This window comes from Synechococcus sp. MVIR-18-1, from assembly GCF_014279835.1.
In the GTDB taxonomy this organism is placed as follows: Bacteria; Cyanobacteriota; Cyanobacteriia; order PCC-6307; family Cyanobiaceae; genus Synechococcus_C.
On the sequence record NZ_CP047942.1, the window covers coordinates 549,422 to 606,423 of the forward strand.

Here is a 57,002-nt window from a genome sequence, read left to right on the forward strand (position 1 = left end):
GCCATTCCAGTTGTTGGTGACTTCATGGTTGAACTGCTGCGTGGTGGTGAGAGCGTTGGTCAATCCACACTCACTCGCTTCTACAGCCTTCACACGTTTGTGATGCCTTGGTTGCTTGCTGTCTTCATGCTCATGCACTTCTTGATGATCCGTAAGCAGGGCATTTCTGGTCCTTTGTGATCCATTTCAGTTGCTTTACGCACTGATTCAAGTTTCGAACTTTCCCACTTACCGTTCGTTCATTACCGCTTCGCACCATGCATATTCTCAAGAAGCCTGATCTCACCGATCCCAAGCTGCGGGCCAAGCTCGCCAAAGGCATGGGCCACAACTATTACGGTGAGCCTGCATGGCCCAACGATCTTCTCTACATCTTTCCTGTAGTGATCCTTGGAACCATCGCTTGCATCGTTGGGCTCTCTGTTTTGGATCCAGCCATGCTGGGTGACAAGGCTGATCCTTTTGCAACTCCTCTGGAGATCCTTCCTGAGTGGTATCTGTACCCGGTGTTTCAGATCCTTAGGGTTGTTCCTAACAAGCTTCTGGGTATTGCATTGCAAACCTTGGTACCCCTTGGTTTGATGCTCATCCCCTTCATCGAGAGCTTCAACAAGTTTCAGAACCCATTCCGTCGTCCTATCGCGATGGCAGTGTTCTTGTTCGGTACAGCTACCACCATTTATTTGGGAATCGGTGCTGCGATGCCTATCGACAAGTCACTCACTCTCGGTTTGTTCTGAACCGATTAGCTCAAAAAAAACCCCTAGCTCATCGCTGGGGGTTTTTTAATGTGCGGCGTTTTTGAGCTGTTGCTCTAAGACCCCGGTGTTCCGTCAAGGTCGAGCATCTCTACATCATCAGGATTGACTCGAAGGAAGTGATGGAGGAGAAGAAATCCAACGATGGTCCAAGTCTGATAGGTGCGTGATTGCTGGCCCATCCAAGTGCCTGTGGGGCCGTCGAAATATTCAGCCCACTGTTGTCTTGGCAGTTGGTTGAGCTGGCTCCAGTAACAATCCTCAAGCATCGCCTTCATCTGTCCCATCAGCAGGATGTCTGCATTGGGGTGACGTCGCTCATGGAGGAGGATCGAGGCCCCGAAATACCAGAGAAGGCTCGGCCAATGGCCGCCATTGTGGTAGCTCCACGGCCAGTTCTTAGGGTCCGATCCGGTCTTGTTTTGCCACTCCAGGGTTTCCATGGGTGGATGGCAAATACGCATCGGCATCTGGGCCATCAGATGATTGCGGTTGTGAAGTGTGAGGCGAAATAGTGCTCGTTGTTGTGGCGCTGTGAGAAGTCCGAAGAGGCAGCCAAGAGAGTTGCCAAGACTGTAAAAACGGAAATCGGGCCTGCCTGTACGGATGTTGCCGATGAGATAGCCACCGCGATTCTCGAGCCAGTCCTGCAGCCAATCAGGGATCACTTGGGGCTGCACATTGAATTCGTTTTGGTGCTGATTGTCGCCGTATTGCTCTGTGGGTCTTCGCCTTAAAACTTGCATCGTCTTGCTGGTCACCCAGTAGTGCTTCAGCAGAAACTTGCGGAGGTCATGAATCCACTGGCGCGTAAGCACCAAGCGTTGGTCGAGCAGGCGACTGTTTTGATTCCGTCGGCCGAGCTCCATGAGCTGAGCGCAGCAACGGAGGGAGGCATACAGGAGTACTTCAACTTCTAGGGGCGCACCCCATACGTCCATAGGACGATCGATCATGAAGGCACAATCGGGCACAAACAGCACCGGTGTGCCCTCAAACGTGGGGTGAAGCACGAGATCCAACAACAGTTGGACTCCTCGTTGGACGCCAGGTGTGGATCCAAATTCTTCGTCTCCACTGGCTTTGACGTACATCGAGCAGAGGACTGGCCACCAGAGACTGGCGTCGACAGAGGTGATCCTTCCGATCGAACGTTGGCCGTAATCGGCAATGAGTTCTCCGTTCTCCTCAACAAAGCTGGTTGGGAACACGCCACGGGTTTGATAAGTGGTGCTCTGGAGGTCGAGGCAGATCTGCAGGAACTGTTTGACGATCTTGAACCGTTTTTGCGTCAACAGGTAGACCATCACTGGCACGTTGTCGCGCAGGAAGATTTCGCCGTAGTTGAGAGCTTCGTCGGCACTGGGGTGCTGCAGAGCAGCGACGCTGCCCGCAAGGCTGCCTGCAATGGGAATCAGCGTGCGTTCGAAATGCTCTTTGGCCTTTTGAACGACCTGGTCTTCTTTGGAGCTGGGACGAACCCGCTGGTTCTGTTGGCTGAAGCGTTCGGCCAAGGTGCTGTTGCAACCATTGCTCAAAACTTAGTGATGGAGCTTGCTTTGGCCAGTGGAAGCAAGTCTTGAGATGCGGAAGGAAGAGTGAGAGTTGCAAAAAGGGCGGTGATTGGGTTATGGTTTTGGACTGCGCAGGGGAGCACTGCTCCGACGCGCAGCCGCGGGACGTAAAGAGCGAAAGCTTGGAGTGTTCTGGGGGTTCTTACAAGATTGAGGGAGCGATCCCACGATGTTGTAAGTTTCAAAGGCGGTCGCGAGACCGCAGGCCGACCGTCTCTGAAAGGGGACGCAAAGCTAGAACCTGGACAACCGAAAAGTTTAGGAACTGACGCTTTTATCGCGTTTAGTTTGAGTTAGGACCGCAAGGTTTTAATGAGAGCTAAATGATATTGCGATAGAGGTGTGAGGTCCCGTCAACAAAATTTTAGTTGCGTCGAAGCATTGTGCTTACAACTTGAAGGTTTTCACGAACCTTTTTGTTGTCGGTGTGCGCAATGTGGAGCAACGACCGGATCTGAGATCCTGGAAAGTCAAACGAGGAAGAAATTCTAGATTTGCACTCTTGTGAATCCTTCTGTCAGAGGAAGGGTGCGACAACTGCAAGCAGTACGCCAGTGCTGTGGAGTGGGTGAAGCAAGTCAATCTGAGGTGAGAGCCAAAAGGGATTGATCTACAACGGAGAGTTTGATCCTGGCTCAGGATGAACGCTGGCGGCGTGCTTAACACATGCAAGTCGAACGAACCTTCGGGTTAGTGGCGGACGGGTGAGTAACGCGTGGGAATCTGCCCTCAGGAGGGGGATAACGGCCGGAAACGGCCGCTAATACCCCATATGCCGAGAGGTGAAATGAATTTCGCCTGAGGATGAGCCCGCGTCTGATTAGCTAGTTGGTGAGGTAAGAGCTCACCAAGGCATCGATCAGTAGCTGGTCTGAGAGGATGATCAGCCACACTGGGACTGAGACACGGCCCAGACTCCTACGGGAGGCAGCAGTGGGGAATTTTCCGCAATGGGCGAAAGCCTGACGGAGCAACGCCGCGTGAGGGATGAAGGCCTCTGGGCTGTAAACCTCTTTTATCAAGGAAGAAGATCTGACGGTACTTGATGAATAAGCCACGGCTAATTCCGTGCCAGCAGCCGCGGTAATACGGGAGTGGCAAGCGTTATCCGGAATTATTGGGCGTAAAGCGTCCGCAGGCGGCCCAAAAAGTCTGCTGTTAAAAAGTGGAGCTTAACTCCATCATGGCAGTGGAAACTGTTGGGCTAGAGTGTGGTAGGGGCAGAGGGAATTCCCGGTGTAGCGGTGAAATGCGTAGATATCGGGAAGAACACCAGTGGCGAAGGCGCTCTGCTGGGCCATCACTGACGCTCATGGACGAAAGCCAGGGGAGCGAAAGGGATTAGATACCCCTGTAGTCCTGGCCGTAAACGATGAACACTAGGTGTCGGGGGAATCGACCCCTCCGGTGTCGTAGCCAACGCGTTAAGTGTTCCGCCTGGGGAGTACGCACGCAAGTGTGAAACTCAAAGGAATTGACGGGGGCCCGCACAAGCGGTGGAGTATGTGGTTTAATTCGATGCAACGCGAAGAACCTTACCAGGGTTTGACATCCTGCGAATCTCTTGGAAACTTGAGAGTGCCTTCGGGAACGCAGTGACAGGTGGTGCATGGCTGTCGTCAGCTCGTGTCGTGAGATGTTGGGTTAAGTCCCGCAACGAGCGCAACCCACGTCTTTAGTTGCCAGCATTTAGTTGGGCACTCTAGAGAGACCGCCGGTGATAAACCGGAGGAAGGTGTGGATGACGTCAAGTCATCATGCCCCTTACATCCTGGGCTACACACGTACTACAATGCTACGGACAAAGGGCAGCAAGTTCGCGAGGACAAGCAAATCCCATAAACCGTAGCTCAGTTCAGATCGTAGGCTGCAACTCGCCTACGTGAAGGAGGAATCGCTAGTAATCGCAGGTCAGCATACTGCGGTGAATACGTTCCCGGGCCTTGTACACACCGCCCGTCACACCATGGAAGTTGGCCACGCCCGAAGCCGTTACTCCAACCCTTGTGGAGGAGGACGTCGAAGGTGGGGCTGATGACTGGGGTGAAGTCGTAACAAGGTAGCCGTACCGGAAGGTGCGGCTGGATCACCTCCTAACAGGGAGACAAACAACGATTTTGATGTCTGAGTTTATTTATTCTTAGGCCAAAATCCTGTCACCTTAGGTCGATCGGTACCTCAACTTTGAAGCTAAGAGAATCCAGCAATGGATCTCTGCTTAGTGGAGATTTTTAGTTCCTAAACTTTGTCTAGTTCACAACCCATTAGGGATGAGACTCCTGGGCCATTAGCTCAGGTGGTTAGAGCGCACCCCTGATAAGGGTGAGGTCCCTGGTTCAAGTCCAGGATGGCCCATTCGGTGTAGGGGGTTTAGCTCAGTTGGTAGAGCGCCTGCTTTGCAAGCAGGATGTCAGGAGTTCGAGTCTCCTAACCTCCACTGACTACCAAAATCCCCATCTCCAAAGCCTGGAGTATGAACTCGTATGGATTGTGATTTAGATGTGTCCGCTAGATGACCCTAGCTTCTTGTCATTTTAAGGCATGGAAATGATTCCATGATGTTTAATTGATAGGATGCTGGGCTCGATGCAATGTATTGAGAGATCAATGCATTGTTTTGATGTCTGGCCGAACCTTGACAACTGCATAGTAAGTCTGGAAAGAATAAAGCATCTTTATGGATGCATCATTCTTGAGTGTTAATTCACGATGGGATGGTGTTAATTCTAAGCAAGAGCCGAGACTCCAGCATGTTCTTTCAAATGTGTCGAGCATTTGAGAGTTTGATTTTAATTTCTACTTGTAGAAGTTAGAAGAATCTGTTTCAACGACAGCAAGCGTGTTGGAGATACATTGGTCAAGCTACAAAGGGCTCACGGCGGATACCTTGGCACACAGAGGCGATGAAGGACGTGGTTACCTGCGATAAGTCTCGGGGAGCTGGAAACACGCTTTGATCCGGGAATTTCCGAATGGGGCAACCCTTAGAACGGCCAGCTGAATCTATAGGCTGGCGCGAGCCAACCCAGCGAACTGAAACATCTTAGTAGCTGGAGGAAAGGAAAGTAAAAACGACTCCCTAAGTAGCGGCGAGCGAACGGGGAAGAGCCTAAACCAATGGTTTCGACCATTGGGGTTGTGGGACAGCAACGTGGATCAGGAATGTTAGTGGAAGTGTTTGAAAGACACGCCATAGAAGGTGAAAGCCCCGTACACGAAAACTGAACTGACCTAGCTGTATCCCGAGTAGCACGGAGCACGTGGAATTCCGTGTGAATCAGCGAGGACCACCTCGTAAGGCTAAGTACTCCTGTGTGACCGATAGCGAAACAGTACCGCGAGGGAAAGGTGAAAAGAACCCCGGGAGGGGAGTGAAATAGAACATGAAACCGTGAGCCTACAAGCAATGGGAGCCCTACTAATAGGGTGACCGTGTGCCTGTTGAAGAATGAGCCGGCGACTTATAGGCACTGGCGGGTTAAACCGGAAATGGTGGAGCCATAGCGAAAGCGAGTCTGAATAGGGCGTTTGTCAGTGTTTATAGACCCGAACCCGGGTGATCTAACCATGGCCAGGATGAAGCTTGGGTGATACCAAGTGGAGGTCCGAACCGACTGACGTTGAAAAGTCAGCGGATGAGCTGTGGTTAGGGGTGAAATGCCAATCGAACCCGGAGCTAGCTGGTTCTCCCCGAAATACGTTGAGGCGTAGCGTCTCGTGCTCCAGCAGGGGGGTAAAGCCACCATTTCGGTGCGGGCTGCGAGAGCGGTACCAAATCGAGATGAACTCTGAATACCCTGTGTGTAGCGAGGCAGTCAGACTGTGGGGGATAAGCTCCATGGTCGAGAGGGAAACAGCCCAGACCGCCAGCTAAGGTCCCCAAATCAACACTAAGTGATAAAGGAGGTGGGATTGCCCAGACAACCAGGAGGTTTGCCTAGAAGCAGCCATCCTCAAAGGAGTGCGTAATAGCTCACTGGTCGAGCGATCCTGCGCCGAAAATGAATGGGGCTAAGTGTTGTACCGAAGCTGCGGATTTATGGTAGGGGAGCGTTCTATGTGGGGCGAAGCGTTAGCGTGAGCGGGCGTGGACTGCATAGAAGTGAGAATGTCGGCTTGAGTAGCGAAAACATGGGTGAGAATCCCATGCACCGAAACCCTAAGGGTTCCTCCGGCAGGCTCGTCCGCGGAGGGTTAGTCTGGACCTAAGGCGAGGCCGAAAGGCGTAGTCGATGGATAACAGGTCAACATTCCTGTACCGGTTATGTTTTGGGAAGAGGGACGGAGAAGGCTAGCCAAGCCAGATGTTGGTTACTGGTTCAAGCGTTCGAGGCGTTGAGGATCGGCGAAAACGATCCGAGCTGAGGCGTGAGTACGAGCTGCTACGGCAGCGAAGTTGGTGATGTCATGCTTCCAAGAAAAGCTCTATACCCGTTAAGGCATAACTGCCAGTACCCGAAACCGACACAGGTGGGGTGGTAGAGAATACCGAGGTGCGCGAGGTAACTCTCTCTAAGGAACTCGGCAAAATGGCCCCGTAACTTCGGGAGAAGGGGTGCCACAGCAATGTGGTCGCAGTGAAGAGGCCCTGGCGACTGTTTACCAAAAACACAGGTCTCCGCTAAGTCGCAAGACGATGTATGGGGGCTGACGCCTGCCCAGTGCCGGAAGGTTAAGGAAGCCGGTCAGCGTAAGCGAAGCTGGCGACTGAAGCCCCGGTGAACGGCGGCCGTAACTATAACGGTCCTAAGGTAGCGAAATTCCTTGTCGGGTAAGTTCCGACCCGCACGAAAGGCGTAACGATCAGGGCGCTGTCTCGGAGAGAGGCTCGGCGAAATAGAATTGTCTGTGAAGATGCGGACTACATACACCCGGACAGAAAGACCCTATGAAGCTTTACTGTAGCTTGGTATTGTGCCCGGGCTCTGAATGCGCAGGATAGGTGGGAGACGTTGATCTAGTGCTCGTGGGTACTAGGGAGTCAATGGTGAGATACCACTCTTTCAGAGCTAGGGTTCTAACGTTCACCCGTTATCCGGGGAGCGGACAGTATCAGGTGGGCAGTTTGACTGGGGCGGTCGCCTCCTAAAAGGTAACGGAGGCGCGCAAAGGTTTCCTCAGGCTGGTTGGAAATCAGCCGACGAGTGCAAAAGCAGAAGGAAGCTTGACTGTGAGACCTACAAGTCGAACAGGGACGAAAGTCGGCTTTAGTGATCCGACGGTTCTGAGTGGAAGGGCCGTCGCTCAACGGATAAAAGTTACTCTAGGGATAACAGGCTGATCTCCCCCAAGAGTTCACATCGACGGGGAGGTTTGGCACCTCGATGTCGGCTCATCGCAACCTGGGGCTGAAGTCGGTCCCAAGGGTTGGGCTGTTCGCCCATTAAAGCGGTACGCGAGCTGGGTTCAGAACGTCGTGAGACAGTTCGGTCCATATCCGGTGTATGCGTAGGAATATTGAGAGGATTTCTCCCTAGTACGAGAGGACCGGGAGGAACGCACCTCTGGTGTACCAGTTATCGTGCCAACGGTAAACGCTGGGTAGCCATGTGCGGAGTGGATAACCGCTGAAAGCATCTAAGTGGGAAGCCCACCTCAAGATGAGTATTCCCATGGGGTAACCCAGTAAGGTCACGGGAAGAACACCCGTTGATAGGCTCTACGTCGAAGTTCAGTAATGGATGCAGCGGAGGAGTACTAATAGACCGAGGGCTTGACCAACACTTGGTTCTTGCCTTTAAAGACTTTATTTAATCCAGATTGCATCAATAAAACGAAAGTTGAGTTGATGCCGCTATGCAGTTCTCAGGGGTCAAACCTTGGGAATTTTCTATCCTGGTGTCCATAGCGCTGTGGAACCACTCCGATCCATCTCGAACTCGGTTGTGAAACGCAGCAGCGGCGACGATATTTGGGGGGTAGCCCCCTGAGAAAATAGCTCGATGCCAGGTAAAAACATTCCAAACGAAGAAAGCCATCCCTTGAAGGGGTGGCTTTTTTTGTGCTTATTGTCTTGTTAGTTTGGTATTCATTGGTGCCAGCACCTGCCATGGCTACTTATAAACCACTGAAAAGGTTGGCCATCTTGAGATGAGCGAGTGAGGAATGCAAACAAAGTTAAGCCGCTCTTCCCTTGAAACCAGTGCCTTTGCTAAAGAGCTTGAGTGATTGCATTTCGGCTATTGCTCCTTCTCGTTCTTTTGCCTGAACAAATCCACGGCAGAGGCATTTACTCCAGAGTAGAGATGCATTTGATGTATTTATTATCGCTTTACCTGGCTTTTTGTAGTTATTTTGTGTATTTAGTGATCGTTATATAGTGTTCTTGTTTTATTGGCCTGGTTATGGCTTTTTGTAGTGTTGTTCCATGCTTTTCCTTCTTCTTTTGTGATTAGATTGCACGGCTATGTCTGACAGCTAGAGCACCAGTGTGTACTGCGTCCTGCCAGCTTGATTCGCTCGATTGCTTTCCCGCATCTTGGACACGGCTGTCCTGTTCGCCTATAAACCGCCGCTTGTCCTCCGTAATTGCCATTCACGCCTTCTAGATCCCTGAAATCACTAAACGTGGTTCCTCCGGCGCCAATACTTAGCTCCAGGATCTTGATCAGGCATTCCCTGAGTTTGTCTAATTGTTTGCGATTGAGTTGGCCAGCTGCGGTTTCCGGGCGAATGCCCGCAGCAAACAAACTTTCATCGGCATAGATGTTGCCCGTGCCTGCCACGATGGACTGATCCAACAACGCTGCTTTAATGGAGCGTGTGGATCCTTTGAATCGCTCTTGTAAGTATTGCGTTTTGAAGTCTTGGCTAAAGGGTTCGGGTCCCAACTTTTTTAAGCCCGTGATAATCGACTCCACTGCAATATTGGGTGGGACCCACCACATTTCTGCGAAGCTTCTGAGGTCAACGAAGCGTAATTCTTGCCCCTTTGCATTCCAGAAGCGCACCCGTGTGTGTTTGCAGGGTGGAGTGTCGTTCTCAATCCACTGAAATTGGCCTGTCATGCGTAAGTGGACTCCCCAGTATCCAGCGTTCTCTTCAGGAGAATCTGGTTTGGATAATCCAGGACGATGCAGTTCTGCGTAGAGGTACTTTCCTCTTCTCGTCCAATCGCCAACGCGGCAATTGACGAGTCCTGACTCAAAGCACTCTGGTCCGCCAGGACTTGCAATCGCCCTGTCCCGGCACACTTCAAGATCGCTGATGACGAATTGATCGAGACGATTCGCTAGTCCACGCCGAACCGTCTCAACTTCTGGGAGTTCGGGCAACGGCCTCAGGCCGGCTCGAGTTCCGCTTGAGCGAAATTATTGGTGTTGATTCCGCCTTCTGATCCGGAAATCCCGTTGTAGTTCACCTTTTCAAAGCGAACGACCACCGGGTAACGAATACCTGAGGTGTCGATGGACGCCACCGTGCCGACATCGTTGAACCAATAGGACTCAGGGCGCTTAATGCGCACCTTGTCACCGCGGGAAATAGCCATCGCTGCGCAGAAACGTTGATGCAATCCGAGAGTATCGCTGCGTGGTCACAAGATGGAGAGAGCGTCACAGAATGTCGTTCGCGCCTTGCCAAGATCGCAGCAGCGCCATGGCAGCATCCATCACCACCCCTTCAACTCCGCCTTTGACGAACCAGAGTCCCGAAGCACCCGCGTTCAATCTCGATCTTCCCGATCCAGAACGGGATGACATCAGCACGATGGAATTCCTGGCTCGTCTGGAGCAGGCTTGGGATGTGTGCGACAAATTTGATCTACAAACCGAAATTTGGCGTGGTCGCATCCTGAAATCGGTGCGCGATCGAGAAAAACGCGGCGGTGAAGGACGCGGTGCGGGCTTTTTGCAATGGCTTCGCGAACGGGAAATTAGTAAGACCAGGGCCTATGGATTGATTCAGTTAGCTGAATCGGAGCAAGGTTTGGTTGGTGACGGCTTGCTTGAACCATCAAGCGTGAACCAGTTTTCAAAACGGGCTTTTCTTGAAACCGCTTTGGCAGCTCCTGAAGTGCAGGTGATGATTGCGGAAGCTGCTAACGAGGGGCAGGAAATCACCCGCAAGCAGGTGCGCAGGCTTACGGATGATTTCACCTCTGCAACCAGTCCCTTGCTTCCGGATGAAATCCGTCAAAGGGCGCAAGAGAATTTGCTGCCATCCAAGGTTGTTGCGCCTCTCGTACGCGAATTGTCAAAGCTTCCAGAGCTTCAGCAGGAAGACTTCCGCAAGGTCCTACGCGATGAGCCGGAACTCGATCGGATCAAGGATGTGACCCATACGGCGCGCTGGATCACCAAAGCCACGGAATCAGGTGTTGCTGTTCGTGCTTTTCAACAGGGGGAACTCGACCTGGAGAAAGCGATGCAGGAGGCTCAGCGTCTCGACGCTCTGGGCTTGCTCGCCGATGCCGTAGGCCAGGCGCAGACGCTTGAGGCCGCGGTTCTCAAGTTGCATACCTCTTGGAGGCGCTTAGGTGGTCTGCATGAACGGCTGTGGGTTGAAAGCGGAAGCAGCACCCCTTACTTACGCGATGTCTTAACAGCGCTACAAACCTTGAGTGGAGCCACGATGCGGGTGTCGCTTGGGGAACTTGCTGGGGGCAAAAAGGTGAGACTTCAACTTGTTGAGGAGGCTCCTGACCAACTGGAGCCTCCGGCGATCCCCTAGATCTAGTGCTCGTTAAGGTGAAGGCACTATCTGTGGAGTGAGGGTGAGCGTTGGATCCACTCCTTAAAGCTCTCCACAGGCATTACGGCTGGGACTCCTTTCGTTCCGGGCAACGTCCGGTGATCGAAGCCCTGTTAAATGGCCGCGATTGTTTAGCAGTGCTGCCAACAGGAGGCGGTAAATCACTCTGCTTTCAGCTCCCTGCCTTGGTGCGACAAGGGTTGGTCGTGGTGATTTCTCCACTTGTCGCTCTGATGGATGATCAGGTGTTGCAATTGCAGCGGCGAGGCATTGCTGCCGCCTGTTTGCACCGCGGGATTCAACCTGAACAACGACGCTTGATTCAGGAGCAGTTATCCGCTGGCTCGTTGCGTCTTCTCTACCTGGCCCCTGAGCGTCTTCAAGGTGAGGCGGCGAGGGACATGCTCTCTGCGCATGCAAGGGAAGGGCAGTTGGTGGCTTTGGCCGTGGATGAGGCCCATTGCATCAGCGCTTGGGGTCATGATTTTCGGCCCGATTACAGACGTCTTGGTCAGCTTCGGGCCCTGTGCCCGGGTGTTCCGCTCGTTGCCTTGAGTGCAACTGCAGCCCCAAGGGTGCGTGCCGACATTCTCCGTTTGCTTGGGTTATGCAAACCGCTCATCCAGGTGTCGTCGGCACAACGCAGCAACCTCCACTACACGATGCGGCGGCGTCCGAGCGATCCACTCCCTGATGTTTTGGAGGCCCTGAAGCAGTCACGGGGTGCCACCTTGATCTATGCAAGGACCCGTCGTTCTGTGGAGCTCTGGGCAGAACGCTTGCAATCCCAGGGAATTCCGGCGATTACCTATCACGCGGGACTGGAGGTGGAGCGCCGTGAGGAGGCTCTAAGGCATTTCTTGGAAGCTGATGCGCCGGTGTTGGTCGCCACGGTGGCGTTCGGGATGGGCGTTGACCGCTCGGACGTGGGGTTGGTGTTGCATTTGGATTTGCCTGCGACCCCGGAGGGGTACCTCCAGGAATCAGGTCGCGCTGGACGCGATGGCAGACCGGCCCATTGCCTTGTCTTGTTTTCGCCTGGAGACCGAACCAGCTTGGGCTGGGCGATGCAGTCCAGCTTGCGTCGCGCGGCTGAAGCCAAGGCGTCCGACGATGACGTTTGGCGTGTGGAGTTTTCACAGCAGCAATTGAGGCGGATGGAGGCCGTTGCTGAGGGAGAGAGTTGCCGTGAGCAAGCTTTGCTTCTCTCGGTGGGGGAGCTGACATCTCCTTGCGGCCGCTGTGATCGTTGCCTGGCTGATGTGCGTGCCAAGGATTGGTCAGATCGTGCCCAAGAATTACTGGAGGTGATCGATGCCGGACAGGGAGCAGACATCCGCAGCTTGACCGAAAGATTGCGGAAGCTTGATGGCAGCGAAGAGCGTTGGGGTTGGCTTGCGCGCAGACTCGTGCAAGAGGAGCTCATTCGTGAGAGCAATGATGGAGCCCAACGCTTGTCGTTAAGGGATAGCGGCAGACAATTCCTGCATACCCCTTGGCCTTTGCATTACGCGGCTTGACCGCGGCTTCTGCAAAGCATCAGCTTGGCTTAGGCGGTTTTGATACAGCGATCCTTCACCAGGTCCTTCTCAAAATTGGTCTGCGGGGCGATCCAGCTTTTCCATGCACCATCAGAACTGGTGACATTGATTTTGCGTGCGGAGCAGTTCACCGCGACGTACAGAGGCTTGCCTTCGCTGTTCAAGGTTGGGGCCACCATGCTGCCGCCCATGGATTGCCAGTTGCTCCAGTCCACTTGAAGTGGGCCGTACGTGCGCCATGCCGCGGGTTTGGCCGCCACTGCTTGGGTTGGAGTTGTCTTGGCTGGAGCCGCTTTTTTAGGAGCTGTCTTCGTGACAGCCGTTTTGACCTGAACCGGCTTGGCCTGAACTGGCTTGGTTTGAACCGGCTTGGTTTGAACCGTCTTGGTCGGTTGGCTCGCCGTTGCAGTGAGAACGGGCTTTGCTTCTGGTGTGCTGCTGGTTTGCAGCGATGTGCTGACCAATTCGGTGGAACTGGTATCCCGCAGCATCAACTTGGTCCCAATCGTCACCTTGTTGGGGTCATTGATGGTGTTGAGATCAATTAGAGAGGCCACGGGAACCTCATAGGCGCGAGCGATCTGGGTGAGGGTCTGACCTCTGGCCACGGTGTGAGAGGTGGCGCTTGGATTGGCTTTGATCGGCGTGGGCTTGGCCTTCGCTACTGGCTTTGGTTTGGGAAGCACGGCCGTGGTGGGCAGCTTCAACGTTTGGCCAAGCTCAACATGATCGGCGCTTTGAAGGCTATTGATGGCGATCAGATCCCTTGAACTGACGCGATATCGAGCTGCAATTCCACCGAGGGTGTCTCCCCCTTTTACGGTGTGACGTCCTTGGCCAGCGCTGACAACGCCCCTGGCACCACTGGGCAAACGCAACGTTTGCCCCACTTCCACATGGTTGGAATTACGGATTCCATTGGCTCTCATCAAGCGTTCAACCGAGACGCCGTAGCGATCAGCGAGCCCGGAGATGGTGTCTCCTGATTTGACTGTGATCGATGCCGCGCCCGCTTGAAGGGGCATCAATGCCGACAGGGTTAGGGCGGCGGCAACAATGCTTCGCATGCTTCTTTCTGTGCTGGGCGAAAGATAAGGTGTCTGGCCCAACTCGCCAGTCCCTCGCGCGAATTCATTTGTATTGGTTGATTTGGAGCGATGTTCAGCCCACAAAACGGCGAAATATTGCAGGATTCAACGTGTAGGGCGGGTAGCGGTGACGAATGTCGAGAAAAAAGGGTCGGCTCAGCACTGAACGTGCGTGGGAGAAGGTTTGAAAGCCGGCTTCTGCTTGATAGCTGCCCATACCACTGGGCCCCACTCCACCGAATGGCAATTCCGGAACTCCCTTTTGCATCACCACGTCGTTGAAGCAAACCCCACCTGAACTGGTGCGCTTCAGAACCGCGCTTTGGTCGTTGTGATCCCCGCCAAAGAGATAAATGGCTAATGGTTTGTCTTGCTGTTGGATGCGTGTGATGGCCTCATCCAAGGTCTTCACTGTCATTAGTGGCAATAAAGGGCCAAAGATTTCCGCTTCCATTAAGGGGTCTTGATCGCTTTGGACCTCAATCAGGGTGGGTGCGATCTTGCGGCGTTGGCGGCAGCATTCGCCTCCAAACAGGATCCGTCCCTCGGCTCGAGCAGTGGCTAGCAGGCCTTCAAGATGTTGAAAATGTCGATCGTGGATTAAGGAGCTGAGATCAGCAGAAGCGAGTGGTTCATCTCCATAAAGATTGCGGCGCTCCTCTTTCAATGCCTTTACGAGGCGATCTCGGATGCTGGTTTGAACCAGGAGGTGGTCAGGGGCGATGCAGGTTTGTCCTGCATTAATCCCCTTGCCCCAGATCAAGCGGCGGGCGGTGACGGCAAGGTCGGCACTATCGAGCACGACAGCAGGATTTTTGCCTCCAAGCTCCAGCGTGACAGGAGTGAGGTGACGGGCGGCACCGGCCAGCACCTTGGCTCCAATCGTTCCGCTACCGGTAAAGAAAATGTGGTCAAAGCCAAGGTCCACGAGAGCTGCCGCGGTGGATCCATCCCCGTTCACCACTCTCACCACATCACTGGGGAATCCCTCTGTGATGAGGCGCGTGATCAGGGCTGCTGCGGCAGGGGCATGCTCCGAGGGTTTCAAGACAACGCTGTTTCCCGCCGCAAGGGCACTAATCAGGGGCTGGAGCGTGAGCATGAAGGGGTAGTTCCACGGCCCGATCACGAGCACACAGCCCAAGGGCTCTCGGATGAGTTGGGCCCGCCCTGGCCGTTGCATGATCGGCACGGGGATGTGTCGAGGCCGCATCCAGGCCTTGAGTCGCCGCCGGGTGATTTTTAATTCTTGAAGCAAAGCCACGATTTCAAACATCCCCTCGAGCTCTGGCTTGGCGAGGTCGATACGAAGGGCTTGGAGAATGTCTGATTCATGGCGATCAAGCAGGTCGCTCAGACGTTTTAATTGCAAGCGCCGCCAAGCTTCCGGTCGGGTTTGACCCGAGACGACAGTGGCGCGAAGGGTCTTTAAATCAGCAGCTTGAAAGGCCTCGTTGGGGGAGGAGCTGACCATCAGAAGCTGTGGGATCTACGGCCATGCTCGCAGTCCTGATCGATGGATTGCGAAAGAGGGGATGACGTCGCGGCCGATCGGGGTTAGTACAAGTTGGAATGGTGCCGGCGTGATGACTAAGCAGCAGCCGTGGTGGAACGGTGCCGTCATCTATCAGCTGATCGTGCGCAGCTATGCCGATGGCAATGGTGATGGGATCGGTGACTTGCAGGGCCTGGCCAATCGCCTGCCCTATCTCCGTTGGTTGGGTGTGGAAGCGATTTGGCTCACACCGATTTATCCATCGCCACTGCAAGACGGTGGTTATGACATCACTGACTTCAAGTCCATTCACCCCGAGCTGGGGGATTTAGCGGCTTTTCATCGGGTCTTGATTGCTGCCCACTCTCAAGGCATCAAGGTGGTGATGGATCTGGTGCTGAATCACACCAGCACGCTCCATCCTTGGTTTCAACGTGCCCGTTGGGCTCCAGAAGGTAGTCCGGAGCGGGATGTGTATGTCTGGAGCGATGACCCCAAGCGCTACGCAGATGCTCCAGTGCTGTTTCGCCATTTCGAGTCTTCGAACTGGGAATGGGATGAGGTGGCGCAGCAGTACTACCTCCACCGTTTTTTACGCCATCAACCCGATCTCAATTACGACAGCCCACTCGTGCAAAAGGAGATGCTCGATGTGGTGGATTTTTGGATTGAGCGAGGCGTAGACGGTTTCCGTCTCGATGCGGTTCCCTTTCTTTTTGAAGCCGAGGGATCTCGTTGTGAGGGCTTGCCTGAAACCCATGAATTCCTCAAGCGCTTACGCGCAAGGGTGGATAGCCACGGCAAGGATGTGTTGCTCCTCGCGGAAGCGATTCAACCGGTGGAGGAGGCTGCTCCCTACCTCGCCGATGACGAACTGCATGGAGCTTTTAACTTCGCCCTAACGGCGCATTTGTTTGCCTCGATTGCCAGCGGAACGGTAGAGGCCTTGCGCGATTGCTTGCAGGCAGCTCAGAACGCTGTGGGTGGCTGTAGGTGGGCCTTGCCGCTACGCAATCACGATGAGCTTTGGCTTGGCGATGGCCATCTGGTTCCAGAGGATGTGATTCAAACGATCCGAGCCGGATTGCATCAGGGGCAGGGGCATTGGCTGAACTGGGGCATCAACCGGCGTCTTGCTCCTTTGCTCAATGGTGATCCTGGTTCCAACCGAGTGATGCATGCTCTGCTCTACAGCCTTCCAGGACTTCCGTGCCTCTATTACGGAGATGAGCTGGGAATGGGGGATTGGCCGGGTCTGCGCGACCGCGATCCGAACCGCACTCCGATGGCCTGGACGCCGGGACGGAATGGTGGGTTTTCGACCGCTCCCGACCCTCTGTTGGTGTTGCCACCGATCACGGCTCCCGGATACGACTACCGGGTGGTGAACGTGGAGGTTCAGAAGCAACTGCCTGGTTCGCTTCTGAATTGGCATCGGCGCATGCTCACCTGCCGCAAGCTGCTTCCAGCCCTCCGCAATGGCGACTTTGAGCTATTGGACTGTGCCCACCCTGGGGTGATCGTGTACGTGCGCACGAACGCCACCATGACGGTGATGGTGGCTGCCAATCTCTCCGCCGCTGGGGCATCGTTTCGCCTCGATCTGAGCCGATGGTCTGGCGAACGCACCCGAGAGGTGCTGTGGGGGTGTGACTTCCCACCTGCCGATGTCGATTGGTTTGTGTACCTCGCCGCCCATGGGTTCAGCTGGTGGTTGATCGGCGAAGTGGAAGAAACAGACAGCAGCAGCGAGGACTCCGGGGTTCAGGAGGACAAGTTCAGTCCTGCTCCTTCTGGAGTCTTGGGATCTCCCACTCCCGCCTCTTGAAGAAGGGCTTGAACCTGCGGGAGCAGCCGCTCGGCCTCGTCTTGGTCCACCATCGCTAGGCGGCAGCGACGGGCGAGAACATCCGTTGCGGTGCAGGCATGTTCGGCGCTGATCGCATGGCGTAATTCACCACGGCAAACGGGGATGACGTCGCTCAGAGGCTCACGATCGCTTTCACTCCAGCTCGCTACAAGTGCAGCGGCTTCTAATCCGAAACTGGATTGGAGGTGGGCGCGTTGTTGATCACGTAGAGAGGTCTTCGGCAGCAGACGTTCCAGGGCGGGGATTTGCTCTTGCAGCAGTGCGGGAGTGCGTTTGGGGTCTTGATCTGCGCCGATCAGCGGCAACGCAGAAGGGACTGAAAGGGTGCTCCCCAATTGCGCTTCCACCGCCTGAAGGGTGTCGATCGCCATCGGCCTGCAAGTGGTCCATTTGCCCCCCATCACGCTGATAAGGCCACTGTCCAGCGTCTCAACCTCGTGCTCACGCACGACCCGGCTGCTGTTCACCTCGGCCCCGGCTGGCTTGAGCAGCGGTCGTCCGCCAGCCCAACAGCTCCCCACATCGGGATCGCCCAGATCGGGGAACCAGCGCTTCACATAATCGAGCAGATAGGTTTTCTCGTCTTCCGATGGAGCGGCTGCACTCGCTTGTGTGCACTTGGTGTCTGTGGTGCCGACCAGGGTGCGACCAAAGAACGGCAACATGAATAGAACACGGCCGTCATCGGTGGATGGCAACAGCAAACCAAGTCCTTCAGGACAGAGGTTGGCTCTTAACACCAGATGCACTCCCCTACTGGTGAGCATGCGCATGGAGCAGTTGGGGTCGGCCATCCGCCGAATGGCATCCGCATGGATGCCTGTGGCATTCACCACGGCCCTGGCTTCCCAGCGTTCTTGCTCTCCTTGGTTGTTTTCGCTGATGGCAGCGCAGATCTGCCCCTGGCTGTTGCGTTCCAGCTCCCGAACCTTGGTGCGGGTTCGAATCACAGCACCGGCCCGTTCAGCGGTAAGAGCTAGCAGCAGATTCAGGCGAGCATCATCGAATTGCCCGTCGCTGTAGGCCACACCGCGTTGAACATCAGGACGCAGAAGAGGGAGTGCTTGGTGGAGTTGCTTGGAGGACAGCATGCGGCTGCTGCCGATCCCGGCACGACCGGATAGGGCGTCATACAACCCAAGGCCGATGCGGTAGTAGGCCTGGCCAAGACGACAGTCGCTGGGCAGGGCCAGTTCAAGGCGTTGGGCTAAGAACGGAGCTTGTTCCAGCCAGTGGCCCCGTTCGAGCAGGGCTTCTCGGACCAAGCGCAATTGGGCGAGGTCGGCTGTCTTAAAAGCAAGTTCGAGATAACGCACCCCTCCATGCAGGAGTTTGGTGCTGCGGCAGCTGGTGCCACTGCCGAGGTCATGGCCCTCGAGCAGAGCAACACGCAGGCCGCGGCGGACCGCTTCATAGGCCACGCTGCATCCACTGGCGCCACCGCCGATAACGACGAGGTCAAAACGTTGATCAGCCATTCCAGTGAAGGCTCCTGCTCACAGCATCGTTCCAACGTTGGCGCCAGCGTTGGCGTTGCTCCAGGGTTTGTTGGGGCTCAAACACGCTGGAGTCTTGGCTGCGATTTGGCACTAGGTCTTTGAGGTCTGCAATCACGCCCGCTTGCAAGCCAGCCAGCAGGGCCACACCGCGAGCGGTGCTTTCCAGATGAACAGGGCGGCGCACGCGCAAACCAGTGCTGTCGGCTTGGGCTTGCAGGAGAAGGTCAGAAGCTGCGGCTCCCCCATCCACGGCAAGCTCCCCGAGACTTTGCTCCATGGCTTGCTCTGCCAACTCCACAAGACTGGCAACGGAGAGAGCAATTCCTTCCAGGGCGGCTCGAGCGATATGCCCTCGGCGGGTGTCGCGGGTGATCCCGATTAACAAACCCCTGGCACTGGGGTCCCAGTGGGGTGTGCCCCATCCGGTGAAGGCTGGAACAAGCATCACCCCGGCGGCGTTCTCCACCTCTTGCGCGAGGGGATTGACTTCTTCGGCACTGCGAATGATGCCGAGGCCATCGCGCAGCCATTGCACCACCGTGCCCGCATTAAACAGACTCCCTTCTAAGCAGTAGGTGGGGGTGCCGTGCTCATCGGTCCAGCCCAGGGTGCTCAGCAGGCCAGCGTCGGAATGGCGGATGCTGGTGCCGGTGTTCACCACGAGAAAGGCGCCGGTGCCGTAAGTGCATTTGCCTTCGCCTGGTTGCAGGCAGAGTTGCCCCAGGGTGGCGGCCTGTTGGTCGCCAAGCAGGGCTTGAATGGGTACGCCAGCAAAGGGCAAACCCGCTTGGATTACTCCGAAATCGCCTCGGCAGGGCCTGAGCTCGGGGAGGGCCTGCTTGGGTAAGCCAATTTCAGCGCAGGCGTCATCGATCCATTGCCGCTGCTCAAGATCCATCAGCAGGGTGCGGCTGGCATTGCTCATGTCTGTGGCATGAATGGTGCCGCCACTGAGCTGCCATAGGAGCCAGCTCTCCACCGTTCCAAAGCAGAGATCACCCTGGGCCGCGGCACTGCTTGCGGCGGTTTCATGGTCGAGCAGCCAGCGAATTTTGCTCGCGCTGAAATAGGGGTCGAGCATCAGGCCGGTTTTGGCTCTCCAGCTCGTTTCAAGGCCGCTTGCCTTCCATTTCTCACAGAGATCGGCGGTGCGGCCGTCCTGCCAGACCAGGGCTGGGCCGCAGGGGCTGCCATCGCTGCGTTTCCAGAGCGTGGTGGTTTCGCGCTGATTGGTGATGCCGCAGCTGATCACGGCTTGCCGCTGCTCCGGAGTGATCGCCTGCTCAAGGCGGCTCATCGCCAGACGCTGGCTCTCCCAGATCGCCGTAGGACTTTGTTCTACCCAGCCATCGGCGGGGTATTGAATGTCAAGAGGTGCGGAAGCGCTGGCGACTGGGCGGCCATCCGTATCGAAGAGAGCAGCGCGTGAGCTGCTGGTGCCTTGATCTAGTGCGAGCAGGAGGGGCGGTGCTGCCATAGCCATCTCGTTTCCTACTTGCTAGCGATGGGACCAACGGCCTGCAAAGGAATGGCAGAGACATCACGCATTGGGCCGTTCCCCACTTGGGTCGCTGAGGCGATGGTCTACCAAGTGTTTCCTGATCGTTTTCGCCGCAGCGGCCGGGTGGAAGCGCAGCAGGGGTTGGCGTTGCAGCCCTGGGGGATCGACCCTGCCGAACAGGGGTTCCAGGGGGGTGATCTCTACGGAGTGATCGAGGCTCTGGACCACCTTCAGCAGCTGGGAGTGACCTGTCTGTACCTCACCCCCGTTTTCAGTTCGGCCGCCAATCATCGCTATCACGCTTACGACTATCTCGAGGTGGATCCTTTATTGGGAGGGAATGCTGCGCTTGATGCCTTGATTGCGGCGGTGCATCAACGGGGCATGCGTCTGATCCTCGATGGGGTGTTCAACCATTGCGGCCGCGGCTTTTGGGCGTTTCATCACCTGTTGGAAAACGGGGATCGCTCTCCCTATCGCGAGTGGTTCCATGTGCATCAGTGGCCGCTGCGGCCCTATCCGCGGAAGGGCCAAGACTGTGGTTACAGCTGCTGGTGGAATGATCCGGCGCTGCCGAAGTTCAACCATGACCATGCTCCCGTGCAGGAGTACCTCTTAGCGGTTGGTAGGCATTGGTTAGAACGCGGCATCGACGGTTGGCGCTTAGATGTGCCCGATGAAGTGCCTGCTGCCTTTTGGGTGGACTTCCGGCGCATGGTGAAAGCGGTGAACCCCGAGGCCTGGATCGTGGGTGAAATTTGGGGAGATGCCAGGTCTTGGCTTCAGGGAGAGCATTTCGATGGCGTGATGAATTACCGCTTGGGCTGGAGCAGCCTTTGTTGGGTGGCGGGCGCGCGTTTGCGACGCAGCTACCGCAACCCGATGTACCCGTTGCGCCCCCTGGAGACGGAGGCCTTGCTGCAGATCTGGTCTGAGACGCAGGGTTGGTATGCGCCGGAGGTGAACCGCTGCCAACTCAATCTTTTAGATAGTCACGATGTGCCCCGGGCCTTGCACAGCCTCAAAGGAGATGTAGCTGCGTTGTCTTTGGCGTTGCTGCTGTTGATGCTTCAGCCTGGGGCTCCTTGCCTGTACTACGGAACGGAAGTGGGCCTTGAGGGCGGTCCTGAACCAGCCTGTCGCGAGGCGATGCCGTGGGAGGCCCCATGGCCCCACGATTTGCGCTCAATGATCGTGACTTTGACGAACATCCGCCACCAGGTTGTTGCTGTGAGCGAGCAAGGTCTGTCGTGGCAGGCCAGCACCTCCGACGGCCTCGTGGGACGCGCACCTGGGGTGGTGGTTGTTGTGAACCGCTCTCGGCGGAAAGCTTTGTCCCTGGAGGCTCACGACGTTGCCCAAGTTGGCTGGGAGACGGATGGTGCGTTGATTGGCACCTACCAGGTGCATCGCCATGTACTTGGTCCACAATCAGCGGTGTTGTTTAAGGCTCTGGAATAAGCTTCGCTCCCTTGATTGGCTCGGCTGATTAAGCCTGCTCGAGCGTGTTGATGAGGGCTAAAATGCGTTCTTGATTGGCATGTTCTTGCAGTAATACCACCCCAATCTCTCTCTTGGAATTGAGTTCAATTCTTTTCAGAAGTTCGGTCTCTACTGGAAGATCAGTGAGTGGAAAGAGGCAAAGGTCCACAATCCTTTGTTGTAAGCATTCAAGACTATGGAGATCGCTGAGATTATTGGCCGAACCTATAAGCCATCCAGGTGGTGGTGGATCGAAAAGAGAACTATCAAGCCATCGATTGGCATCAAGCCTCAAGTTTGATTTGCCCTGTAAGCGCGCTAATTGATGGACCTTTCGCTCTAATTGAAGTAAAAGAGAATCCTCCTGGGGTTGCCAACAGCTGCTTATTTTTTGGAGTTTGATCCCGAATACCTGAGCACATTTTTTTTGGTTTCGACTTATGGTTGTTTGGTGTTGATCAAAGAGAGCACCTACTTTCTTCCCAGACTGAAGCCATATCATTCCATCGAAACTAGACAGTAAATCTAAGCTGACCATGATACTGGCGTTTTAATGAGATCCAGCCAAGAAGACTGCTCTTAAAGTAATTAGCTTTATCATGAAGCTTGTTTAGACGATCGGAGATAATGCGTGAAAGTCGTGCACTATTGGGATCATGGATGGCTTAATGGTTGTCTTTTGCTGCAATCAGCGTCATCTGAGTAAATGGATAGAAAGAGTTCTTTCCGTTTGGTTTTGATTTTTACTGCAATAACCAAGAGTTCGCTGGTCTCACCTGGCAATCCTCCATGTAATCAAGCTTGGGTTAGGAGGATATGAATTAGGAAAGATTGTTGACTTAAACTCCTTTGTAGCGTCTTTTTCATATCTGCTTTAGCTTGTCTCTTAGGTCTAGTATATGTTCTTGATATTCATTTTTCTGGAGCACTACTAAACCTGCCTCTGACGTGATATCGAGTGGAATCGTGGCGAGATCTTGCGATTCAACGGGTAGATCGGTGAGCGGGCATAGGCAAGCATCCACAATATGCTGTTTTAAGCATTGGATGCCATGAGGATCACTAAGTTTATTGGCTGATCCTGCAATCCATCCTGAGGGAGGTGGGTTGAAATGTGGATTATCTAGCCATCCATTAACTTCAATCCTCAGACGTGATTTTCCTTGTAGACGGGCCACTTGATGCACTTGGCGTTCAAGCTGAAGCAGTATTAAATCTCCATGGGCATCCCACTTGTTTTTGTTTTTGCTAAGGGTAATCCCAAAGACTTGGGCACATTTTTTTTGATTGCGGCTCACCGTTGTTTGGTGTTGCTGAAACAATGCTCCTACTTTTGAACCTGATTGAAGCCATATCAGTCCATCAAGGCTTGCGAGTAGATCTACGCTGACCACATCATTGATTGATGTACTTTATAAATTCTAAATTATGTTTATTGTGTAATCAATCCCCAGTATTGGGTAGGGAGTCTGTTCAGAGGTTTTTGGGCAGGCTTAGTCGAGCAAGAAGCCCACCGATCGAACCTTTGGAAAGTGAGAGTTGACCTTTATGGCTTTCCATTGCTGTGCGCACAATGAACAAACCCAAGCCTGTGCCATCAGGCTTGCTAGTTTCCATCAGTAATTCCTCATTAATTTCTGGCAAAAGACCGCCTCCATTATCTTCAATCTCTATGATCCAAAAATTCTCATTATCCTTCATTCTAATAAGGATTAATGGATCTGGATTGTTAGAGTCTCGCAAGGATTCGATGGAATTTTTTAAAATATTGATGAGGGCAATTTGTAGTTGTACGGCATCTCCATTAATCATTGCACTTGAATCTGCAATCGAATGAACTTGCTGACTATTAATCCATCCGTAAATGTCTGGATTGTTTGAGTTGATATAGCGCAGACTACTTTCAATGACTTGCTTTAAATCGAGCTCAGAGAGCTCTGTCTGTGTATTGCGGAGAAGGGCTCGTACTTTGTTAGTGATTAAAGCAATTCTCTCGGATTGGGAATTGATGGTTGAAAGCTGATGCTTTAGATCGGAGAAATTGTGGATTTTACTGGTGTCGTTAAGAGTATTAATCAGGGTCTGAGATGTAAGTTTTAGGATACTGAGAGGTTGGTTGATCTCGTGAGCAATGGAAATGGATCCGGCCTCGAGGCTTGTTTTTAATTTTTTGCTCATCAGTGACAGTGCTTGCTCATCTTTTTGTTGTTTGTCTTGAAAAAGTTCGATGATTTGTTTCTCTTTTTCTCTTAGGCTTTGAGTGAGATTGTTGAATGCTTTTACCATAGCCGTTATGGCTTGATGGAGATCGCTAAATTCTTTGGTTCCTGCTTTTTCGAGCTCGCAATTAAAGTTAAGAACCTCTGGCTGTTTGGCTATATCTTTGATTTGATGTTCTGTGCTCTGGCTCGCAGAGGTTAAGGCACTTAGGGGAGTGAGTAAGGCATTGATCAGGCGGCGGTTGATCGCTAATGCCATGAGGAGTGCAGCAACGCTAATAAAAATCATCATTATCAAATTTCTCTCTGCCACGCTTACTTCTTGATCTGCAGATGTACCCGTGACTAAAAACCAATCGAGTCCAAATTCTCTACCCCAGGGGGTCGCTCTTAAAAAAAAGTGCTGTGAATCCAGGTTTGAGATCTGGACAAGTTCTTGGCCAAAGCTGTTCTGGTTGACAAGATATTTTCCATCTGTTTGTGATAAGTATTGCTTTGAAAGTGATTTCGCAATGGGAGACTCTAGCTCTTTGATATTAGCTCTCTGGACACTTTTTTCAGAGCGAACAAGAACTATTTCAGGATTTGAGCTGGCAACAATACTCCCATTTTTCTCGATAATAAGTGCTAATCCTGACCGGTCTTTCCATACTTCTTGAAGCCAGTTGCTAAGTTTGTCAATGATCATGTCAACGCCCACAACACCGATCAGTTTTGCCTCCTGATTGAAAATTGGTGCGTTGTAGGAAATTGAAAAAGTTTCTGGCTGGTCTTCCCAGGCATAAATTCTGCTCCACGTTGGTTTGCCAGCTTTAACGGTGTCGACATACCAAGCTTCTTGATGGTTTGTGCTCATCCCTGGGATGACATCTTCTTGCTGAAGACGTTCTCCTGTTGACGTCATGCTGTAAACAAACATTTTCCCCCGCCCTAATCGCGAGCTGTCTTCGTTGTGGAAAAAGCTTCCATCCTCGCCTTTTTCGATTCCCAGAAATGACCCATCTTCCGACCCATAGTTGATGTAATCAACAGGGAATGAGCGAAGCTGTCTCCAGAAACGCTTACTAAGCTTGTCGAAATCCTTGAGTAACGCTGGGTCGGCAGCGATCGCCTCTTCGTTGAGTTGATTGATAATTGTTGGGAAACTAATCTTGCTGCTTAATCGCTCTGATACTTGTATGACTGGAAGATGTGCTCGATGGGATTCTTTCTGCTCGATTACATTGTTGCGACCAACACTAAATCCTAAAATGCTAAGAGATCCTGCTACGAGAATCAATTGAAGCCCTGTCGTGCGAGTTAGCTTTTTTGCTAATGATTTGGCTTGGTTTTTCATTAATTGATGCTTTGAATGGTACGAGTCAAAGCTGCTCTTCTGATGAGTTCAGCGCCGCTGACATTCAGTTTTTTGGCAATAGCTTTGCGATGTGTTTCTATCGTTGAATGAGCACTACCAAGCTCTTTGGCGATTTCCTTTGTGGTTTTTCCCTCTCCCATAAGACTGTAAATAATTTGCTGTTGCTGGGTTAACGCATGATGAGCAGGCTTTACGATTGCATTCAGGCAATGTCGTAAAGTATCGAAGGCATCGGTTTTGTCGATAATTCCATAAATTGCTTCTCTAAGGCTTTTGGGGCAAACAAACTCCTGTGCTGCGCCAGACAGGATGATTATTTTGATGTTCTGATGTTGCGAGACCAAATGTTGTGCTAGGTCAAGACAGTGGCCATCAGGTAGATAGATATCCAGAATCGCGAGGTCAAGCTTGTGATCATCACAAATGTTGTTAGCAGCTTCGATGCTGTCTGCTTTGAAGACAGCTGATATCTCGTTGAAGCTCGCCAAGATGGAGCCAAGAAGGTCGAGAAGTATTTGCTGGTCTTCCAGCACGAGGCAGTTCATGCAAATCGTGCAAATTTTGATGTTAGATCCGTTTGCTCCTTTTAGGGCAAGGAAGAGCGGCTATGCATTATTTGCATAGCTTTAAGGGCGTGTATTGGATTTCGGGTAAGCAGCCCTGCAAGCTCCGCAACCCTGTTCTGAAAACTTGATCGAACTTTGGAACGTGATCTGGCCATGATTGCGGAGGTGCACGACCAAGGTTTCGTCAAAGCAGATGGGACGGTTCATCGCTGGCGCAACCTGATTTTTCCTAAAGGCAATGTCTGCTGATAAATGAGCAATAGAAGGTGATCAGGTTTTGCTAATTCGCTTTATAGGCCAGAAGCGCATTGCTCTGAACCCCATCCCTCTTGGACCGGCTCAGCAACCAATTGTGGTGTGAGATTGAAGCCCTTGTCGAGACTTGAACTCGAGACCTCTCCCTTACCAAGGGAGTGCTCTACCGCTGAGCTACAAGGGCGTGTGGTGGATGGGCCGGGTTGGATTTGAACCAACGTAGGCAGAGCCAGTGGATTTACAGTCCACCCCCATTAACCACTCGGGCACCGACCCGAACCACACCAAGAGAGGTTACCAGCAAGGCTGTCGATACGATCAACCAATGTTTACGAGTCGGGCCATGCACCTATTGCTGCTCAACGGCCCCAACCTCAATCTGCTGGGTCAGCGGGAACCAGGCCTCTACGGACGTCAGACCCTGGATCAGATCGAGATAGCACTCGGTGAGCGGGCCAGCGCTGATGGCCTAACGCTGGAGTGTTTTCAGAGCAATTTTGAAGGAGCCCTGGTGGATCGCATCCATCAGGCGATGGGAAAGGTGGATGGGATCTTGATCAATGCAGGGGCTTATACCCACACCTCGATTGCGATCCGTGATGCCCTGCTGGGGACAGCCATCCCTTATGTGGAGCTGCACTTGAGCAACACCCATGCCCGTGAACCATTTCGGCATCGCTCATTTCTTGCTGACCGAGCCGTTGGCGTGATTTGTGGTTTTGGACCCGTGAGTTACGAGTTGGCTCTTGATGGTTTGGTCCGCCACCTGCGGAACTCTGCGAGCGGAGTTGAGGGTTGATGGTCTCAACGTCTGTGGCCAGCATCCGCTGGTTGGCTTCACCTACGAGTGCGTCTTGGGTGCAGCAAGCGATTTCGAGACCAATGGAGGTCTTGATTGATCATGCCCACTGCGAGCGCAAAGCAGCGGGGTCGGCGGTGCAGCTGATGTTTCGTTACCTCTGCGAACCAGGTCTGGGGGAGGTGTTGAGTCCGTTGGCGCGCGAGGAGCTAGAGCATTTCGAGCAGGTGCTTGCCTTGTTAAAAGCGCGAGGACGCTATCTGGAGCCCTTGCCTTCTCCGGGATATGGCGGCTTTCTTGCTAAGCACATTCGCAAAGGAGAACCGCTGCGGATGCTGGATTCATTTTTGGTGGCGGGTTTGATCGAAGCCCGCAGCCACGAACGCATGGCGTTACTGGCGGAGCACAGCCCGGAGCAGGATTTAAAAGACCTCTATGGAAGCTTGTTGTTGAGTGAGGCACGTCACTTTGGTCTTTATTGGGTGCTGTGCGAACAGCGATGGGATCGGTCGGTGATCGTGCCCCGCTTGGAGGAACTTGCACAGGTTGAAGTGGAAGCCCTCACTGGCTTCCTGGAGAATCCTGAAGATGTGAGAATGCATTCTGTGGGCGTCGAATCTCGCTGATTTGTGCCACACCCTCTGTCGTCCTGAGGCAGACGCTTGTATCAGCGAAAGCCGGATGCTGACTCGGTTTGGCAGTTCTTCTTACGGGCTGAAGGTGAGGGGCGGATTCGTCGCTCCACAAAAACAGGCATTTATGAGAAGCGACGAAGGTCGGGAATAGCCCCTTGGAGATTGTCTGCCGCTACACCTTCATTGTTCAAAGCTCGGACGTGGTTCATCAAAACCATTGATCCCGATGCTCCTGAGAACGAAAGCGACTGAGGTAGGGGTTGAGCCGCGCCTCGATTTCCCTACGCTGTCCTTATGAGCAAAGAGAGCGCAATTTCCGAGATTCTCGGCACAGTCAAAAAGCAACTGCTGGACTTGGGGCAACAGGTTCAACGGCGTGATGGGTGGGATCTCTCTCTTCCAGTGGCAATCGTTGATGCCAGAAAGGCAAAGGCAAAAACTTCAGCGCCAAAATTCCACGTGTCTCCCATCGGTACGATTGGGAACGTTCTCAGGATCTCAACGACTTGCGATCACCCACTGATGCGAAAGCTGTTTGAGCTCTATCAGGATCGTGGAGATGAGGAAGCTTTGAGTTTCATGATGAATGGCGAGGATGCCGAAGAATTCTCTGATTTGTTTTCTGAATATCAAAAAGAGAGAAAGAATGGTCAGATGATCTGGGGAGCTGCAGATGCCTCAGCTTTCGTAACTAAGTCGCGCGACTGTTTTGATGATCGTGAGATAGCAGTGGCGATTTTGCATACAGGGAGCAGTGGTCAGCACGAACTAACCACTTGCGGCGTCCCTTTCAGTTTTTGACCTCCACTCGGAATAGAGCACTTGCCTTTGCGAAGGAAGCAGGTTTCACTATCTCTGCTGATGACATCACCCAAAGCCACTCTCAATACGAGCTTTCACATCAAGAGCTGGAACGCATGGTTGGGGGAGGAAAGAAGAACCCTTATATCACTTAAATCACTCTCCAATGCCGGATATTGATTAATGCTTAGTCCCGCCACCAGCGAGGCTTTTTATTGCTTCACCTGTTTGGGTGAGTGAAAAGACCAGGGATTCCCCCGAATTGGGGAGGTGGATCCAGGAAAGTGGGCCTACTTTATGCATAGAAGTTTTATAAATAGATGACAGAACAGCAGGGTTTCGTGCGGTCATCATTTTCCAAAGATGCAACAAAATTAGGCATTTCAATTCTGCAGACAGCAAAGCAACCTGACAAAATATTCCAACATGGTCGATATTTTGGTATTCCAGGCAACACCAAACTGCAGCAAGAGTGTATTGAAAGGATTATGGATACTCCAACGGTTCAGAATTTGCTTGCCAATCGACCTTCATCAATGTGGCCAGATCTTGAGCAAATGGCCGCAATGCCCAAAGGGAGCCTTGGATGGTGCGTACAACTGCGATTGCAGAAGCTTGGACTTTCTTTTTTAGTGAATCAATCTCCGGTTCCAGAATCTCAAGAGGAGTTCGTGATAAGTAGATCCGTTCGCTTGCATGAAATTCACCATACGATTCTTGGTCTACCGATCACAGTTGCAGGTGAAGCTGCTGCGACGGCGTTTTATGCGAGTACCGGGTCTGAGCCTTTTGATATTGGAATTCTGTCTTCATGGATGTTGCGTGGTGCCTACGCACCGAGTGAGCGTAGATTGATCTGGGATGGTATTGGTTTTGGAATCGCAGTTGGTCAGACTGTGCCTGAACTTTTCTCTCCTCGTTGGGAAGATGGCTGGGAAAGATTGATCATCGATTGGCAGAACGAACTGGGTATCACCCAGCTACTGAAGACGTCTCCGTTTAAAGACGACTTTGTAAACATCTATGGCTTAAGTCTCTGAATATGCCAATTTACTGACGTTGACGATTCTCTAATAGGTCAAGCAAATATCAAGTATCGGATGATGGGTTGCAATGATTTCCTAGAAAGCGCTGGTGATAGTAACTTCTCCAACAGCAATATGGGGAAAGATACTTTGATGTTGCGGGGCAGCTCTGCTGCAAGAGCTCAACGTAGATTAAGTACAATCATGATTTCATATGCCTTGATCTGGATTGTGATCGGTTGAGTGATAAAAGCCCTTTTCTTTGCGTAATTGGCTTTTACGTCACCATGCTAATGCCCCATTCAAATTGATCAAAGACACCAGCGTGACATGGTTCAATGGACAATAATATGTATCTATTGAATTACTAAAATGCCTCTCATTAATCTCAGGACCAATGTTTCTGATGTCCAGGGTTCAGATGCTCTTTTGAAAAAGCTGTCGGCTGCTCTTGCCAGTGCTACGGGAAAGCCCGAATCGTATGTAATGACACTTTTGGATTTCGGGGTTCCAATGACCTTCGCTGGTAGTAATGACCCCTGCGCTTATGTAGAAACTAAGTCCATTGGAGCATTGACTCCGCCGAAAATGTCAGATCGATTTTGTGAGTTGATCAAGGCATCTTTAGGTATCCCTAAAGATCGGATTTATATTGGATTTGATGATGTTAGTGCTTCGCACTGGGGGTGGAATGGGCGCACTTTTGACTAAACATTCCATCAATCCACTAATTAAAGTTGTCCGGTTAGATCCGTTTCAGAGACCTATTTGACTGAGGATTCCCTGGCCGGTTAGCAGCTCGGTGCCTAAGCCAATAACAAAGCCAAGCATCGCTAAACGACCATTCCATGTCTCAGCAAAGCTGCTGAAGCCGAATCGAGATTGAGTTGAGTTAGTCATGTTTTTGATTATGTGGAAGAGCCTCACATGAGTGAGGCATTGTTTTCTGTAATCAGCCAGCTACAGCTGAAATGCTGTAGGGAGCTTCAGGGGAACTTGTGGGCATTGGGTCGAGCTTGCCTAATGCCAACGCTTTCGCGCGGACGTACATCTCACTTGATGTGGCACCAGCAGCTTCCATTGCTTTGGCGACGACATCCCAATTACGAACTTCAGTAGACATATGGGGCTGATTTGTGGGTGTGACAAGCATCGCCAGCCAAGTGACGTGGTCGTGACAGTGAAATCCGCCAAGGAACCGAACACGCGAAACGAGTCGCTTCTCGATAAGCCCCGCCTGGTGCTGCATGTTCACCTTGGGTTTCGAGTTGCCGGTATTGCAGATCCTGGCTGTGACGACGTTTGAGGCAAAGACAAGCAACGAACTACATCACCCCCCGCCACGAGTGGGTTTTTTTATTGCTTTCTTGGAATTGTGGTCAAAATCACAGCATCGCTTCATAGCGGTCACTGCTTCTTTGCTCGCTTTCGCATTCATGGCTCCTATTCCTGAGGATGCCCAGCTCGTTTGGTTTCGCTTCGCTAATACGGAAGCAATTGTCTCTTATGTTTTCAAATGTCCACTTCAACCAATCCATGCGTTAAGGCGTAGACCGCTGCCTGTGTTCTGTCTCTTACTCCAAGCTTATGAATGGCTGTACTGACGTGGCTCTTAACTGTTTCAGCAGAAACAAATAGTGAATCAGCGATTTCTGTGTTCTTCATTCCCTGAATAATGCATTGAATAACCTCTAGCTCTCTTTCTGATAATGGGTCTACAAGGATCGGTGCTGGTTTAACTTTTGCGGTTGCTGCTTCAAGTACAGCCCTCGGATAGTAAATACCCCCACTGTTGGTTGTGCGTAAAGCATGAATGAAGTCCCCATCCCCGGTGCCGATGGAAGAGACGAACATCACTCCGTCGGCCCCAGCCTCCATCGCTTCTTGAACCACCTCAGGTGTTTCGCGTGACAAGAAAATGAGAGCTTTGAGGCCTGGGGATTGTTGTTTTGCTTTTTCGACAAGTCTTATTCCATATCCTCTTTCTAGGTCTTCGCTCGTAATTAAGAGGTCTGGATTGCTTTCAAGTTGTATTTGCAGGGCCTCATCTTCCGTTGTCGCGCCCCCAATCAAAGATTGCAGGATTGGCTCAGCAAGGCTCACCGCGGTGAGCGTGAGCCGGTTTTTAGAACAAACCAAAACTCGCTTGTTTGCCAGCATTTGCTTGCAAGCATCAACTGCCTTCTGTAATGCGCCTTCAGATGGGTGAATCCTCACCTGTTTTTGTGTAGATAGAAGAATAATGATACCGCTGTGATGTCCGTCTGCAAATCATTATCAACATTAAACTTTTATGTGTGATCAGCTCCTTTCGCTGATTGCCCTCAGCTCTATTGTTTTAGACCAATGTGATGTGATGTTGACTGGATTTTGTTTTCAATCAACTCATCGGTATTCGTGAAGGACTGGGTGTGTTGCTTAGAAGTCGTGGGCTCCTTCCTATTCGTTAAGTGGGTTCTCTTTCGGGTTCATAATTGTTGTTTCTGCATAAAAAAGCTGCTCCGATCAATGAGCAGCTCTGAGAATGTGCTTCTGGTTGTGAGGTGTTGACAGCTTTGGGTCAAGAAACCTCCCCTTTTGTGGATCAGGCAGGAAAATTACATTTTAATTTGCAACTGCTGAACGCATGGGAATCATGCTTTTTCACGTGTTGATCAGTTTTTGTCAGTTAATGACTTGGACATTGCAGCTGCAAGAGCAACACAGCCAGCGACGATCAGATAGCCCATGAGATTTGTTTAATGGCTCAAGCATCATTTGATTTGGAGGTGCCTGCTGACTGTCTCCTATGAGACCGAATCCTCAATCGATCAGTCTTTGGTTGTCTGTTCCTTTGCTCAAGGAAGGCCTGGATAGTGAGCGGCTATTGGATCATCGGTGAAGGTGGCGACCCATCCTGCTGAGTTTTTGAAAAAACGAAGCACGCAATAGTTTGGGTTGGCGCCCATGTCGAACCAGTGCCGGGTTCCAGCTGGAATGGCGATCCAATCATTGGCTTCGCAGACCACTTGCAGCACCTCATCGTTGATGTGGAGTGAAAAGAGCCCGCAACCTTCCACGAAAAAGCGCACCTCATCTTCTGCATGCTGGTGTTCTTGCAGGAATGTTTGGCGCAAAGATGTGGTGTTGTGCTGATCGCCTCCAACGCGCATCACATCCACTGCTTGGTAGCCCTCGTTTTTTTGGACGGAAGAGATGAGTGACGCATAGGCCGCCAAAATTTGCTCTTGCATGGCCCCTCGCTCTAGCTCTGGCTTGCTTGGCCAACGCTGAAACTTGATCCCGCGCGTTTTGAGTTCTGCACTGATCTGTGCAGCATTGCTGGTGCTTAGGAGTGGCTCCGGCGCTGCCTGGGTTGCGTAGATCCTCAGCTCCGTCATCAGCGCGGCGTTGTTTGAACCTCACCTCTTTAGCCCTGATGAATCTTTGCCGTGGCGCTTGCTCCACCGGACGCTGTCATTGTTGACCTGTTGGTCGTGGATCCTGTGCCTCACGCTCTGCAATTGATCGGAGTGGGCCCTGGTGATCCAGAGCTTCTCACTATTGCCGCTGTTCGCGCGATTGAAACTGCCGATGTGGTGGCGTATCCCGTTGCTCGCGTCGATGCTGATGGGATGGCTTGGACTATTGCTTCTCGCTGGACGCGCTCTAGTCAGCGCCGACTGCCTTTGGTGTTTCCGATGGTGGCGGAAGCCGAGCCAAGATTGAAAGCTTGGCGGCATGCCGCTGATGCGCTGGCATCTGAGTTGCGACGTGATTTATCGGTGGTTTTGCTCTGCGAAGGTGATGCCTCTCTTTTTGCTTCGAGCAGCTATGTGCAACTGGCGCTGCGTAAGCGGCATCCTGATCTCACGGTCAAGCTGATTCCAGGCGTTCCGGCGGTTTGTGCTGCAGCCGCTGCTGGCGCGGAGTTGGCGATTGATTGGCCCCTGGCTTTGCAGCAAGACGGGGTTCTGATTCGTCCTTGCCCAGACCATGAATCAGATTTGGAGAGATTGCTTGAATTAGCTGGATCGAGCTCGATGGTGCTGGCATTGATCAAGCTCGGTCAACGATGGCCATGGGTTCGGGCTTGCCTGGAAAGGCGTCAGCTGCTCGAGGCCTCCCTCTTTGCGCAACGGGTGGGTTGGCCTGATCAGGTCTTGGCGCGAGCGATCGATATTCCCGCTGAGTCGAAGCCTTATTTTTCCCTGCTGCTCATTCGGCAGACTTGGCCTGAGGTGTTGCCGTGACAGAAAGCGTTTCGTTGCTTACGTCTTTGAATTGGCTCGGGCTAGTTCATCCCATTTTGATGATTTTGTTTGTCTATCCGGTGGTGGGTGCCACGATTCGGTTGGGCATTTTGGCCCGAGAACGGCGGTTGGATCTCAATCCGATAGCGCCAACAGTGCCGGTAGAACACGCCGATCACGGTCGCTGGGTCACCGGGGGAATGGTGTTGGCGGTGCTGGTGGCGCTGTTTCATAACGCCCTTGCTGGAGGGATGCAGGCTGATCAGATGTTGGGCTTCCTGCTGGCGGTTGTGGGTGCTGCAGCGGCTTATGTGGCGTTGTTAGGTGCGAAAGGCTTGATCGCAAAGATGTTGTGGGCAGCAGCCTGTTGGTTCACCCTGATTTTGATTGCCTCCCAGCCTGCGCTGCTGCAGTGGCGCCAGGCTTTCCCAACCGCGGTTTGGCAGTCGCATCTTTGGGGTGGTTCGGCATTAATCGCCCTGATGTTGACTGCGGTGGTGATGCAAAAGCAGATTGCGGGTCGGCTTTGGATGCGACGGCTGCATGTGTCGATGAATGTTGTTGTTGCTTTGTTGCTAGCGACGCAGGCCATCACGGGGACGCGTGATTTATTGATGCATTGAGGCCTGGATTGTTGGCGGGTGCTGCGGGATCAGGCTCGGGTTGAGAGGCCCGCGTTTGGGTGGTGCAATCAGTTGCCGGAGTAAGGCCAGCAAGGCACGACTTTCCTGAGGCGCCTGCCGGTCGATCCAGCATCCTGGTCGGCAAAAGAGCCAGCGGATCAGGGCGTAGCGCTCCTTCCGAGGCAAGTCTCCCCAGTGGAGAAGGACTTCTGTGTCGGTTTTGTTGGTCAAGATCACTGGCAATGCAGGCAGCTCTTGGCACCAGCGCAGCTTGGAACTGGCAACCCATGGAAGGGTCGAAGGAGAGCGGGTGATCCTGGCGCCGCTTTCGCTTAAAGCCGTGATGCAGCAGGGGTAGCGGTGCCCACCGTTGTCTTCGATCCAGGCTTCCATTGTGAGCTTTTGCCACGGGGAGAGATCCGTCGCGGCAGGGTCCCAACAAGCACGAACCGCCACGATCAAGCTGAGCAGATTGATCACGCCCCACACCAAGCCGACCGGTCGGCCGGCGAGCACCTGGGCTGGCAGATCGCTGGCGTTTGAGAGCAGCCCGTGGAGGTTCACCAGATTGAGCAGCACGAGGGCCAGGAGTGGCAGCAGCAGCTCCACGCTGCAGCTCCCTCGATCACGGCGCTGATGCTTGGGGGTCACCCGAAATCCACCGATGCGTCCAATCAGGTTGGACAGCACGGTCACGGTGAGAGGAACGGTGAGTACCCAGCCGGTGAGTTCGCTCAAAAAAGCGGTTCGTGACCCACGGTTTAACCAGCCCAGGGTCAACACTTGCAAGCCCCAAAGGGGTAAGAGCAAGGTCAATGCGGCTTGGCTATTGAGCAAGATTGGAATGATGCCCAGAAGGCCATAGCTAAGTGGCATCAGCATCAGCACCAGCCTTGGCACGTTGTTGAACCAATGCATCACGCCCTCGAGGTAGGCGATGCGCTGCCCAAGCGATAATCCCTTGGGACGCAAGGGGCCGCTGCTGAGCCGAAGGCTTTGCAAGGTGCCAGAGGCCCAGCGTTGGCGTTGGTGCACGAAATCAGCCATGGTTTCGGCTGCCAAACCAGCGCTGAGTTTTTCCTGCAAATAGAGCAGTCGCCAGCGCTGACGGGTCAGGCTGATGCCGGTCACGAAATCCTCAGAGATGGCCTGTTCTACGAAGCCACCGATTTGGTCGAGTGCTTTCCGTTTCACCACAAACGACGTGCCTGCACACACCACAGCCCCCCAGCCATCGCGGACCGGTTGAATCCAGCGGTAGAAACTCTCTTCATCAGAGAGAAGCCAGTTCTCCATCCCCAGATTGCGCATCACCGGGTCGGCGTTGATAAAGGTTTGAGGGGTCTGAATCAGTGCAACCTCAGGTTCGAGCAGAAATCCAATGCTGCGATCAAGAAAGGTGCGTTGGGGAATGAAGTCGGCGTCGAAGACGGCAACCAGCTCTCCTCGGCAGTGGCGCAAACCATGGTTGAGGTTGCCGGCCTTGGCATTGACGCGCTCCGGTCGGTGCAGGTATCGGCAGCCGAGCTCGGCAGCGAGCGCTTTTACCTCAGGGCGACCGCTGTCGTCGAGCACCCACACCTTGGTGTGGGGATAGGACAAGTTTGTGCAGCCAATCAGGGCTCGTTCGAGCACTTTGATCGGTTCGCCGTAGGTGGGAACCAGAATGTCCACGTGGGGTTTCCAGCCGCTCTCTGCCCAGCGCTTTTGGCGGTCGTTGATCTCCAGGCGGCGATCGGGGAACCGCCGCCAAGCCAGCCAGAGAGGTACTAAGCCAACGAGGAGCAGCCAGGCTTCAGCGAGCAGGAGCAAGATGCTGAGGGCGATCGATAAGCGGCTCTCGACGTTGAGGCTGGAGGTCACTCTCCAGACCAGATAGCGGAGGGTGAACAGGCTGATCAGCAGGATCAGGCTGCGGCGTCCCCAGATCGGGGTGTCTTGTTCGGGGCGACGGATCAGCCAGAGCGGCCAGATCAGCAGCAGAGGCAATAGCGCATTCATTCGATTTGCTGCATCTGTTGATCGAGCAAATCAAGGGCCGCGGCGGGCGTGGGCGCGCGCATCAGTTGTTGACGAAACTGGGATGCGCCGGGGAAGCCAGTGCAAGTCCAGCTCATGTGTTTTCGCGCAATCAGCAGGCCGTGATCTCCGCGTGCCTCGATTAGGGCCAGCAGTTGTTCTTTGGCGAGAGCTAAGCGTGCAGCTGGTGCGGGGGTGGCTGGAATCGGCAAGCCACTGAGTGCGGCATCGATTTGGCCCACAAGCCACGGGGAACCCATGGTTCCGCGACCCACCATCACGCCATCGGCGCTGGTGATCCGCAGGCAACGCTGCGCTTCCTCAGGGCTGTTCACATCCCCATTGGCGATCACAGGAATGCTGAGGGCTGCTTTGACAGCTGCAATCGCGTTCCAATCGGCAGTGCCGCTGAAGCGTTGCTCTCGCGTGCGGCCATGGAGCGTCAGCATTCGCGCTCCCGCTTGCTCTAAGCGTTGGCACCAGTTCACAGCCGTCTCAACTCCCACGGCGTTGTGATCGCTGCACCAGCCAAGGCGCGTTTTCACCGTGACGGGAAGCCCTACTGCAGCCACCACGGTCTCGACAATTCTGCAAGCCAGATCCGGGTCGCGAATCAGGCCGCTACCGCCTCCTTTTCGGGCGATCTTGCGAACAGGACAGCCCATATTGATGTCGATCAGAAAGGCTCCGGCATCAGCCGCACGACGCGCTGCATCCGCCATTGCGTCGGGATGGTGATCAAACAGCTGCACCCCGATGGGCCCTGTTTCCTCTTGCAGGCCATCCATTTTGAGCCGTCCGTGCCCCAGCTCCAGGCTGGTGGCATTCACCATTTCGGTGAACAGCAGTGCATCGGGAGCCCAGCGGCGCACCAGCTGCCTGAAGATCCGATCGCTGACGCCAGCTAGGGGGGATTGCAGGACGCGGCACCTGAGTTGTCGCTCTAACAGTCGACCCTGAATCTTCAGCGGCATGGCCTAAGGCCGAAGACATCCTCATTCTGCTGGTCAGGCCGTTGGGCTTGTCAAGGCAAGGCGATGGGGCGAAGGATGGAGGTCTCCGGTCTCTGCTCGCATGCCCCCTACCCCTTGGCCGCTGAGCCGTTTGTTGCTGAATCGAATCCTGGAAGACCGCATGAGCGATCGCTTTGTGGCGGAGCGGGTCTGGGAGCGCTTGGGGTACCAGCCTCAAGGCGAAGGGTTGATCTGGCTTGCTGGACCTGAGACGCCCTCGGCGTGGCGAGAGGCATTCCCCCAGGCCCCCGAAGTGATCAGCATTCGCCCTGCTTCCGTGCAACTCACCCGCTCGATCCCCCGCGAGCACAAACAGCTGTTGAAAGAGCAGTTGAAGTTTGCGGGGTATCGGATCGGGGAGCTTTACCCACGGCGCACGCGTCGCGCTACTGCCGTGAATTGGCTGCTGGCCTGGCTTGCATCCCACGATCAGTTGCTGGCAGACGAGGGACCCCTGCCACCGCTACTGGATCCGCCACTCAATCCCGTGAGCGGCCATCCTGGTGATCTTCCTGTGCGTTGAGCAGCAGGCATAAAAAAGGAGGGCGTCTAACCCCTCCCGAAAAGGCTCTCCGTTCCACCGAAGCGTCCTGTTTACAAAATGTAATACTTTTGATTTTCAAGGAGAAGGGCGGTTCTCCTCCTCGCGAGCGGGGTAAGCGCTCAGCGGCAGATCTTTATTCACCCAAAGGGGATAGGCGTCATCCGCGATGGTGACCTGTTTGCAGGCTTAATCCTCAGGCTTGGATGATCACCTTGGTTCCTTTGGGTGTGTTTTCAAACAGCCAGCGCGCCTGCAGGGTTGGCATGCGCACGCAGCCGTGGCTTCTTGGCACGCCAAAGGCATGGCCGGCATCCTCTTGCCAGGGAGCGGCGTGCATGCAAATGGCTTCATTGGCCGTGATGCACATCGCGTAGGGCACGCCAGGGGAAACATAGGTGCGTCCGCGCATGGTGACCGAGCGGTATTTCGTGAGTACGGAGGCATGGCCCGTGGGTGTGGGGGATGAGGCTTTGCCTGTACTCACGGGAATGACCCGAACGGTTTGTTCTTGCTCGTTGAGCACGGTGAGGGTCTGGTCGGAGAGGTCGACCACGAGCGTTGCAATGAGCTCAAGCATGGTTGTGCCGCTGACGTCGCTGTCACAGGCCTAGCTGTGTCGCATGCGTCTCACACGTCTCTTTCTGAATGTTTTCGTATTTCTGTGATGGGTCACCTCTGTACTGTCAAGAAAGTTTTTTTGGGCTCCTGTTTTGGCGCGTCCGGTCGTCGCAATCATCGGGCGTCCCAACGTCGGCAAGTCCACCTTGGTGAATCGTCTCTGTCGAAGTCGTGAGGCGATCGTTCACGACCAGCCAGGTGTGACGAGAGATCGCACCTATCAAGACGGCTATTGGGGCGATCGAGAATTCAAGGTGGTGGACACCGGAGGCTTGGTCTTCGATGACGACAGTGAGTTCCTTCCTGAGATTCGGGAGCAGGCCAGCCTCGCCCTCGCTGAAGCCAGCGTGGCATTGGTGATTGTGGATGGTCAGCAAGGACTTACGGCTGCAGATGAATCGATCGCGGAATGGCTGCGAACGCAGAACTGCAAGACCCTGTTGGCGGTGAATAAGTGTGAGTCTCCTGAGCAGGGATTGGGGATGGCCGCGGAGTTTTGGAGGCTCGGTCTTGGCGAACCCCATCCGATTTCCGCGATCCATGGTGCTGGCACCGCCGAGCTGCTCGATCAGGTGCTCACCTTCCTTCCTCCCAAGGATGAAGAGAGTGATGAAGAGGAGCCGATTCAGCTCGCGATCATTGGCCGCCCCAACGTGGGGAAGTCCAGCTTGCTCAACGCCATCTGTGGTGAAATGCGGGCGATTGTGAGTCCGATTCGTGGCACGACTCGCGACACGATTGATACGCGTATTGAACGGGAAAATCGTCCCTGGAGATTGATCGACACCGCAGGGATACGCCGGCGACGCAGCGTGAATTACGGGCCAGAATTTTTTGGGATTAACCGCAGTTTTAAGGCGATCGAACGCAGTGATGTTTGCGTTTTAGTGATCGATGCTCTCGATGGTGTAACCGAGCAGGATCAACGCCTAGCAGGACGGATCGAAGAGGACGGTCGCGCTTGCGTGGTGGTGGTGAACAAGTGGGATGCGGTGGAAAAAGACAGCCACACCATGTCGGCGATGGAAAAGGAGCTGCGCGCCAAGATCTATTTCCTCGATTGGGCGCCGATGCTGTTTACCTCTGCGCTGACGGGGCAACGGGTCGACAGCATTTTCGCCTTGGCATCTCTGGCCGTGGAACAGCACCGCCGCCGGGTGAGCACGTCAGTTGTCAACGAAGTGCTCAAGGAAGCCCTCAGCTGGCGCAGTCCTCCCACCACCCGCGGTGGCCGGCAGGGCCGTTTGTACTACGGCACTCAGGTGGCGAGTCGTCCTCCAAGTTTCACGTTGTTTGTGAATGAGCCCAAGCTGTTTGGTGATACCTACCGCCGCTATGTGGAGCGTCAAATTCGTGAAGGCCTCGGCTTTGATGGCACTCCGGTGAAGTTGTTCTGGCGAGGCAAGCAACAGCGGGATGCGGAAAAGGAGCTGTCCCGTCAGCAGAACCGCCAAGGCTGATCTCCCATGGATTGGTTGCGACAGATTCCGATCGGGCAGTACGTCGATGGCAGCTCTGGTTGGCTGCGTCTGATCGACCCTCGTTTGAAGCTGGGCTGGGTCGTGATGTTTTTGCTGACCCCTGTTCTGGCTGGTCCGTTGTGGCGTCTGGGGCTCGTTCTGGCCTTGATGGGGATCACCGCCCTGAGTGGCTTGCCGGCCAGGTTGTGGTGGCGCTCCCTACTGCTGGTCTTTTGTCTCGGGGTTGGCTTTGGCCTCCTAGCGATGTTCTTGCCAACGGGAGACCCAGCAGCCACGCAGGCCATACGGCCTGTGCAGGAGTTGCAGGGTTTGTCCCTTCAATCGTCCAGCTGGGAGTTGTTGCGTCTGGGTCCTGTTCAGCTTGGGCCGCTCAACCTGGGTCCACTCTCGGTGGATCGGAGATCGGCTGAGCTCGGTCTCAACAGTGCAACGTTGATTGTCACCGTGGTGCACAGCGTGAATCTCATGCTGCTGTCCACACCAAGCGAAGATCTGATGTGGGCCCTGAATTGGTGTTTGTTTCCCCTGACGAAGCTTGGTTTGCCAGTGGATCGTCTTTGTTTTCAGTTGTTGTTGGCTCTCCGTTTTTTGCCCCTGGTGCAAGAGGAATTGCAGAATTTGGTGCGCTCAGTGGCGAGTCGAGCGGTCAATCTGCGTCAGCTGGGTTTCAAGGCGTCATTCGGATTGCTCCTTTCAGTGGGGGAGCGACTTCTTGCCAATATTTTGTTGCGGGCTGAGCAAGGAGCTGATGCCTTGATTGCCAGGGGAGGGCGTTGGCTGCCTGCGGATTGCTTTCGCCCGGTTCAGAACACGTCTGCACTGGCGCGTGGCTTGAACCTGCTGTCCTTTGTGGTTCTTCTCGCGGTGGTGGGATTGAGAGGCAAGTACGGTGCTCTCTAAATCTTGATGGACTGAATTGTGGGAGCGGAGCGTTATCTCAATCACCCCACCTTTGGAATGCTTTATCAGGTGTCGACCGCGGGCGAAGGACGGGACCTATACGCCACGCTTTATGCCCAGCGCATGTTTTTCCTGGTGACGCTGCAACCCAGAGGGGCTCAGTTTGAGGTGATTCCTTATCAGGACGCCCGGCATCATGCAGAGCTTCACCTGGCGCGCTGTCGCCGTGATCGCGCTGACGATTTTGCCGATTGGAAGCAGCTGTTCGATCAAACCTTCATTTGATGGCCTCCAGCAGCCCGGAATCTGAAACGATTCAGTCCCGCTGGCAGGCGATTCACGCTGATTGTCCAGACGCTGTCCATCTGCTGGCTGTCAGCAAAGGCCACCCGGCAATAGCGGTGCGTGAGCTGGCGGCCTTGGGGCAAGTTGATTTTGGTGAAAGCAGAGTGCAGGAAGCACTCCCGAAACAACAAGACTTAGATGACCTCAGCGGCTTGCGTTGGCATTTCATTGGACGCCTGCAGGCCAACAAAGTCCGGGCAGTCGTGCGGGCCTTTCCCGTCATTCATTCGATCGATTCTCAGGCACTCGCAGAGCGCACCTCAAGGATTGCGGTGGAGGAAAACCAAAATCCGGAGGTGTTTTTTCAGGTCAAACTTCGCGACGACCCGGCGAAGGGTGGCTGGGAGCCGGATGCCTTGCGTGAGGTTTGGCCACAGCTGCAATCGCTTCCAGGCTTAAAGCCCATTGGGCTGATGACCATGGCCCCCCTTGGCTTAGCGCCCGAAGACCGCCATAGCCTCTTCTCCGACTGCAGAACCCTTGCGGATGAGCTCGATTTGCCCGATTGCTCGATGGGGATGAGCGGGGACTGGAAGCAGGCTGCTAAGGCAGGTGCTACCTGGGTTCGCGTGGGGTCTGGATTGTTTGGACCACGGCCAGAACGCTTGGTTTGACCCCCACTTGTCAGGGCAGCCTGTTGTGAAGATGATCAAATCGCCCAGTCACTCTTGCTCACAACTCTGTAGAGCGCTATTCAGGGTTCAGGTTTGATTTAGTTTCCGGTGTCGCTGATTTCTCGTCTTCGTGCTGTCGTTGCGGGTGATGATTACCTTGATGGTGATTATGACGACCTCGATTACGACACTGGCGAACAGGACGACGTCGAAGAAGGTCCTTCTCACTCCATGTCGAGTGCTTTGGCAACTCTTGAGTCGAGCAATCCCTTCGAAACTGAGCAATCCTTCACTGGATCGAATGTGATCGGGATGCCTGGCATCAGTACCGGAACCGCAGAGGTCTCTTTGATGGAGCCTCGCAGTTTTGATGAAATGCCTGGAGCGATCCAAGCTCTGCGTGAGCGCAAAACGGTGATCCTCAATCTCACGATGATGGAACCGGATCAAGCGCAACGCGCTGTGGACTTCGTGGCAGGCGGAACCTTTGCCATTGATGGTCATCAAGAGCGTGTGGGCGAAAGCATTTTTCTGTTCGCGCCCAGCTGCGTAACCGTTACCAACGCCACCCAGGACGAAACCTCCGTTCCGACCCACGTCTCTAAGGACGTTGAGCAAGCCTCTTCTGAGGCCAGCATTGCTCCGACTCCCGCCTGGAGTGCCACAAGCGCCACCGCCCTTTGAACCATCAGTGCCATTTGCCTTTGGTGTAATTGGTCTGGGCCGGATGGCTCAGGCCCTTGTGATCCCCCTGATTGAGCAGGGACTCATCCCCGCCGGTGAGGCGATCGCGGTTGTTGGCCGTCAGGACTCCGTTGCGACGGTGTCTGCGCGAGTGCCCTCCGACGTCAAGGTTGTTGCTGCCAGTGATCCTGCGGCAAAAGAAGCTTGGGGGGCATCGGTTCAACTTTTGGCTGTTAAGCCCCAGATGCTCGATGCTGTTGCGGCCTCTGCGCCACCTGCAACAGCCATGCCTGCGTCGGGTTCAAGCCTTTTGATCTCCGTGCTTGCAGGGGTTCCCTTGGCGCGGCTTCAAACATTATTTCCTGGCCGGATCTGTGTGCGTGCCGTGCCCAATACCCCCTGCCTGGTGGGTCAGGGACTCACGGGCTTGGCTTGGGGGAATGGCATCTCTGATCAACAGAAGAAGCAAGTGCGCTCTTTTTTTGAGCCGGTTAGTGAGGTTCTCGAGCTCCCCGAAGAACGGCTGGATGCATTTCTTGCGCTCACCTCCTCTGGTCCTGCCTATGTGGCTTTAATCGCAGAAGCGATGGCAGACGGTGCCGTTGCCGTGGGAATGCCTCGGGCCCAAGCCCATCATTTGGCCCATCGAACCCTCGCTGGAACCGCGGCCTTACTGCAGGAACAAGAGCTGCATCCTGGCGAACTCAAAGATATGGTGGCCTCCCCTGGTGGCACCACCATGGCTGCGTTGCGTCATCTCGAAAAAGCGGGCTTGCGTTCAGCCTTGATCGAAGCTGTTGTTGCCGCTACGCAACATGGTCGGGGCATGGCGAAGTAGCTCTGCTTTAAGCGGCTAAGGCTTTCTTGGCGATAAGGGTCTCGTACAGCTCTTCCAGAGCATCGATGTTGGAGACCATCCGGTAGCGCTCCATGACCCGCTCCCGTGCTCGCCGTCCTAGTTCCTGGGTGAGCAGAGGTTGATCACGGAGAACGGGGAGCAGGGTGCGGAGCTGGGTGGTGACCCCTTGGGTGCTGAGAACGATGCCAGCCCCAGCTGCGAGCACTTCTCCATCAGCTCCTGCATCCGTCGCCACACAGGCGCATTGGCAGGCCATCGCTTCGAGCAGGGCGATGGAAAGCCCCTCTACCAGAGATGGCAGCACAAACACTTCAGCGCACTGGAGCAGGGCGATGCGCGTGTTGAGATTGGCTTCGTAGCCCCACCACAACAGATCCCCGATCCCGTTGCCGTACACGTTTTGCAGCGTGCTGCGCAGGGGCCCGTCACCCACGATCACCAGTCGGCATCCCGCTGGCTTGACGAGTCGCCAGGCCCGCAATAACGCTTCCACATTCTTCTCGGTGGCGATCCGGCCCATGTATAGAAAAATGCGCTGATCACCAAGACGTGAGCGCACGTCGTGCAGCTCCTTGCTGATCGCGGCGGGATGGTTTGGGGCGGGAGACCAGCGGTTTGGATCCACGCCGTTGGGAATGACGGCTAAGCGAGTTTCGTGGACCCCTAAACGGTTCAGAACATCCGCCTGAAGATCGGAAAAGACGATGACGCGGTCGTATCGGGAGAGAGCAGGCGCATAGAGCTGATAGCTGAGCTGTTGGGTGCCCGCTGTGAGGTTGCGCAAGCCCGCGTCAAACGGAGGATGAAAGGTTGCGACAAGCGGAATGCCTAACGGCTGGCAAAGCTCCGGAAGCCTGAAGTCGAGGGGGGAAAGGGTGAGGCTGGCGTGCACAACATCGGGCTGAAGCCTCTTCAAAGACTCACGCAACTCCCTCTGTGCCCGAGGGGAGGGAATCGTGTACACCTGAGACTTCAGCAAATAGGGCAGGCTCACATCTGGATCGTGTGCCAACAACGATGTGTTGCTGCTGCCAGGAGCGCCAGGGTTATCGAAATGAATAAAGCTGGTCTGATGGCCGCGTTTCTTTAGGGCCTCTGTGGTGCTCAGCCCGTAGGTGACATTGCCGCAGAACGGAGTTTTTTTGCCGAGCCAGGCAATGTGGGCCACTGGCACCGTCGCGAAGCCGAGTCTGAAGTTAGCAGCGCTCCCAAGGTCGCTCCCACAAAGCGGCAGCTAAAGACAGTGCCGCAAGCACCCAGAGCACCGGGATCAAGCCGATGCTGCTTACCAGGGCGCCGGCAAGAACCAGGGGCAGGCTGAGAGCAATATTGATCAGGTTGTTCTGAAGCCCGAAGACCCGACCTCGCTGGGACTCTGGAGTGTCTTCCTGAATCGTGGTCTGAGCCGGAATCGCGACGAGAGCTGCACCAATGCCGAGGATGCCGCACAACACCAAGGTGATGCTGAGATTTCCGCGCAGTTGTCCGAGCATGATTAGACACCAGGTGATCGCGCCCAGTCCGGCTGCGGCGAGTCGCCGACGGCTAAAGCGATGGCCCATTTGAGCCACCAGCACAGCGCCAATGGCCATCCCTAGGCCGCTCATCGCTAGCAGGGTGCCGAAGCCTGTTGGCCCAAGCCCTTGGATGGCTGATGCCAGGCTGATCGCCAGGACATATAGCGCTGCTAAGAGGCTGTAAAGCACCACGAGATGCACCATGGCTCCCCGGACGGAAGCCTGCTCTCGAAGCACCTGTATCCCCGCCACGATTTCTTTCCAAACCGAATCGCTGCTGTCTTTTCTCGGTGGTTCGTGCATCTGGATGGTGCTCAGACTGATGGCCGCCATGCCGTAACAGAACGGCAAAAGCAGAAATTCGCCACCGTTGATGCCCACCATTTGAAGCAGGTGATTTAGTCCTCGCAGAATTGGATCGCCTAAGGCAAAGCCAACGATCGTGGCCCCCATGCTCGTGGCTTGATAGAGGGAATTGGCGGCTAGAAGATGTTCTCTTGGTACCAGCAGTGGGATCGTCGCCTGTTCAGCGGGGGCGAAAAACTGGGTCAGAACCGACTCCAGAAAGGTCATGACCAGCAGAGCCCAATATCCCCAGCTCAGACCAAACCAGTGAGGGCCAGGGATAAGGAATAGAGGGGTGCACAGCACAAGCAGGGCCCGCAGGCCATTGGAGGCCACCATCACCCTGCGTTTAGGCCAGCGGTCGACCCAGACACCGGCAACGGATCCGAGCACCATCGCTGGGATGGTGTTGGCCACGTAGATGCCGGTAGCCAGCAAGGTGATGCGTTGGGCTCGCGTCTCGAAATCCATGCGAATCGCAGAGGCGATTTCAGCAAGCGCGCCATTGCTGTCCGGTGTATTGGTCACCCAGTACTGGGCGATCAGATACACCATCAACACGATGTAGAACTTGTCCGCGAGTTGGGAGAAGATCTGTCCGACCCAAAGGCGTCGGAAGCCATCGAGATGGATCACGGCTTGAAGGCCGCGGCGACCTTCTGGATTGGCGCTGGTGGGCAGGGCCGGGTCCGGGCTATTTAGGGGGGGACCGCTCAAAATGGGTTCATTCGCGGAATCATGATCGCCCACCGCAGGCCGTAGCGTGAACAGCCTCTCTCACCATGGCAAACGAGCGCACGGGCCTTGGGAGATGCACGCGGCACCAGCACTCCACAAGCGTGAATAGGCGGAGCCAAACCGGTCTGGGTCCCATCAATCCACCGTCTTGGCGTTGCGGTAATTCAAGCCGCGTTAACCGCTGAAGCAGAGCGAGTTCGGACGGGTTGATCTGAATGGCTGCTCCAGCTTGAGCCCCGATGGCCAGACCTTCCTCGGCCAGCAGGCTGCAGCGCCAGTCCCAATGTCCGATCGGTGGAGCCAGGGCGGCTCCACTGCGGCAACAGGTTTGGAGTGGGAGGCCATAACCGCCGAGAGCGAGCAGATGAACGCAGGCCTGAACAAGGGTTGCCAAAGTTCGATCAACACGCTCGCCTTCAGCGCTTCCAAGCTCGGATTCACGCTGCCTTCGGGCCAGCAGCTCGAGACGCTCGAGATGCATCAAAACCGCACTGAGCATCCCTGGTACGGGATCATCGCCAGCGACCAATGCGATCGAGAGCTCCGATAGGGCCTGGGCGGCTGCCAACGTTTCCAATCGCTGCCCCACCTTGCCGAAATTGTGTTGGACCCGAAGTTGGCGTACCCGAAGCAGGCCGCTGCGTCCTCCCACCTGCAGTTCCAGGGTGGTGAGAGGAACCGCCGCCGCCAGGCTGCTGCGTGGTTTACGTGCCCCTGGTACGGCCAGGCGAATCAGCCCTACGTCATCACTCAGCAGGGTGAGCAGCCTGTCGTGCTCTCCGAGGGGGCCAACCTTTAAAGCCAATCCTTCGATCCGCCGTTCCGGGCTCATTGCGGATGCCGGAGGGCCTGAATTAACGCTGGACCATGGCTGGTTCCCAGGGCCGTGGCGCCCTCTTCCACAAGGTCCAGCGCCGTTTCCAAGCGTTGAATCCCCCCGGCCGCTTTGATCGCGCAATTCCCCCTTGCAAGCTCTTTGAGCTTGCGCACTTGCAGCGGAGTGGTGGCCGCTCCAAATCCGTTGCCGGCTTGTAAGAACGCAGCACCGGCATCGATCGCGGCTTCTACCGCCAAGCTCAGGCGCTCTGGCTGCAAGCGGTTCACATCCAAAATCACCGTCACAGGTAGGCCGAGATCGCAGATCTGCGCGAGTTCTTCCGCATAGGCTTCCGCCCGCCCCGCCGTGATGGCAGCGAGATTGGGCACGACATCGAGGGCATCAGCCCCTCGGGCTGCGGCCCATTCCGCTTGCGCCCGTTTCAGCTCCGCTGGAATCGTTCCGAAGGGGAAGTCCACAACAGCAAACAAGCGAAGACGCCCGCTTGGTCCAATGCGGTTGCGCACCGCTTCTAGGTGGCAGAGGCTGGTGCAGAGCCCCCCGAAGCCGAGCAGTCGGGCTGCATCACAGATGTTGTGCAGAGCTTCTTCTTCTAGGAGTGGATCTAAAACGGCTTGATGAATCAAGGGCGGGAGCTCTGGAAGCTCCCGCTGACGCGGCGACGCGGTCATCGTTGAGGGGCAAGCACTGGCCTTAGTTCCGCGCTTGGATCACGCCAAACCCACCGTGATTGCGGTGATAAATCACCTGGAGTTCACCGCTTTCCTCATCTCGAAACAGGTAGAAGTCGTGGTCGATCACTTCAAGCTGATGGCGCGCCTCTTCAAGGCTCATCGCTGGCATGGCGAAGTATTTGCGCCGAACCCCTGGGCTGGGAAGCTGCGCTTCTTTGCCTTCGAGCAGTGAGTCTTCTGTAGCGCGTTCCGTGAGCAGCACATCATTCGCTGCTGTTGGGGTGGTCCGATGGCCATTGTCGCTGTGGCGTTCCTTGAACCGTCGCAGCTGCCGCGCCAACTTATTGGCGACCAGATCGATGCTGGCGTAGAGGTTTTCGCTTCTTTCCTGGGCGCGAATCACCGTGCCATTGGCAAACACAGTGACTTCTGCGGTTTGTTGCGGAACCCTGGGGTTCCGAGCCACTGACAGGTGCACGTCCGCTTCCTTGACGAGGTCGTCGAAGTGATGGATGGCCCGTTCCAGTTTTGTTTCGGTGTATTCCCGCAGTGCGGGCGTCACATCCAAATTGCGACCATGGATCAGAAGCTTCATGGCGGTCCCCTTTGCCTGGTTCTACCGGCAACCTACTAACTGCCTCAGGCGCAGGACAGCGGTCTGCGGCATTTCTTTTTGAGCCGGTTGCGCCCGTGCCGTTCTCCCAGGCCTGGGAGTGGCAACGTAAATGGCAGCAGCAATTACTCGCTGCGGAAGGCTCAGACCGAGAAGCGGTTTGGATTCTTCAACATCCGTCTTGCTTCACCCTTGGTCGCGGAGCGACGGAAGATCACTTGCGCTTTGATCCCGAGAATGCGCCAGCTCCCCTGCATCGCATCGACCGCGGCGGGGAGGTCACGCACCATGCCCCCGGGCAGTTAGTGGCCTACCCGGTGTTGGACCTTCGCCGGCGTGAACCAGACCTGCATTGGTATTTGCGCCAGCTCGAACAGGTGGTGATCGATGTGTTGGCGGCATTGGACTTGACGGGCGAACGCATCCCAGGGCTCACGGGGGTTTGGCTGGAGGGGCGAAAAGTGGCGGCCATCGGGGTGGGATGTCGTCGTTGGATCACGCAGCACGGCCTTGCTCTCAACGTGTCGTGTGACATGGAAGGGTTTGCGCAGGTGGTGCCCTGTGGACTTTCTGATCGTCCGGTGGATCGTTTGCAGCGCTGGATCCCTGGTATCACACCTGACGTTGTGCAGCCACTCCTGCGGGATGCCTTGGCCCAGCGCCTGTCACTCAGCTGGTGCGACCTTGCTGGTCTTGATTCTGGGTGGTACTCCTAGGCGCAAGCTGAAACAACGTTGTGGGTTCGTTTGCACAGGCCAGCTGGCGACCAACGCCTTGGGAGTTGAAATCACTCGCCCGTCAGCAGCATGTGCAAAGCCTGGGGAGAGTGGATCAACTCTGGCCGTGGCTTGAGCAACGCCATGGTGCGCTCATGGCTGTGGATGCACCCCATGCCGCCCATCCGGAGCATTTCACCTACGCGGAGTTATCGCAACGGATCTCGACTGCGGCTGCAGGGTTTCGTTCCTTGGGGATTCGAGAGGGCGATGTGGTGGGACTGTTTGCCGAAAACAGTCCCCGCTGGCTGATGGCAGATCAAGGACTGATGCGCGCTGGTGCAGCGGATGCGGTGCGTGGTGCTTCAGCTCCAGTAGAGGAGCTGCGTTACATCCTTGAGGACGCCAAGGCTGTAGCCCTGGTGGTTCAAAACGCGGACCTTTGGCAACGTCTCCAATTACCTGCGCAGCTGCGCAGTCAGTTGCGCTTTGTGCTGCAGCTCGAAGGTGATGCTGTGGATCAAGGCGTGATCTCATGGGTTGATCTTTTGGCGGCTGGCGTCACGCAACAGGCTCCGGATCCAGATGCGGGTCGCGATGCGGCCAGCGCTGCCAGCACAACAGCAACCATCCTTTACACCTCAGGAACCACCGGTCAGCCGAAGGGTGTTCCGCTCAGCCACGCCAACCTGTTGCATCAGATGCGCAGCCTGAGTTGCGTTGCTCGGCCAGAACCTGGCGCCCCTGTGCTCAGCGTGTTGCCGATCTGGCATGCCTATGAACGCAGTGCGGAGTACTACTTCTTTTCCTGCGCCTGTGCGCAGAGCTACACCACGATCAAACAGCTCAAACGTGATCTCCCCAGGGTGAAACCTGTGGTGATGGTCACGGTGCCGCGCCTCTGGGAGGCGGTGCAAGCCGGGTTTGAGGATGTTTTGAAAACCTTTCCTGCATCCAGGCAGCGCCTGCTGCGTGCGGCACTCGCTAACAGCAGTGCCTATTGCTTGGCCCGGCGTCAGCGTCGCAATCTGATGCTGATGCCCTTGGGTCGCCGTCAACGCTTGGTGGCGCGCCTGAAATCTGCCGGGCGTTGGCCCGCCCATGCCCTGGCGTCCAAGCTGATCTGGCCAAAACTGAGGTTGCAGCTCAGTGGGGGTCAGCTGCGCTTTCCCATCAATGGAGGAGGAGCGATCGCTCCTCACGTGGATTCCTTTTTTGAGGCGGTAGGGATTGAGTTGTTGGTGGGCTATGGCCTCACGGAAACCAGTCCGGTTGTGAGTTGCCGGCGTCCATGGCGCAACATTCGTGGAAGTTCAGGGCAACCCATGCCGGATACGGAGTTCCGGATCGTGGATGCTGAGACGCGTCAGCCCCTTGGCTTTCGAGATTGTGGCGTTGTCTTGGTGCGTGGCCCCCAGGTGATGGCTGGGTATTTGCGTCGCCCAGAAGCCACCACAAAAGTGCTGGACGGCGATGGCTGGTTTGATACCGGTGATCTGGGCATGCTCTTGCCCGATGGGTCAGTCGTGCTGACGGGTCGTGCCAAAGACACGATTGTGCTCAGCAGTGGTGAAAACATCGAGCCGGCACCTTTGGAGGAGGAGCTGGTGTCTAGCCCCTTGATCGAACAGGTGATGCTCGTTGGCCAGGATCAACGCCAGTTGGCGGCCTTGGTTGTGCCGCGCCTCGAGGCGATGTTGGCCTGGGGCGTAGAGCAGGGCCTCAGCTTGCCGGCTGATCTCGGTGGGACTCCAGGCGATCAAGACTTGCGGCGTTTGCTGCGCGGGGAACTGAATCGTCTGCTGAGTTTGCGCGTTGGTGCCCGTTCGGATGAACGGGTGATGGGTGTGGTGTTGGTGGCACCGTTCACAATCGAAAATGGCCTACTCACGCAGACCTTGAAGCAGCGTCGTGATCGGATCAGCGGACGTGATCGGGAGTCGATTCAGGCGCTTTATGGATGCTGAATTGATGCTGATACCTGCATCCCCTGATTTGGGTTGACCTGCAGCCACTGGACTGAGACGCTTGACATCACGTCATTAATTTCATGTCGGAAGGAAACACCCTCACGATTAAACGCTCGATCACCATTCGTGCGGTGGTCACTCCCGCATGGAAGGAGGAGGCTGAACGCGAGTTGAGCAACGGCATCGCCACCTCGGATCAGCAGCTTGCCCAGCTGGAGCAAGAGGGACAGCAGGTGGTGGATCAGGTGCGTCGTCAGAGTGCGAATCCGCTCGACCCCCGTGTGCAGGATCAGGTGGCTCAAGTCCAGGAACAGGTGGCGGCAAAACGCTCTGAGTTAGAGGAGCAAAAGCGAAACCTGTTGCAGCAACAGGCTCAAGTACGTGAACTAGAGATGGATCAGATCGTGGAACAGGGTCAACTCGATAGTTTTTGTGACATCAAAGTTGGCGATAATTTGGTCAGCAAGATGCAGGTGTCGGTCGTTGTGCGCGATGGCGTGATCGAGTCGATCGAGCAGGGCTAACCCGGGCCGTAAAATCTCTCTGATTAGCTCTTCTGGAGACGGTTTTGGCAACCCACGACATTTTTATGCCTGCCCTCAGCTCCACCATGACGGAGGGCAAAATCGTGGAGTGGCTCAAACAGCCCGGAGACAAGGTGGGGCGAGGCGAATCCGTTCTCGTTGTTGAATCAGATAAAGCCGATATGGATGTGGAGTCCTTTCAGGAGGGCTACCTGGCTGCTGTGTTGATGCCTGCGGGGAGCACGGCCCCCGTGGGTGAAACCATCGGCTTGATTGTGGAGACGGAAGCGGAAATTGCTGACGCGAAGGCCAAAGCCCCAACCGCAGCCCCTTCCGCCGCACCGACAGCCTCAGCCGCTGCAGCACCTGCTGCTCCAGCGCCCCCAGCTGCGCCTGTTGCCCCCGCTCCTGTGGCGGCCCCCGCTCCCGTCCCCGCTCCTGTGGCGGCCCCCGCTCCCGTCTCCGCTCCTGCTGCTGCACCCGTGAGCAACGGACGGTTGATCGTGAGCCCCCGTGCCCGCAAGTTGGCCTCCCAAATGGGTGTGGATCTTGCCCGTCTGCGCGGTACTGGCCCCAATGGTCGTATCCAGGCGGAAGACGTTGAAAAGGCGGCCGGTCGTCCGGTTACGCCACCAAGAGTGGGTGAAGGCACGTCGGCCGCTGCCGTGGCTGGTGCTGCTGGAGCGGCTTCACCGTCGGCTCCTGCTGGCAACAGTTTCGGTGCTCCTGGCGACACCGTGGCCTTCAACACCCTTCAGGCGGCCGTGAACCGCAATATGGAAGCGAGCTTGGCGGTGCCCTGCTTCCGCGTTGGATACACGATCACCACCGACAAGCTCGATGCGTTTTACAAGCAGGTGAAGCCCAAAGGCGTCACGATGACGGCTCTGCTTGCCAAAGCCGTGGCCGTGACTTTGGCCCGGCATCCCCAGGTGAATGCCGCCACCACGGCCTCTGGCATGAGCTATCCCGCTGAGGTGAATGTGGCTGTCGCTGTGGCGATGGAAGACGGCGGATTAATTACGCCTGTGTTGCGCAATGCCGATCGCACCGATCTGTATGAGTTGTCGCGTCAGTGGGGGGATCTGGTGAAGCGTTCCCGCAGTAAGCAGCTTCAGCCGGAGGAATACAGCACCGGCACGTTCACCCTCTCCAACCTTGGAATGTTTGGAGTGGATCGCTTTGATGCCATCCTGCCCCCAGGCACCGGCGCGATCCTTGCTGTTGCTGCGTCTCGTCCCACTGTGGTGGCTGGCAAAGACGGCTCGATCGCTGTGAAACGGCAGATGCAGGTGAACCTCACCGCCGATCACCGCGTGATTTATGGCGCCGATGGTGCTGCCTTCCTGAAGGATCTGGCGGAGCTCATCGATACGCGTCCGGAGAGCTTGGCTCTGTAAGTCGCAGCTGTGTTTGCTGCTGAGTTGTTTTCACGCCTGATCGGACGAGCATTGCCGCGGGCTCAAGCAGCCCACGAGCGACTTCCCAACCTGCAGGCTCTGCCGATCCTGTCGTCGGATGCACTCTCCTCCGTGGCCTATGCCACAGAGGCCTCCCTCGGTGTGCTCATCCTGGCGGGGAGTTCGGCCCTCAAGCAATCCCTCCCGATCACCCTGGCGATCATCGCTTTGATCGTGATTGTGGTGCTGTCGTACCGGCAGGCGATCTCCGCCTATCCCAATGGCGGCGGTTCTTATGTGGTGGCTCGAGAAAACTTGGGACGCAATGTGAGCCTCGTGGCCGCTGCAGCCCTTTTGATCGACTACACCCTGACGGCTGCCGTGAGCTTGATGGCTGGAACTCAGGCTCTGTCGTCTCTGCTGCCCTCCTTGCTGCCCCATGAGCTGTCGTTGTCACTCCTGCTTCTGGCCCTGGTGGGTTGGGCCAACTTGCGCGGCATTCGTGAGGCGGGGAGAGTTTTTGCGATTCCCACCTACGTTTTTGTGGTGATGATCCTGCTGCTCACCCTTGTTGGGGTGGCCGATCTCAGCTTTCAACATGGCTGGACCCCTGAGCCGCCGCCTCTGGAGGCCGCTTTGCAGCCCCTAGGGCTGTTTTTGATCTTGCGGGCGTTCAGCTCTGGCTGTTCGGCGATGACAGGGATTGAGGCCATTTCCACTGGCGTGCAGGTGTTTCGTGAACCCGCGGCGCGCAATGCTCGCGTGACGCTGCTTGTGATGGGTGGTTTGCTCGCAGCGATGCTCTTGGCCGTGACTGGCTTGGGCTTCATGTACGGCATTGCGCCGGATTCTCAAGTCACCGTTTTGGCCCAGATCGGCATTCGCGTGTTTGGCAGCGGCAGCATCCTGTTTTGGTTGCTCCAACTCTCCACCCTGTTGATTTTGGTGTTGGCCGCCAATACGGCCTTTGCAGGATTTCCTCTCCTTGCAGCGATGCTTGCCGAAGACCGGTGCCTGCCGCCGCAGATGCGTTGGTTGGGAGATCGCTTGGTGTATCAGAACGGCATTGGCGTTTTGCTGGCTGTCTCGGCATTGATCATTTGGATCTGCCATGGAGACACCACCGTGGCGGTGAACTTGTATGCCCTTGGCGTGTTCACGGCGTTCACGCTGTCCCAGCTGGGATTGGTGCTGCATTGGTGGCGGTTGCGTGGACCGGGCTGGCAGGGGCGGATGGCTCTGAATGCCTTGGGTGCCCTCTCCACGTTCTTGGTGTTGTTGGTGATCATCGTGAGCAAGTTCACGGAAGGCGCCTGGACGGTGGTGATTGCACTGCCCCTGGTGGTGTGGGGTCTCGCCTTGATTCGCAGGCGCTTTCGGGAGGTGCAGCGTTTAATCGCGCCTGACCCGTGTATGGAGCCACTGTTTTTAGAGCCGAATGCAGCGTTGCCAAGCCATCACGCCATCGTTTGGCTTGCTGGTCTTAACCAGCCGTCCTTTGAAGCCGTGCGTTACGCCTGTTCGATTGCCGATCAGGTCACGGCTGTGATGGTGGTGGTTGATCAAGATGAAGCTGGTCAACTCAGCCAGGAATGGGATCGTCTAGCGGGGTCTGATACCGGGGCCTTGGAGTTCAAATTGCTTGAGAGCCCATTTAGCTCGCTCCTGAAGCCCTTTTGTGATTTTGTTGTTGAGCATGAGCAGCTTCATCCTGAGCAGTGCACAACGGTTGTGATGCCATTCGCTATCCCGAGGGATCACTTGGATCAAACCCTTCTTAACCAGAGGGCTTTCAACCTGTTTAGGGCTCTTTCAGATGGCAAAAGTCGAGTGTTTTCGATGGTGAGGTATTACATCCCGACGGCTGGGGATCGAGCTGACTTCGTACCGGCAGCATGGGCTGATGTTGTGGTGGAGCCAGATCATGGCTGACTCACGCGATCTCCAGCTCAGCTCGTATGACTACCTTCTACCTGAAGAAAGGATTGCGCAGGCGCCGGTGGAGCCGCGGCACGATGCGCGCCTGTTGGTGGTGCCCCCTGCAGAGCGTTCCCTGTCCGAGCTGAGGCACCAACGCGTCTGGGACTGGCAGCAGGAGTTACAACCTGGCGATCTGTTGGTGGTGAATGACACCCGCGTCCTGAAGGCACGTCTTCGGGTGCGGCGCAGTGGCGGAGGTTTGGGTGAATTGCTCGTGCTCGAGCCCCGGGGCGAGGGGCGGTGGCTGTGTTTAGCGAGGCCTGCTAAACGCATGCAGCCTGGTGACCAGCTTTGGCTTGAGGCCTTGGAGCAAGAACCGCTGCCCTTAGCCGTGCTGGCGAGCGATGCGGCCAGCGGAGGTCGGATCGTGCAGTTCCCCGCGGAATGCGCGGATGCGCTTGCCCTGGAAGGACTGTTGGAGCGCTACGGAGAAGTGCCGCTTCCGCCTTACATCACACGGCATGACAGCTCTGATCAAGAGCGGTATCAAACCCGTTACGCCACGCGTCCAGGAGCGGTCGCCGCTCCGACGGCGGGACTGCATCTCAGCGATGCCTTGCTTGCAGCGATTGCAAAGCGAGGAGTTTCAATGGCTAATGTCACCCTGCATGTTGGCTTGGGCACGTTTCGGCCCGTGGAAACAGAAGATCTGACCGACCTCACCTTGCACAGTGAATGGGTGGAGGTGCGCTCTGAGGTGGTGGAGGCGGTGTCGGCCTGTCGAGCGCGAGGCGGCCGGGTGATTGCGGTGGGTACAACAAGCGTGCGCGCACTGGAGGCTGCAGCTGCTGCGGGTGGAGGGAGTTTGCAGCCCTTGAAGGGCCCCGTGGACCTAGTGATTCAGCCCGGCTATCGCTTCCAGGTGGTGCAGGGTTTACTCACGAACTTTCACTTGCCTAAGAGCTCCCTTTTGTTGCTCGTGAGTGCATTAATTGGTCGCGACCAGTTGCTCCAGATCTATGACGCAGCGATCGAGGAGATGTATCGCTTCTATTCCTATGGAGATGCCATGTGGATTGCTCCTGAGGCGGTGCTTTTTGATGCACGCCCTGAAGGAGCGGCCTAAGGGAGCCCTTGAGCGGCCCCATCAAAAAGCCCCTTGCTCAGACGGGGCGGCACCACGCTCGTTCGCGAAGGTGTTGATCAGAAAGGTGGTGATCAGGCAGGAACGGGCTGTTCGATGATGCCGGTGGGCACATCGGCGAACATCACTGAAGACAAATAGCGCTCGGCGAGGTCAGGCAGAACCACCACGATTGTTTTGCCAGCAAATTCATCCAGCTTGGCGAGGCGAATGGCCGCTGCGGCCGCGGCGCCACAAGAAATTCCTACCAAAAGGCCTTCTTCCTGGGCCAGACGCAGGGCCATTTCGATCGACTCCTCATTGGTGACTTGCTCCACGCGATCGACCACGGAGAGATCGAGATTCTTGGGAATGAAGCCAGCGCCGATGCCTTGAATTTTGTGTGGACCTGGCTTGAGAGACTCACCATTCATGGTTTGGGTGATCACAGGGCTGTGGCTTGGCTCAACGGCAACCGAGGTGATGGCCTTGCCCTTTTGCTGCTTGATGTAACGCGAGACACCGGTGATGGTGCCACCGGTACCAACGCCGGCAACAAAGACATCGATCGCTCCATCGCAGTCATTCCAGATCTCAGGACCTGTGGTCTTCTCGTGGATCTCTGGGTTGGCGGGATTATCAAACTGCCCAGGCATGAAGTACTTGGCAGGATCGCTATCGGCAATTTCCTTGGCCTTAGCGATGGCGCCAGGCATGCCCTTGGCGGCTTCCGTGAGAATCAGTTCGGCGCCAAGCACGGCCATCACCCGTCGCCGTTCGATCGACATCGATTCCGGCATCGTGAGGATCAGCTTGTAACCACGAGCCGCGGCAGTGAAGGCCAGGGCAATGCCTGTGTTGCCTGAGGTGGGCTCCACGATGGTTTTCCCTTCGGAGAGAACGCCACGCTTTTCAGCGTCCCAAATCATGTTGGCGCCGATCCTGCACTTCACGCTGTAGGCGGGGTTGCGGCCTTCGATTTTGGCCAAAACGGTTGCCTTGCAACCCTTGGTGACGTGGTTGAGGCGAACGAGAGGGGTGTTGCCGATGGCTTGGCTGTTGTCGGCGTAGACGCGGGACATGAGGCTGGAATTATTTTCTAGAAATTTAATTGCCATCACTGGCACTTCATTCCAGCTTCAGGCCTTATTAAGAGTTCGATGTCTGTTGATGTGGTTTTGGCTCAACCGATCCGATCATTTTTTGGCTTCCAATCAACACTTGTGATCTGTCGCTTTTGACGTGCGCTTTGATCGCTTTCTCCCCGGCTGCTGTTTAGGCAGAGTCTGAAGAGCTGGATGTTGGCTCCAACCAGCCGCTGTGAGAATCCCTGTGAGCGAGAGGCTTGACCTTGACCAACGCAGGATCCGCTGCGTTTTTAGTGGCTTGACGGAGCGAGGGCGCGCTCAAACCGTTGCCAAAGCTCCTCAGGTTGTTCGAGTCCGACCGAGACGCGCAAGAGGTGAGAGGGCACCCCGCAGGCTTTGGCCCATGGCAGTTCGTCGTAGTGAGCCAACAGCACGTAGGGGCACACCA

General features: G+C 55.3%; 52 protein-coding genes, 4 tRNA genes and 3 rRNA genes (2 of these 59 running past the window's edge). 32 read left to right on the top strand and 27 right to left on the bottom strand.

Translation table 11 applies throughout. The annotated features are described in order from the left end of the window. Together petB and petD are read left to right on the top strand one after the other, a co-directional pair. Positions 1-180 carry the end of a cytochrome b6 gene (petB, locus tag SynMVIR181_RS02960; protein WP_006854932.1) on the top strand. Its footprint begins 477 nt before the window's first position, so only the last 180 of its 657 coding nucleotides appear in the window; the start codon falls outside the window, past its left edge; its stop codon occupies positions 178-180. Positions 181-257: 77 nt separating this feature from the next. Further along, the gene (petD, locus tag SynMVIR181_RS02965) at positions 258-740 is read left to right on the top strand and encodes a cytochrome b6-f complex subunit IV (protein WP_006854933.1); all 483 of its coding nucleotides are present in this window, start codon (positions 258-260) and stop codon (positions 738-740) included. 74 nt (positions 741-814) lie between these two features. On the opposite strand, the gene SynMVIR181_RS02970 is transcribed toward petD, so the two are convergent. Then, a complete protein-coding gene (locus SynMVIR181_RS02970; protein WP_186590461.1) occupies positions 815-2,272 on the bottom strand; it encodes a glycoside hydrolase 100 family protein in 1,458 nt (485 codons plus the stop codon). A 672-nt stretch (positions 2,273-2,944) separates the two neighbouring features. On the opposite strand from SynMVIR181_RS02970, the gene SynMVIR181_RS02975 reads away from it, so the two are divergent. The 5 genes from SynMVIR181_RS02975 (at position 2,945) to rrf (ending at position 8,283) form a co-directional block, all read left to right on the top strand. Beyond that, a 16S ribosomal RNA gene (locus tag SynMVIR181_RS02975) occupies positions 2,945-4,429 on the top strand. A gap of 184 nt (positions 4,430-4,613) precedes the next feature. Further along, positions 4,614-4,687, top strand: a tRNA-Ile gene (locus tag SynMVIR181_RS02980). A gap of 9 nt (positions 4,688-4,696) precedes the next feature. Further along, positions 4,697-4,769 (top strand) — tRNA-Ala (locus tag SynMVIR181_RS02985). A gap of 418 nt (positions 4,770-5,187) precedes the next feature. After that, positions 5,188-8,053, top strand: a 23S ribosomal RNA gene (locus tag SynMVIR181_RS02990). Between the two features lie 113 nt (positions 8,054-8,166). Further along, a 5S ribosomal RNA gene (gene rrf, locus SynMVIR181_RS02995) occupies positions 8,167-8,283 on the top strand. The 16S, 23S and 5S rRNA genes sit together here with 2 tRNA genes alongside, the layout of an rRNA operon. 453 nt (positions 8,284-8,736) lie before the next feature. On the opposite strand, the gene SynMVIR181_RS03000 is transcribed toward rrf, so the two are convergent. Together SynMVIR181_RS03000 and SynMVIR181_RS03005 are read right to left on the bottom strand one after the other, a co-directional pair. Then, the gene (locus tag SynMVIR181_RS03000; RefSeq protein WP_186589934.1) at positions 8,737-9,606 is read right to left on the bottom strand and encodes a DNA-formamidopyrimidine glycosylase; all 870 of its coding nucleotides are present in this window, start codon (positions 9,604-9,606) and stop codon (positions 8,737-8,739) included. Positions 9,607-9,611: 5 nt separating this feature from the next. Next, positions 9,612-9,821 carry a photosystem I reaction center subunit IV gene (locus SynMVIR181_RS03005; protein WP_186524667.1) on the bottom strand — a complete coding sequence of 70 codons (210 nt, stop codon included), beginning with the start codon at positions 9,819-9,821 and terminating at the stop codon, positions 9,612-9,614. Between the two features lie 218 nt (positions 9,822-10,039). On the opposite strand from SynMVIR181_RS03005, the gene SynMVIR181_RS03010 reads away from it, so the two are divergent. Together SynMVIR181_RS03010 and SynMVIR181_RS03015 are read left to right on the top strand one after the other, a co-directional pair. Beyond that, positions 10,040-11,002: a hypothetical protein gene (locus SynMVIR181_RS03010; RefSeq protein WP_255444491.1), complete on the top strand. Its 963-nt coding sequence runs from the start codon at positions 10,040-10,042 to the stop codon at positions 11,000-11,002. A 50-nt stretch (positions 11,003-11,052) separates the two neighbouring features. Next, entirely contained in the window at positions 11,053-12,543 is a 1,491-nt protein-coding gene (locus tag SynMVIR181_RS03015; protein ID WP_186589935.1) for an ATP-dependent DNA helicase RecQ, read from the top strand. Positions 12,544-12,572: 29 nt separating this feature from the next. Here SynMVIR181_RS03015 and SynMVIR181_RS03020 read toward each other — a convergent pair whose 3' ends face one another. Continuing rightward, positions 12,573-13,631: a LysM peptidoglycan-binding domain-containing protein gene (locus SynMVIR181_RS03020; protein WP_186589936.1), complete on the bottom strand. Its 1,059-nt coding sequence runs from the start codon at positions 13,629-13,631 to the stop codon at positions 12,573-12,575. 94 nt (positions 13,632-13,725) lie between these two features. Then, positions 13,726-15,126, bottom strand: coding sequence for an aldehyde dehydrogenase family protein (locus tag SynMVIR181_RS03025; protein ID WP_186589937.1), 1,401 nt, complete (start codon positions 15,124-15,126; stop codon positions 13,726-13,728). 112 nt (positions 15,127-15,238) lie between these two features. On the opposite strand from SynMVIR181_RS03025, the gene SynMVIR181_RS03030 reads away from it, so the two are divergent. Then, a complete protein-coding gene (locus SynMVIR181_RS03030) occupies positions 15,239-16,975 on the top strand; it encodes an alpha-amylase family protein (protein ID WP_186590463.1) in 1,737 nt (578 codons plus the stop codon). Here SynMVIR181_RS03030 and SynMVIR181_RS03035 read toward each other — a convergent pair. Further along, positions 16,912-18,495 carry a glycerol-3-phosphate dehydrogenase/oxidase gene (locus SynMVIR181_RS03035; protein ID WP_186589938.1) on the bottom strand — a complete coding sequence of 528 codons (1,584 nt, stop codon included), beginning with the start codon at positions 18,493-18,495 and terminating at the stop codon, positions 16,912-16,914. The genes SynMVIR181_RS03030 and SynMVIR181_RS03035 overlap by 64 nt on opposite strands. Beyond that, on the bottom strand, positions 18,488-19,999 hold the full coding sequence (locus SynMVIR181_RS03040; RefSeq protein ID WP_186589939.1) for a glycerol kinase GlpK: 1,512 nt from the start codon (positions 19,997-19,999) through the stop codon (positions 18,488-18,490). Before SynMVIR181_RS03040 ends, SynMVIR181_RS03035 begins: the two co-directional genes overlap by 8 nt. 45 nt (positions 20,000-20,044) lie before the next feature. On the opposite strand from SynMVIR181_RS03040, the gene SynMVIR181_RS03045 reads away from it, so the two are divergent. After that, a complete protein-coding gene (locus SynMVIR181_RS03045; RefSeq protein ID WP_255444393.1) occupies positions 20,045-21,478 on the top strand; it encodes a glycoside hydrolase family 13 protein in 1,434 nt (477 codons plus the stop codon). 28 nt (positions 21,479-21,506) lie between these two features. Here the strand turns inward: SynMVIR181_RS03045 and SynMVIR181_RS03050 are convergent, their stop codons facing one another. From SynMVIR181_RS03050 to SynMVIR181_RS03075, 6 genes are all read right to left on the bottom strand, one after another. Beyond that, positions 21,507-22,037 (bottom strand): hypothetical protein, encoded by a 531-nt coding sequence (locus SynMVIR181_RS03050; protein WP_186589941.1) that lies wholly within the window; start codon positions 22,035-22,037, stop codon positions 21,507-21,509. Between the two features lie 325 nt (positions 22,038-22,362). Next, positions 22,363-22,893, bottom strand: a complete 531-nt coding sequence (locus tag SynMVIR181_RS03055) for a hypothetical protein (RefSeq protein WP_186589942.1) — start codon at positions 22,891-22,893, stop codon at positions 22,363-22,365. Positions 22,894-22,972: 79 nt separating this feature from the next. After that, positions 22,973-25,054 carry an ATP-binding protein gene (locus SynMVIR181_RS03060; protein WP_186589943.1) on the bottom strand — a complete coding sequence of 694 codons (2,082 nt, stop codon included), beginning with the start codon at positions 25,052-25,054 and terminating at the stop codon, positions 22,973-22,975. Continuing rightward, a complete protein-coding gene (locus SynMVIR181_RS03065) occupies positions 25,054-25,608 on the bottom strand; it encodes a response regulator transcription factor (protein WP_255444394.1) in 555 nt (184 codons plus the stop codon). The genes SynMVIR181_RS03060 and SynMVIR181_RS03065 overlap by 1 nt, the downstream gene beginning before the upstream one ends. 400 nt (positions 25,609-26,008) lie before the next feature. After that, positions 26,009-26,080: transfer RNA gene (locus SynMVIR181_RS03070), tRNA-Thr, on the bottom strand. Between the two features lie 10 nt (positions 26,081-26,090). Beyond that, positions 26,091-26,172: transfer RNA gene (locus tag SynMVIR181_RS03075), tRNA-Tyr, on the bottom strand. A 67-nt stretch (positions 26,173-26,239) separates the two neighbouring features. Between SynMVIR181_RS03075 and aroQ the strand changes: the two genes are divergently transcribed. The 6 genes from aroQ (at position 26,240) to SynMVIR181_RS03105 (ending at position 29,867) form a co-directional block, all read left to right on the top strand. Further along, positions 26,240-26,695 carry a type II 3-dehydroquinate dehydratase gene (gene aroQ / locus SynMVIR181_RS03080; protein ID WP_186590464.1) on the top strand — a complete coding sequence of 152 codons (456 nt, stop codon included), beginning with the start codon at positions 26,240-26,242 and terminating at the stop codon, positions 26,693-26,695. Further along, the gene (locus tag SynMVIR181_RS03085; protein ID WP_186589945.1) at positions 26,695-27,321 is read left to right on the top strand and encodes a tRNA-(ms[2]io[6]A)-hydroxylase; all 627 of its coding nucleotides are present in this window, start codon (positions 26,695-26,697) and stop codon (positions 27,319-27,321) included. Before aroQ ends, SynMVIR181_RS03085 begins: the two co-directional genes overlap by 1 nt. Positions 27,322-27,624: 303 nt before the next feature. Then, entirely contained in the window at positions 27,625-28,131 is a 507-nt protein-coding gene (locus SynMVIR181_RS03090) for a hypothetical protein (RefSeq protein WP_186589946.1), read from the top strand. Then, positions 28,128-28,286, top strand: coding sequence for a Nif11-like leader peptide family RiPP precursor (locus SynMVIR181_RS03095; protein WP_370593871.1), 159 nt, complete (start codon positions 28,128-28,130; stop codon positions 28,284-28,286). Before SynMVIR181_RS03090 ends, SynMVIR181_RS03095 begins: the two co-directional genes overlap by 4 nt. A 165-nt stretch (positions 28,287-28,451) precedes the next feature. Then, the gene (locus SynMVIR181_RS03100; RefSeq protein ID WP_186589948.1) at positions 28,452-29,171 is read left to right on the top strand and encodes a Coq4 family protein; all 720 of its coding nucleotides are present in this window, start codon (positions 28,452-28,454) and stop codon (positions 29,169-29,171) included. 357 nt (positions 29,172-29,528) lie between these two features. Continuing rightward, positions 29,529-29,867: a phenylpyruvate tautomerase MIF-related protein gene (locus tag SynMVIR181_RS03105; protein ID WP_186589949.1), complete on the top strand. Its 339-nt coding sequence runs from the start codon at positions 29,529-29,531 to the stop codon at positions 29,865-29,867. Between the two features lie 45 nt (positions 29,868-29,912). Here SynMVIR181_RS03105 and SynMVIR181_RS03110 read toward each other — a convergent pair whose 3' ends face one another. From SynMVIR181_RS03110 to SynMVIR181_RS03125, 4 genes are all read right to left on the bottom strand, one after another. After that, positions 29,913-30,056 carry a chlorophyll a/b-binding protein gene (locus tag SynMVIR181_RS03110; RefSeq protein WP_186524680.1) on the bottom strand — a complete coding sequence of 48 codons (144 nt, stop codon included), beginning with the start codon at positions 30,054-30,056 and terminating at the stop codon, positions 29,913-29,915. 52 nt (positions 30,057-30,108) lie between these two features. Next, positions 30,109-30,405 (bottom strand): hypothetical protein, encoded by a 297-nt coding sequence (locus tag SynMVIR181_RS03115; RefSeq protein WP_186590708.1) that lies wholly within the window; start codon positions 30,403-30,405, stop codon positions 30,109-30,111. A gap of 263 nt (positions 30,406-30,668) precedes the next feature. Then, complete coding sequence (locus SynMVIR181_RS03120; protein ID WP_255444395.1) at positions 30,669-31,316, bottom strand: response regulator transcription factor; 648 nt, start codon at positions 31,314-31,316, stop codon at positions 30,669-30,671. Positions 31,317-31,993: 677 nt separating this feature from the next. Then, on the bottom strand, positions 31,994-32,536 hold the full coding sequence (locus SynMVIR181_RS03125; RefSeq protein ID WP_186524682.1) for an acireductone dioxygenase: 543 nt from the start codon (positions 32,534-32,536) through the stop codon (positions 31,994-31,996). Between the two features lie 105 nt (positions 32,537-32,641). Between SynMVIR181_RS03125 and SynMVIR181_RS03130 the strand changes: the two genes are divergently transcribed. Beyond that, on the top strand, positions 32,642-33,388 hold the full coding sequence (locus SynMVIR181_RS03130; protein ID WP_186590465.1) for a precorrin-2 C(20)-methyltransferase: 747 nt from the start codon (positions 32,642-32,644) through the stop codon (positions 33,386-33,388). Further along, positions 33,385-34,011 carry a DUF4079 domain-containing protein gene (locus SynMVIR181_RS03135; RefSeq protein ID WP_186589951.1) on the top strand — a complete coding sequence of 209 codons (627 nt, stop codon included), beginning with the start codon at positions 33,385-33,387 and terminating at the stop codon, positions 34,009-34,011. Before SynMVIR181_RS03130 ends, SynMVIR181_RS03135 begins: the two co-directional genes overlap by 4 nt. On the opposite strand, the gene SynMVIR181_RS03140 is transcribed toward SynMVIR181_RS03135, so the two are convergent. After that, positions 33,997-36,012 (bottom strand): glycosyltransferase, encoded by a 2,016-nt coding sequence (locus SynMVIR181_RS03140; RefSeq protein WP_186589952.1) that lies wholly within the window; start codon positions 36,010-36,012, stop codon positions 33,997-33,999. The two genes, SynMVIR181_RS03135 and SynMVIR181_RS03140, sit on opposite strands and share 15 nt — an antisense overlap. Further along, positions 36,009-37,004, bottom strand: coding sequence for a tRNA dihydrouridine synthase DusB (gene dusB / locus SynMVIR181_RS03145; RefSeq protein WP_186589953.1), 996 nt, complete (start codon positions 37,002-37,004; stop codon positions 36,009-36,011). The genes SynMVIR181_RS03140 and dusB overlap by 4 nt, the downstream gene beginning before the upstream one ends. Before the next feature lie 100 nt (positions 37,005-37,104). On the opposite strand from dusB, the gene SynMVIR181_RS03150 reads away from it, so the two are divergent. After that, positions 37,105-37,566 carry a DUF1823 family protein gene (locus SynMVIR181_RS03150; protein WP_186589954.1) on the top strand — a complete coding sequence of 154 codons (462 nt, stop codon included), beginning with the start codon at positions 37,105-37,107 and terminating at the stop codon, positions 37,564-37,566. A gap of 214 nt (positions 37,567-37,780) precedes the next feature. Here the strand turns inward: SynMVIR181_RS03150 and SynMVIR181_RS03155 are convergent, their stop codons facing one another. Beyond that, entirely contained in the window at positions 37,781-38,164 is a 384-nt protein-coding gene (locus SynMVIR181_RS03155) for a L,D-transpeptidase (RefSeq protein ID WP_186589955.1), read from the bottom strand. 133 nt (positions 38,165-38,297) lie between these two features. Between SynMVIR181_RS03155 and der the strand changes: the two genes are divergently transcribed. The 6 genes from der to proC all read left to right on the top strand — a co-directional run bounded on the left by der (position 38,298) and on the right by proC (position 43,067). Beyond that, positions 38,298-39,665 (top strand): ribosome biogenesis GTPase Der, encoded by a 1,368-nt coding sequence (der, locus tag SynMVIR181_RS03160; RefSeq protein ID WP_186524687.1) that lies wholly within the window; start codon positions 38,298-38,300, stop codon positions 39,663-39,665. A gap of 6 nt (positions 39,666-39,671) precedes the next feature. Next, positions 39,672-40,586: an energy-coupling factor transporter transmembrane protein EcfT gene (locus tag SynMVIR181_RS03165; RefSeq protein ID WP_186589956.1), complete on the top strand. Its 915-nt coding sequence runs from the start codon at positions 39,672-39,674 to the stop codon at positions 40,584-40,586. 18 nt (positions 40,587-40,604) lie between these two features. Next, the gene (locus tag SynMVIR181_RS03170) at positions 40,605-40,871 is read left to right on the top strand and encodes a PipX family protein (protein WP_186524689.1); all 267 of its coding nucleotides are present in this window, start codon (positions 40,605-40,607) and stop codon (positions 40,869-40,871) included. Continuing rightward, positions 40,871-41,545: a YggS family pyridoxal phosphate-dependent enzyme gene (locus SynMVIR181_RS03175; protein ID WP_186589957.1), complete on the top strand. Its 675-nt coding sequence runs from the start codon at positions 40,871-40,873 to the stop codon at positions 41,543-41,545. Before SynMVIR181_RS03170 ends, SynMVIR181_RS03175 begins: the two co-directional genes overlap by 1 nt. Positions 41,546-41,653: 108 nt before the next feature. Then, on the top strand, positions 41,654-42,229 hold the full coding sequence (locus SynMVIR181_RS03180; protein WP_186524691.1) for a cell division protein SepF: 576 nt from the start codon (positions 41,654-41,656) through the stop codon (positions 42,227-42,229). A gap of 7 nt (positions 42,230-42,236) precedes the next feature. Next, positions 42,237-43,067, top strand: a complete 831-nt coding sequence (proC, locus tag SynMVIR181_RS03185; RefSeq protein WP_186590466.1) for a pyrroline-5-carboxylate reductase — start codon at positions 42,237-42,239, stop codon at positions 43,065-43,067. Between the two features lie 7 nt (positions 43,068-43,074). Here proC and SynMVIR181_RS03190 read toward each other — a convergent pair whose 3' ends face one another. From SynMVIR181_RS03190 to hpf, 5 genes are read right to left on the bottom strand one after another with little or no spacing between them, the layout of a single operon-like run. After that, entirely contained in the window at positions 43,075-44,256 is a 1,182-nt protein-coding gene (locus tag SynMVIR181_RS03190; protein WP_186525408.1) for a glycosyltransferase family 4 protein, read from the bottom strand. A gap of 28 nt (positions 44,257-44,284) precedes the next feature. Beyond that, complete coding sequence (locus tag SynMVIR181_RS03195; RefSeq protein ID WP_186589958.1) at positions 44,285-45,667, bottom strand: MFS transporter; 1,383 nt, start codon at positions 45,665-45,667, stop codon at positions 44,285-44,287. A 19-nt stretch (positions 45,668-45,686) separates the two neighbouring features. Then, positions 45,687-46,520 carry a DNA repair protein RecO gene (locus tag SynMVIR181_RS03200; protein ID WP_186524694.1) on the bottom strand — a complete coding sequence of 278 codons (834 nt, stop codon included), beginning with the start codon at positions 46,518-46,520 and terminating at the stop codon, positions 45,687-45,689. Next, entirely contained in the window at positions 46,517-47,197 is a 681-nt protein-coding gene (locus SynMVIR181_RS03205; RefSeq protein ID WP_186524695.1) for a 2-deoxyribose-5-phosphate aldolase, read from the bottom strand. The genes SynMVIR181_RS03200 and SynMVIR181_RS03205 overlap by 4 nt, the downstream gene beginning before the upstream one ends. 22 nt (positions 47,198-47,219) lie before the next feature. Next, positions 47,220-47,795: a ribosome hibernation-promoting factor, HPF/YfiA family gene (hpf, locus tag SynMVIR181_RS03210; protein ID WP_186589959.1), complete on the bottom strand. Its 576-nt coding sequence runs from the start codon at positions 47,793-47,795 to the stop codon at positions 47,220-47,222. Positions 47,796-47,806: 11 nt separating this feature from the next. On the opposite strand from hpf, the gene lipB reads away from it, so the two are divergent. The 6 genes from lipB (at position 47,807) to queA (ending at position 55,469) form a co-directional block, all read left to right on the top strand. Continuing rightward, the gene (gene lipB, locus SynMVIR181_RS03215) at positions 47,807-48,529 is read left to right on the top strand and encodes a lipoyl(octanoyl) transferase LipB (RefSeq protein WP_186589960.1); all 723 of its coding nucleotides are present in this window, start codon (positions 47,807-47,809) and stop codon (positions 48,527-48,529) included. A gap of 20 nt (positions 48,530-48,549) precedes the next feature. Beyond that, a complete protein-coding gene (locus SynMVIR181_RS03220; protein ID WP_186589961.1) occupies positions 48,550-50,496 on the top strand; it encodes an AMP-binding protein in 1,947 nt (648 codons plus the stop codon). 83 nt (positions 50,497-50,579) lie between these two features. Then, positions 50,580-51,023: a YlqD family protein gene (locus SynMVIR181_RS03225; RefSeq protein ID WP_186589962.1), complete on the top strand. Its 444-nt coding sequence runs from the start codon at positions 50,580-50,582 to the stop codon at positions 51,021-51,023. A 44-nt stretch (positions 51,024-51,067) separates the two neighbouring features. Next, positions 51,068-52,423, top strand: coding sequence for a dihydrolipoamide acetyltransferase family protein (locus SynMVIR181_RS03230; protein WP_186589963.1), 1,356 nt, complete (start codon positions 51,068-51,070; stop codon positions 52,421-52,423). 9 nt (positions 52,424-52,432) lie between these two features. Beyond that, on the top strand, positions 52,433-54,355 hold the full coding sequence (locus tag SynMVIR181_RS03235) for an APC family permease (protein WP_186589964.1): 1,923 nt from the start codon (positions 52,433-52,435) through the stop codon (positions 54,353-54,355). Further along, the gene (gene queA, locus SynMVIR181_RS03240) at positions 54,345-55,469 is read left to right on the top strand and encodes a tRNA preQ1(34) S-adenosylmethionine ribosyltransferase-isomerase QueA (protein ID WP_186590467.1); all 1,125 of its coding nucleotides are present in this window, start codon (positions 54,345-54,347) and stop codon (positions 55,467-55,469) included. The genes SynMVIR181_RS03235 and queA overlap by 11 nt, the downstream gene beginning before the upstream one ends. Before the next feature lie 92 nt (positions 55,470-55,561). Here queA and cysK read toward each other — a convergent pair whose 3' ends face one another. Beyond that, entirely contained in the window at positions 55,562-56,548 is a 987-nt protein-coding gene (gene cysK / locus SynMVIR181_RS03245) for a cysteine synthase A (protein WP_186589965.1), read from the bottom strand. Between the two features lie 296 nt (positions 56,549-56,844). Continuing rightward, positions 56,845-57,002: the final stretch of a PLP-dependent transferase gene (locus SynMVIR181_RS03250; protein WP_186589966.1), read on the bottom strand. It continues 1,336 nt past the right edge of the window; 158 of the gene's 1,494 nt are visible here — the last part of the coding sequence; the start codon falls outside the window, past its right edge; the stop codon is at positions 56,845-56,847.

Excerpts from the sequence above, each read along its gene's own strand:
- petD (WP_006854933.1), top strand. The coding sequence starts at position 258 with ATGCATATTCTCAAGAAGCCTGATCTCACCGATCCCAAGCTGCGGGCC.
- SynMVIR181_RS03005 (WP_186524667.1), bottom strand. The coding sequence starts at position 9,821 with ATGGCTATTTCCCGCGGTGACAAGGTGCGCATTAAGCGCCCTGAGTCC.
- SynMVIR181_RS03010 (WP_255444491.1), top strand. The coding sequence starts at position 10,040 with ATGGAATTCCTGGCTCGTCTGGAGCAGGCTTGGGATGTGTGCGACAAA.
- SynMVIR181_RS03020 (WP_186589936.1), bottom strand. The coding sequence starts at position 13,631 with ATGCGAAGCATTGTTGCCGCCGCCCTAACCCTGTCGGCATTGATGCCC.
- SynMVIR181_RS03025 (WP_186589937.1), bottom strand. The coding sequence starts at position 15,126 with ATGGTCAGCTCCTCCCCCAACGAGGCCTTTCAAGCTGCTGATTTAAAG.
- SynMVIR181_RS03030 (WP_186590463.1), top strand. The coding sequence starts at position 15,239 with ATGACTAAGCAGCAGCCGTGGTGGAACGGTGCCGTCATCTATCAGCTG.
- SynMVIR181_RS03035 (WP_186589938.1), bottom strand. The coding sequence starts at position 18,495 with ATGGCTGATCAACGTTTTGACCTCGTCGTTATCGGCGGTGGCGCCAGT.
- SynMVIR181_RS03040 (WP_186589939.1), bottom strand. The coding sequence starts at position 19,999 with ATGGCTATGGCAGCACCGCCCCTCCTGCTCGCACTAGATCAAGGCACC.
- SynMVIR181_RS03045 (WP_255444393.1), top strand. The coding sequence starts at position 20,045 with ATGGCAGAGACATCACGCATTGGGCCGTTCCCCACTTGGGTCGCTGAG.
- SynMVIR181_RS03050 (WP_186589941.1), bottom strand. The coding sequence starts at position 22,037 with ATGGTCAGCTTAGATTTACTGTCTAGTTTCGATGGAATGATATGGCTT.
- SynMVIR181_RS03060 (WP_186589943.1), bottom strand. The coding sequence starts at position 25,054 with ATGAAAAACCAAGCCAAATCATTAGCAAAAAAGCTAACTCGCACGACA.
- aroQ (WP_186590464.1), top strand. The coding sequence starts at position 26,240 with ATGCACCTATTGCTGCTCAACGGCCCCAACCTCAATCTGCTGGGTCAG.
- SynMVIR181_RS03085 (WP_186589945.1), top strand. The coding sequence starts at position 26,695 with ATGGTCTCAACGTCTGTGGCCAGCATCCGCTGGTTGGCTTCACCTACG.
- SynMVIR181_RS03090 (WP_186589946.1), top strand. The coding sequence starts at position 27,625 with ATGAGCAAAGAGAGCGCAATTTCCGAGATTCTCGGCACAGTCAAAAAG.
- SynMVIR181_RS03100 (WP_186589948.1), top strand. The coding sequence starts at position 28,452 with ATGACAGAACAGCAGGGTTTCGTGCGGTCATCATTTTCCAAAGATGCA.
- SynMVIR181_RS03105 (WP_186589949.1), top strand. The coding sequence starts at position 29,529 with ATGCCTCTCATTAATCTCAGGACCAATGTTTCTGATGTCCAGGGTTCA.
- SynMVIR181_RS03110 (WP_186524680.1), bottom strand. The coding sequence starts at position 30,056 with ATGACTAACTCAACTCAATCTCGATTCGGCTTCAGCAGCTTTGCTGAG.
- SynMVIR181_RS03115 (WP_186590708.1), bottom strand. The coding sequence starts at position 30,405 with ATGCAGCACCAGGCGGGGCTTATCGAGAAGCGACTCGTTTCGCGTGTT.
- SynMVIR181_RS03120 (WP_255444395.1), bottom strand. The coding sequence starts at position 31,316 with ATGCTGGCAAACAAGCGAGTTTTGGTTTGTTCTAAAAACCGGCTCACG.
- SynMVIR181_RS03125 (WP_186524682.1), bottom strand. The coding sequence starts at position 32,536 with ATGACGGAGCTGAGGATCTACGCAACCCAGGCAGCGCCGGAGCCACTC.
- SynMVIR181_RS03140 (WP_186589952.1), bottom strand. The coding sequence starts at position 36,012 with ATGAATGCGCTATTGCCTCTGCTGCTGATCTGGCCGCTCTGGCTGATC.
- dusB (WP_186589953.1), bottom strand. The coding sequence starts at position 37,004 with ATGCCGCTGAAGATTCAGGGTCGACTGTTAGAGCGACAACTCAGGTGC.
- SynMVIR181_RS03150 (WP_186589954.1), top strand. The coding sequence starts at position 37,105 with ATGCCCCCTACCCCTTGGCCGCTGAGCCGTTTGTTGCTGAATCGAATC.
- SynMVIR181_RS03155 (WP_186589955.1), bottom strand. The coding sequence starts at position 38,164 with ATGCTTGAGCTCATTGCAACGCTCGTGGTCGACCTCTCCGACCAGACC.
- SynMVIR181_RS03165 (WP_186589956.1), top strand. The coding sequence starts at position 39,672 with ATGGATTGGTTGCGACAGATTCCGATCGGGCAGTACGTCGATGGCAGC.
- SynMVIR181_RS03175 (WP_186589957.1), top strand. The coding sequence starts at position 40,871 with ATGGCCTCCAGCAGCCCGGAATCTGAAACGATTCAGTCCCGCTGGCAG.
- SynMVIR181_RS03200 (WP_186524694.1), bottom strand. The coding sequence starts at position 46,520 with ATGAGCCCGGAACGGCGGATCGAAGGATTGGCTTTAAAGGTTGGCCCC.
- SynMVIR181_RS03205 (WP_186524695.1), bottom strand. The coding sequence starts at position 47,197 with ATGACCGCGTCGCCGCGTCAGCGGGAGCTTCCAGAGCTCCCGCCCTTG.
- hpf (WP_186589959.1), bottom strand. The coding sequence starts at position 47,795 with ATGAAGCTTCTGATCCATGGTCGCAATTTGGATGTGACGCCCGCACTG.
- SynMVIR181_RS03225 (WP_186589962.1), top strand. The coding sequence starts at position 50,580 with ATGTCGGAAGGAAACACCCTCACGATTAAACGCTCGATCACCATTCGT.
- cysK (WP_186589965.1), bottom strand. The coding sequence starts at position 56,548 with ATGTCCCGCGTCTACGCCGACAACAGCCAAGCCATCGGCAACACCCCT.